Consider the following 57,292-nt stretch of genomic DNA (forward strand, 5'->3'; position numbering starts at 1 on the left):
TTCGTGCGTGCCGGGCTTGCCGATCTGGCGGCCGTCGAACGTCGCAACCTGATCTGAACCGATCACGATCGCATCGGCCGTATCGCCGATGCGTTGCGCCGCCGCCCGCGCCTTCGCGATGGACAGCCGCACGGCCGTCGCCTCGGGCGTTTCGGCGGGGAGCGGAGTTTCGTCGATATCGGGCGACATGACGTCGAAGGGAATGCGCAGGCGTTCAAGCAACTCGCGCCGATAAGGCGAACTCGACGCGAGCACGAGACGCAGGGGGCGTTTCGGCGAAAGGGTAGGCGAATGGGTAGCCGGCATGAGCGGAATTAACGTAAAACGGAAAAAGCGGTCGGACGCCGATGCAACAGCGGCGCGCCCTTAAGTGTTTGACTCGAAAGAACAAAGCCTATATGATTTTGGGCTTTTCATCGGCTGGCGGGTAAGCCTTGCTCGAGCACCGGGATGGTTGCCCGGGTTGAGCGTTGCATGAAAGCTGTCTGAGTGTGGTCTGAGCGTTGCCTGACTGTTGCCTGAGCGTTGCCTATTCGGGCAAGCCAGGCCTGCCTTCCGGTTGCGGACAGTGCATACTGAGCGCCGCGGCATGTCTGGCGCACCCGTTACACCCGGCACGCCGGCAAACGAACCCACGCAAGATTAACGAACGGCATAGGCAGGAGCGCACATGACTCAGAATCCTGGCAAACCTGCGAGCCCCGCCGATCTGCGCGCGCTCGACCTTTACGACTTCGCCGAGAACAAGCGGCAGGCGGCGGGCGCGCTGCGTGTATCGCAGTTGCCGCGCATGTTAGCCGAAGTCCCGGCGGATGCGCCAGATCGCGACACGGTGTTCACCTGGCAGGGCGAGGGTTCGACCCAGCCGGAATTGCAGGACGACGGCACGGAAGCGCCGCAGCCGTATCTGCGCCTCGCGGTGCACGGTTCGGTGTGGCTCATGTGCCAGCGCTGTCTTACCCCGTATTCGCAACATCTCGACGTCGATGCGACGTATCGGATCGTCGCGACGGAGGAAGAGGCGGACGAATATCCGCTCGACGACGATGAAGTGGAAGTGATCGTCGGCTCGCGCCAGTTCGATCTCGTCGACTTGGTCGAAGAGGAGTTGTTGTTGTCGTTGCCGCTCGTGCCGAAGCACAGCGTCTGTCCGGAAGTGCACGAGAGCCTGCTCGCGGGCAGTGAGGACGACGAGGCGGCCGAGGGCGGCGAGAACGAAGTCGAGAAACCGAATCCGTTTGCCGTGCTGGAAAAGCTCAAGAAGAGCGATCCGGACGACAAGAAGCATTGATGTGGCGGTGCGGCGAAGCAATGGCCGCGCGGCGACCTCCCGCTTCAGGCGGTGGGCCAGACGGCCCGGAAGTTCCTTCGCGAACGCGAAGTTGGGCCTGTGTTAGAATTCGCAAAATTTTTCTGGAGTAATCATGGCAGTTCAGCAAAACAAGAAGTCGCCGTCGAAGCGCGGCATGCATCGTTCCCACGACTTCCTCCCGTCGGCTCCGCTGGCTGTCGAGCCGGGCACGGGTGAAGTGCATATGCGTCACCACGTGAGCCCGAACGGCTACTATCGTGGCAAGAAAGTCGTCAAGACGAAGAACGACTAAGCGTTCGTTCTACGCATTGCTGCATGCGCGCCACCGTTTTGCGGTCGTGCGCGCCTGGCATGCTTTGACACTTTCCCGGTATGACAAGAAGGCGGCATTTCACTGCCGCTTTTTTGTGCCTGAAATTCGTCGCTTTCCATGACCGTAAAGATAACCATTGACTGCATGGGAGGCGACCACGGTCCGGCCGTGACCGTTCCCGCCGCCGTCAATTTCGTGCGCTCGCATCCCGACGCGCACCTGATGCTCGTCGGCATCGAGCAGGCCATCCGTGCGCAGCTAAAGAAAGCCAAGGCGGTCGACGAGCCGCGGCTGACGGTGGTTCCCGCGACCGAGGTGGTCGCCATGGACGATCCCGTCGAAGTCGCGCTGCGCAAGAAGAAAGATTCGTCGATGCGCGTCGCGCTGAATCTCGTCAAGGACGGCGAGGCGCAGACCTGCATCTCCGCCGGCAACACGGGCGCGCTCATGGCCGTGTCGCGCTACGTGCTCAAGACGCTGTCGGGCATCGAGCGCCCGGCCATCGCGTTCGCGATGCCCAGCCAGAAGGGCTATACCACCGTGCTGGATCTGGGCGCGAACGTCGACTGCGAGCCCGAGCACCTGCTGCAGTTCGCGGAGATGGGGCACGCGCTCGTATCGGCCATCGAAGGCCGCGAGCGGCCGACCATCGGGCTGCTCAATATCGGCGAAGAAGTCATCAAGGGCAACGAGACCATCAAGCGCGCCGGCGAGCTGCTGCGCGCGAGCACGCTCAACTTCTACGGTAACGTGGAAGGCAACGACATCTATAAGGGCACCACGGATGTCGTCGTGTGCGATGGCTTCGTCGGCAACGTCGCGCTGAAGACCTCGGAAGGTCTTGCGAAGATGCTCTCCGACATGATCAAGGAAGAGTTCACGCGCTCGCTGTCGAGCAAGGTGATGGCGCTCGTCGCGATGCCCGTGCTCAAGCGCTTCCGCAAACGCGTCGATCCGGCGCAGTACAACGGCGCGGCGCTGCTCGGTTTGCGCGGCCTCGTGATCAAGAGTCACGGTTCGGCCGAGGCCTACGGTTTTGAGTGGGCGATCAAACGCGGGTATGATGCGGTCAAAAATGGCGTGCTCGAACGCCTGGTGCGTGCGATGGAAGAGAATGCTCAGCCCGCGCGCGACGCCGGACCGAGCGCAACGGCTCCCGATGCCGCCCGTCCCGCCGATTCAGCGGGCGGCGCGGCGACTCAGCCGAACTCCCTGCCAAACCCGCCGGACGCGTCCGGCACCGCGCTACCCACGAAGGCATAATGGCTCAATCCAATCTCTACGCTCGCGTGCTGGGCACCGGCAGCTATCTGCCGTCCGAGCGCATCACGAATCAGGCATTGGCGGATCGTCTCGCGACGCAAGGTGTCGAGACCAGCGATGAATGGATCGTCGCGCGCACGGGCATCCACGCGCGCCACTTCGCGGCCCCGGACCAGACGACGAGCGATCTCGCGCTGATCGCATCGCAGAAGGCGATCCAGGCTGCGGGCATCGATCCGCAGTCCATCGACCTGATCATCGTCGCGACGTCCACGCCGGACTTCGTGTTTCCCAGCACTGCCTGCCTGCTGCAGAACAAGCTCGGTATCAAAAACAACGGCGCGGCGTTCGACGTGCAGGCCGTGTGTTCGGGCTTCGCGTACGGCATGGCGACGGCGGACAGCTTCATTCGCAGCGGGATGCATCGCACGGCGCTCGTCGTCGGCGCGGAAACGTTCTCGCGCATTCTCGACTTCAAGGATCGCACCACTTGCGTGCTGTTCGGCGACGGCGCGGGCGCGGTCGTGCTCCAGGCATCGGAAGAGCCGGGCGTGCTGGCGAGCGCGTTGCACGCCGACGGCAGCTACGCGGACATCCTCTGCACGCCGGGCAACGTGAACGGCGGCGTCGTGGCGGGCAGCGCCTTCCTGCACATGGACGGCCAGGCGGTGTTCAAGCTCGCGGTCAACGTGCTGGAAAAGGTGGCCATCGAGGCGCTCCAGAAAGCGAAATTGACGCCGCAGGAGATCGACTGGCTGATTCCCCATCAGGCCAATATCCGCATCATGCAGAGCACCTGCCGCAAGCTGCACCTGCCGCAGGAGCGCATGGTGGTGACGGTCGGCGATCACGGCAATACATCGGCAGCGTCGATTCCGCTCGCACTCGACGTCGCGGTGCGCGACGGCCGCATCAAGCGCGGACAGAACGTGCTGATCGAAGGCGTGGGCGGCGGCTTCACGTGGGGCGCGTCGGTCTTCCGCTACTGATCGGTTCATCCATCCCCTCTACTCATTCGCAACTGATCCCCTTCACGACAGCCGCCGCGCGCCGCAGGAGCGCGCGGTTCGTGCGCAGGCCGTGAAGACATCCGGATCATTCCAATTCAACGAGGACGACATGAAATTCGCGTTCGTATTTCCGGGCCAGGGCTCGCAATCGATCGGGATGCTCAACGCATTCGCCGATCACGCCGTGGTGCGCGAAACGGTGCAACAGGCATCCGACGCGCTCGGCCAGGATCTCGGCAAGCTGATCGCCGAAGGCCCGGCGGAAGAACTCAATCTCACGACCAACACGCAGCCCGTCATGCTGACCGCCGCCTACGCGATCTATCGCGTGTGGCAGACGGAAACGGGTCTCGTGCCGGCGCTCGTCGCGGGCCATAGCCTCGGCGAATACACGGCGCTGGTCGCGGCGGGTGCGCTCGCGTTCTCCGATGCCGTTCCGCTCGTGCGCTTCCGTGCCCAGGCCATGCAGAACGCCGTCCCGGTCGGCGAGGGCGGGATGGCTGCAATCCTCGGTCTCGACGACGACACGGTGCGCGCGGTGTGCGCCGAGGCCGCGTCGGCCGGCGTGGTCGAAGCGGTCAACTTCAACGCGCCCGCGCAGGTGGTGATCGCCGGCGCGAAGGCCGCAGTCGAAAAGGCGTGTGAAGTGGCGAAGGCGAAAGGGGCAAAACGCGCGCTGCCGCTGCCCGTGTCGGCGCCGTTCCATTCGTCGCTGCTCAAACCCGCTTCGGACCAATTGCGGGAATATCTCGCCAACGTCGAGGTGAAGGCGCCGGCCATTCCGCTGATCAATAACGTCGATGTCGCGATCGTCTCCGATCCCGCCGCCATCAAGGACGCACTCGTGCGCCAGGCCGCAGGTCCGGTGCGCTGGGTCGAATGCGTGCAGGCGATGGCGCGCGAAGGCGTCACGCACGTCGTCGAATGCGGGCCGGGCAAGGTGCTCGCCGGGCTGACCAAGCGCATCGACGGCAACCTCGTCGGCGGCTCGATCTTCGATCCGGCTTCGCTCGAGGAAACGCGCAAACTGATCGCTGGATAAGAGAGAGAACGACATGAACTTGGACAATCAGGTAGCGATCGTCACGGGCGCATCGCGTGGCATCGGGCGCGCGATCGCGCTCGAACTGGCGCGTCAGGGCGCGACGGTCATCGGCACCGCGACGAGCGAAAGCGGCGCGGCCGGCATCGGCGAAGCGCTGGCGCAGGCGGGCGGCAAGGGCCGCGGCGCGGTGCTGAACGTGAACGACGCGGCAGCCGCCGATGCGTTCATCGACGCAACCGTGAGGGAATTCGGCGGCCTGAACATCCTCGTGAACAACGCGGGCATCACGAAGGACCAGCTCGCCATGCGCATGAAGGACGACGAATTCGACGCCGTCATCGACACCAACCTGCGTGCAGTATTCCGTCTGTCGCGCGCCGTCCTGCGCCCGATGATGAAGGCGCGCGGCGGCCGCATCATCAACATCACCTCGGTGGTCGGCTCGTCGGGCAATCCCGGTCAGGCCAACTACGCGGCGGCGAAGGCCGGGGTCGCGGGCATGACGCGCGCGCTCGCACGCGAGATCGGCAGCCGCGGCATTACCGTGAACTGCATCGCGCCGGGCTTCATCGATACCGACATGACCAAGGTCCTGCCGGAAGAGCAGCGCACCGCGCTGACCGCGCAGATTCCGCTTGGCCGGCTCGGCAGCCCCGACGACATCGCACATGCGGTGGCCTTCCTGGCGTCGCCGTTCGCGGGCTATATCACGGGCACGACGCTGCACGTGAACGGCGGCATGTACATGTAATAGGCATTTCGCCGAAATTCGCTTAATATCCGCGCGGCAGACGGGCGCGCGAAATGCTTTCACGAGCATGCGCGCACGGTCGATAGCGCGACCGCAACACACGATGCAACCCGCCGCGAGCGCCTTGATGAAGCGCAGGAGGCGGTGGAGCACGGAACTGAAGCGCCGTATTTTGCGGGACCAAACCTGATAAAATGCGCGCACTCGTATTTTTGAACTTTTATTCCCTCGGAGGGTTGCATGGACAACATCGAACAGCGCGTGAAGAAGATCGTCGCCGAACAACTGGGCGTGGCTGAAGCCGAAATCAAGAACGAAGCATCGTTCGTGAACGATCTGGGCGCTGACTCGCTCGATACCGTTGAACTGGTGATGGCGCTGGAAGACGAGTTCGGCATGGAAATTCCCGATGAAGAGGCCGAAAAGATCACCACGGTTCAGCAAGCGATCGACTACGCTCGCGCGAACGTCAAGGCCTAAGGCCGGACGCGCCGGCGACTCGTCGCTCTTCAAGCTTGAAGCACCGTCGCTGCGAAAACCGATTTAACAGCCACAGGGCACACAGGGCGGTTTCCTGTGGCCGCTGTGGCTTTTGCTTTTCGTCATTCTATGGATAAGGGGTTACCGTGAGCCGTCGTCGAGTTGTTGTTACAGGCCTTGGGCTCATTTCGCCTGTCGGCAATACCGTTGCCGACGGCTGGGCCAATCTGGTGGCGGGCAAGTCCGGCATTGCCAATATCACGAAGTTCGATGCCACGAACTTCTCGACCCGTTTCGCGGGCGAGGTGAAGGGCTTCAACATCGAGGACTACATGCCCGCTAAGGAAGCGCGCCACATGGATACCTTCATCCATTACGGCTTCGCGGCGGGCGTCCAGGCCATGCAGGACAGCGGCCTCGAGATCACCGAAGAGAACGCGGAGCGCGTCGGCGTGGTGGTCGGCTCGGGCATCGGCGGCCTGCCGATGATCGAAGTCACCCAGACCGAACTGCTCAATCGCGGCCCGCGCCGCATCTCGCCGTTCTTCGTGCCGGCGTCGATCATCAACATGATTTCCGGTCATCTGTCGATCCGCTTCGGCCTCAAGGGGCCGAACCTGTCGATGGTCACGGCCTGCACGACCGGTCTGCACTGCATCGGTGAGGCGTCGCGTCTGATCGAATATGGCGACGCCGACGTGATGATCGCGGGCGGCGCGGAAGCAACGGTGTCCCCGCTCGGCATCGGCGGTTTCGCGGCGGCGCGCGCGCTCTCGCAGCGCAACGACGATCCGTCGACGGCCAGCCGTCCCTGGGACACGGATCGCGACGGCTTCGTGCTCGGCGAGGGCGCGGGCGTGATGGTGCTCGAAGAGTACGAGCACGCGAAGGCGCGCGGCGCGAAGATCTACGCGGAAGTGCTGGGCTACGGCATGAGCGGCGATGCGTACCACATGACCGCACCGCCCGAAGACGGCGACGGCGGCCGCCGCGCAATGGTCAACGCGCTGAAAAACGCGAAGGTCAACGCCGACCAGGTCAACTACGTGAACGCGCACGGCACGTCGACGCCGCTCGGCGACATCGCGGAGACCATCGGCATCAAGCGCGCGCTCGGCGACCATGCGAAGAGCGCTGTCGTGAACTCCACGAAGTCGATGACGGGCCACCTGCTCGGCGGCGCGGGCGGACTCGAATCGGTGTTTACGGTGCTCGCCGTGCACAACCAGATTTCGCCGCCGACCATCAACATCTTCAATCAGGACCCGCAGTGCGACCTGGACTACTGCGCGAACACCGCGCGGGAGATGAAGATCGATGTCGCGGTGAAGAACTCGTTCGGCTTCGGCGGCACGAACGGCTCGCTCATCTTCAAGCGTCATTGAGCGCCACGCGCTCGCCGGATCGGGGACCGTGATGACGGGCGCGCAGGAGCATCGGCCGCATCGGGAAGCAGGCACGCTGCCGCGCATCCCGATGCGGCCGTCTCGTTTTGTGCTCGCCGCGCTCGGTGTGTTCATCGCGGTGGCCGGCGCGGCGGTCTTCGAATGTGTCGCGGGGCGTTTCGGCGCATTCGATGGCGCCGTCGCGGCGCTCGTCGCGCTCGCGCTGCTCGGGGTGGCAGCGGCGCGCTGGCGGCGTCGGCAGCCGGTGGCGATCGCGCTGCACGCCGACGGCGTGACCGTCTGGGAACGCGCGAGCGGCACGCACTATCTCGCCATCGTCGGCTGTGCCCAGTGGAGCGGGCGGCTGCTGGCGCTGACCTTGTCCGCGGGGAAAGGCAGGCCGCGCACGCTGCTGGTCGCGGCGGACACCGTCGATTCCGACACCTTCCGCCAGCTTGCAGTACGCGCCCGCCGCGCCGCGAGCGCATACCTGTAAAGACTGTAACGGCGCATGAGCGTCGGGGATAACGCGAAGACGGTAACGCTACAATAGCCGTCCGCGAACAGCCCCCATGTCAAACGGATTCCCAGGTGAGCGAAAAAGAAATCGACCAAGTGCTGGTCGAGCGCGTGCAGAAGGGCGACAAAGCCGCGTTCGAACTGCTGGTCGCCAAATACCACCGCAAGATCATTCGACTGATCTCGCGCCTCGTGCGCGACCCCGCCGAGGTCGAGGACGTCGCCCAGGACGCCTTCATCAAGGCTTATCGCGCGCTGCCGCAATTCCGGGGCGAATCGGCCTTCTACACCTGGCTGTACCGCATCGCCGTCAATACGGCGAAGAACTACCTTGCCACGCAGGGCCGCCGCGCTCCCACTTCTACCGAAGCAGATGCCGAAGAGGCGGAAACTTTCTCCGACGCCGACCAACTAAGGGATATCAACACGCCCGAGTCGATGTTGATGAGCAAGCAGATCGCGGAAACGGTCAATGCTGCGATGGCGCTGCTGCCGGAAGAACTGCGCACCGCCATCACGCTCCGGGAAATCGAAGGGTTGAGCTACGAAGAAATCGCCGAGATGATGGATTGCCCCATCGGCACCGTCAGATCAAGAATTTTCCGTGCTCGCGAAGCCATTGCGGCAAAATTGCGTCCGTTGTTGGACACTCCCGAAGGCAAACGCTGGTAGGCGGCGAAATCCACGGGACAGGGACGCGATATCTGGGTTAGTTGGTGTCACTACGGGGTGGTATCACAGGATTGGGGAGCATCATGGGGTCGGTCTCGATGCAAGCGCACGGAAATTCGCAGACACATTCTCAGGCGGGCACGCGCGGCGAGCGCATGTCGGCGTTCGTCGACGGTGAATCGCTCGACGAGATTCAAAACATCAGCCAGTTCCTTGCGGGACTGACGAGCCAGGACCGCGCGGCGTGGTCCGACTATCACCTGATTGGCGACGCATTGCGCTCGGACGATCTCGCCGAAAGCCCGGTGCGCAGCAGCGCGTTCATGTCGGCGTTCTCCGCGCGTTTCGAAGCTGAAGCGCACGTGCTTGCGCCCGCAGCGCTTCCGGCGCAGAAGGCGCGCGGCGGCTTGCTGCGCCGGCGCGTCGTGCCGGCGTTCGCGGTAGCGGCGGCTGCGGCCACGCTGACGTGGATCGTCGTGCCGCAGTTGCAGGGCGTCGGCAGTCAGTCGGGTGCGCAGGTGGCGAGCGTCGCCCAGACGGAGCCGGTGCAGCGCGTCGCGCTCGCGTCGGTGCCGGCGGTGAGCACGGCGTCGCCGGTCGTGGAAGCGAACATCATCCGCGACGCGAATCTCGATCAATATCTCGAAGCGCATCAGCAGTTCTCGCAGCAGCCTGCGATGCCCGGCTCCATGCCTCTGATTCGCGCGGCCGTGACTTCGCAGGGCCAATAACCGAGGGCGAGTGTGCGGTTGAATAAAACTAGAACCTGGGGGCGGCTGCCGGCATTGATGTTGTGCGCAGCCGCATTGTTGTCGGCGGCATCGACTTCGTTTGCCGACACCGCCGACGCCGCACAGCGCAAGACCGCGGCCAGCCTGCTCAATCGCATCCACGAGGCGGCCCAGCAGCAGAACTACGAGGGCACCTTCGTCTATCAGCGCGGCACGACGGTGCAGTCGTCGCGGATCACGCACGTCGCCACGCGCGGCGACGGCGAATACGAATCCCTCGAAAGTCTCGACGGCGCACCGCGCCGCATGTTGCGCCACGACGACGACATGGTCACGTTCGTGCCGGAGCGCCATCTGCTCGTGATGGAGCATCGGCAGAGCCGCGACTCGTTCCCGTCGCTGCTCGCGACGAGCGGGGATCAGGTGCTGAACTACTACGAGCCGAAGCTGCTGGGTAACGACCGCGTGGCGGGCGTCGAAAGCCAGGTCATCCAGCTCGATCCGAAAGACGCGTATCGCTTCGCCTACAAGCTCTGGGCCGACGCGAAAACCGGTCTTCTGCTGCGTGCCCAGACGCTCGATCCGGACGGTCAGGTGCTGGAACAGCTTTCGTTCTCGCAAGTGCGCATCGGCGGGGCCATCGACAAGGCGGCGATTGCGAACGGCATGCGCAGCACGGCGGGCTGGACGATCGTGCGGCCGCCCGTGCAGCCGGTCGACATGGAAGCGCAGGGCTGGCAGATGAAGCCGAGCATTCCGGGCTTCAAAAAGATTCGCGAACTGCGCCGGCCGATGGCGTCGAGCCAGCAGGGCCAGGCGCCGATCCCCGTCGATCAGGCCGTGTTCTCCGACGGCCTCGCCGCCATTTCGGTGTTCGTCGAGCCGGTCGAGAAGAGTTCGCGCAAGGAAGGCGCGGGCAACAGCGGCGCGACGCATGTGCTCGTGAAGCGCCGTGGCGATTTCTGGATTACCTTGCTCGGCGAAGTGCCGCAAAGCACGTTGCAGCAATTTGCCTCTACCATAGAATACAAGCCTTCCCGGTAATCGAATCCCTCGCCTCCAGCCTATGAGCTACTACTCGCTGCGCAAGTTCATCGCGGCCGCGGCGCTCGCCGTGTGCCTGCCGCTCATCTCGCATACGGCGGCGGCGGCCCCGGCGGTGAACCTGCCGGATTTCACTGCGCTCGTCGACAGGGTCGGGCCTTCGGTCGTCAATATCCGCACGACCTCGCGTGTCGGCACTGCCAACGACTTGCGCGGTCTGCCGCCCGGCCTCGATGAAGGCGACATGTCCGAGTTCTTCCGCCGCTTCTTCGGTATCCCGATGCCCGGCCAGCCGCCACGCGGTGGTGGTGGCGGCGGTGGCGGCGGTGGAAGCGGCGGCGATCAGGGCAAGGGCGGCAGCCGCAGCCTTCCGCCGGATGACAGCCAGGACAATTCGGAACAGAGCAGCGGCGTCGGCTCGGGATTCATCCTGTCGACGGACGGCTATGTGATGACGAACGCGCACGTCGTCGATGACGCCGACACCATCTACGTCACGCTCACCGACAAGCGCGAGTTCAAGGCGCGGCTCGTCGGCGTCGACGAGCGCACCGACGTAGCGGTGGTCAAGATCAGTGCGTCGAGCCTGCCGGCCATCACCATCGGCGATTCGAACAAGGTGCGCGTCGGCGAATGGGTCCTCGCGATCGGCTCGCCGTTCGGCCTCGACAACACGGTGACGGCGGGCATCGTCAGCGCGAAAGGGCGCGACACGGGCGATTACCTGCCGTTCATCCAGACCGACGTCGCGGTGAATCCGGGCAACTCGGGCGGTCCGCTCATCAACATGGCGGGCGAAGTCATCGGCATCAATTCGCAGATCTATAGCCGCACCGGCGGTTTCATGGGCATCTCGTTCGCGATTCCGATCGACGAAGCGATGCGCGTGGCCGATCAGCTGAAGACGTCGGGCAAGGTCGTGCGCGGGCGCATCGCGGTGGCTATCGGCGAAGTGACGAAGGACGTCGCGGATTCGCTCGGCCTGCCGAAGGCGCAGGGCGCGCTCGTGAGCAGCGTCGAGTCGGGCGGTCCGGCGGACAAGGCGGGCATTCAGCCGGGCGACATCATCCTGAAGTTCAACGGAACGAACGTCGAGACGGCGACCGATCTGCCGCGCATGGTAGGCGACAGCAAGCCGGGCTCGAAGGCGACCGTCACGATCTGGCGCAAGGGTCAGTCGCGCGAACTGCCGATCACCATCGCCGAAATGCAGCCGGACAAGGTCGCGAAGGCCGAGCAGCGCCGCGCCCCGCAGCCGAAGGAGCGCGCAAGCAATTCGCTCGGGCTCGCGGTGAGTGATCTCTCCGCCGAGCAGAAGAAGGCGCTCAAGCTCACGAGCGGCGTGCTGGTCGACGCCGTCGAAGGACCGGCCGCGCGCGCGGGCTTCCAGAAGGGCGACATCATCATGCGCATCGGCGACACCGATATCACGAGCGCGAAGCAGTTCGAAGCGCTCGCGCAGAGCCTCGATGCGAGCAAGATGGTTGCGGTTCTCGTGCGTCGTGGCGACAACACGCAGTTCGTGCCGTTGCGCCCGCGCGTGCCGTCGCAGAAGTAACGCCCGACGATGAGTGAGAGGCACGGCGCGCCTTTCGTCCTGTACGGGCGCGCTTGGTGTCATCTGTGCGAGGAGATGCGCGCCGAACTGGAGCCGATCGCGGCGCGCTTCGGCGTGGCGATCGAGTGGATCGACATCGACGAAGACCCGCAGCTCGAAGCGCGTTACAACGAGCGCGTGCCGGTGCTGATGCTCGATGGCGTCGAGCTGTGCCATTACCGGCTGGACGGCGATGCCGTCCTTACGGTCTTGCAGAAACGCAGCCGTTGATCCGCCGAACGCCGAAAACGCCTGACCACCCCCCTTTTCGGCTAAAATGCAGAAGTTTTCCCCAAATTTTCAAGGCGTGCTCCGCGTGTGTGAGGGCGCGCCTTTTTCGCTTGATCGGCACTGAATGAATCATATTCGTAACTTCTCGATCATTGCGCACATCGATCACGGCAAGTCGACGCTCGCGGACCGCATCATCCAGTTGTGCGGCGGGCTGTCGGATCGTGAGATGGAAGCGCAGGTGCTCGACTCGATGGACCTGGAGCGCGAGCGCGGCATCACGATCAAGGCGCAGACGGCGGCGCTGACGTACAAGGCGCGCGACGGTCAGGTCTACAACCTCAATCTGATCGATACACCCGGACACGTCGACTTCTCGTACGAAGTCAGCCGCTCGCTGTCGGCATGCGAAGGCGCGCTGCTCGTCGTCGATGCGAGCCAGGGCGTCGAGGCGCAGACCGTCGCCAATTGCTATACGGCGATCGAACTCGGCGTCGAAGTCGTCCCGGTGCTGAACAAGATCGACCTGCCGGCTGCCAATCCCGAGAACGCGATTGCCGAAATCGAAGACGTGATCGGCATCGACGCGACCGACGCCGTTCATTGCAGCGCGAAGACGGGGCTCGGCGTCGAGGACGTGCTGGAATCGCTAATTGCGAAAGTGCCGCCGCCCAAGGGCGATCCGGACGCGCCGGTGCAGGCGCTGATCATCGACTCGTGGTTCGACAACTACGTCGGCGTCGTGATGCTCGTGCGTATCGTCAACGGCACGCTCAAGCCGAAGGACAAGATCAAGATGATGGCGACCGGCGCGCAATACCCGGTCGAGCATCTGGGCGTGTTCGCGCCGAAGTCGACCAACCTCTCGCAGTTGTCGGCGGGGCAGGTGGGATTCGTCATCGCGGGCATCAAGGAGCTGACGGCCGCCAAGGTCGGCGATACGGTCACCGTCGCGAATCGGCCGGCGCAGGAGCCGTTGCCGGGCTTCAAGGAAGTGAAGCCGCAGGTGTTCGCGGGCCTCTACCCGGTCGAAGCGAACCAGTACGACGCACTGCGCGAATCGCTCGAGAAGCTGAAGCTGAACGACGCCTCGCTGCAGTTCGAGCCGGAAGTCTCGCAGGCGCTCGGCTTCGGCTTCCGTTGCGGCTTCCTCGGCCTGCTGCACATGGAAATCGTGCAGGAGCGGCTCGAGCGCGAGTTCGACATGGACCTCATCACCACGGCCCCGACGGTGATTTACGAGGTCGTGCAGCGCGACGGCACGACCATCTCCGTCGAAAATCCGGCGAAGATGCCGGAGCCGTCCAAGATCGAGGAAGTGCGCGAGCCGATCGTCACCGTGAACCTCTACATGCCGCAAGAGTATGTGGGCTCGGTCATCACGCTGTGTACGAACAAGCGCGGCTCGCAGATCAACATGCAGTATCACGGCCGCCAGGTGCAGCTTACCTACGAAATTCCGATGGCGGAAATCGTGCTCGATTTCTTCGATCGCCTGAAGTCCACGTCGCGCGGCTATGCGTCGATGGACTACGAGTTCAAGGAATATCGCGCGGCGGATGTGGTGAAGGTCGACATGCTCATCAACGGCGACAAGGTCGATGCGCTCTCCGTCATCGTCCATCGTTCGCAAAGCCAGCATCGCGGCCGCGAAGTCGCCTCGAAGATGCGCGAGTTGATTCCGCGCCAGATGTACGACGTGGCCATCCAGGCGACCATCGGCTCGAACATCATCGCGCGCGAGAACATCAAGGCGCTTCGCAAGAACGTGCTCGCGAAGTGTTACGGCGGCGACATTACCCGCAAGAAGAAGCTGCTCGAGAAGCAGAAGGCGGGCAAGAAGCGCATGAAGCAGGTCGGATCGGTCGAGATTCCGCAGGAAGCCTTCCTCGCAATCCTGCGCGTGGACGAATAATGTCCGCGCGCCGCGAGGCGCAGAACAACAACAACCGACGATAACAACCGGAAGCGTTTGATGAATTTCGCACTGATTCTCTTGATCCTCGTCCTCGTGACGGGTATTGCATGGGTGCTCGACAAACTGGTCTTTCTGCCGGGACGCCGCCGCGCGGCGGATGCCGCAGTCGCCGAGTTCGACCGCCAGCAGGAACGCGTCGGCGAGCGCTTCGCCGACGAAAACGCGGCCGAAACGCGCGCGCGTCTGCGCGGCGAGCGGCTGCGCCAGCCGTGGTGGCTCGAATACACGGCTAGCTTCTTCCCTGTGATTCTCGCGGTGTTCGTGGTGCGCTCGTTCATCGTGGAGCCGTTCAAGATTCCCTCCGGCTCGATGGTGCCGACGCTGCTCGTCGGCGACTTCATTCTGGTGAACAAGTACGAGTACGGCCTGCGTCTGCCGATCACCAACACGAAGCTGACCGAGGGCAAGCCGCTCACGCGCGGCGACGTGGTGGTGTTCCGCTATCCGAAGGACGAGTCGGTCGACTACATCAAGCGCGTGATCGGCCTGCCGGGCGATACCGTTGCCTATGAGAACAAGCATCTGACCATCAACGGCAAGCCGGTGCCGGAAGCGGCGCAGCCCGACTATTTCGACGACGAGCGCATCGGCTATGCAAAGCAGTTCGTCGAAGATCTCGACGGCCGCAAGAACGCCATCCTCAACAATCCGCAAGTGCCCCCGTTCGTCGTCGGCGCGGACGATTTCCCGTACCGCGACAACTGCGTCTACAACGCGCAAGGCGTGACCTGCAAGGTGCCGTCGGGCCATTACTTCATGATGGGCGACAACCGCGACAACAGCGCCGACAGCCGCTACTGGGGCTTCGTCCCGGACAAGAACATCGTCGGACGTGCGTTCTTCATCTGGATGAACTTCAGCAACCTGAAGCGCATCGGCTCGTTCCAGTGATGCTTCGCGTGCGCCGCCGTCACTGCGCGGCGCGCGCTTCGAAACGGCGTGAAGAAGCGCGGCTAACACCGTCTCGCCATGCGTTTTCCCGGCCCGCCGGGCGGAATCAGCCGCCTTGGCGGGCGCGTTATACTCTGTCCATGCCATCTTCTCCGTTGGAAAGCCGGCTGCGGTACGAATTTCGCAATGCGGAATTGCTGCGCCAGGCGATGACCCACCGCAGTCACAGCGCCACGCACAACGAACGGCTCGAATTTCTCGGCGATTCCGTTCTCAATTGCGTGGTGGCTGCGCTTTTGTTCCAGCGATTCGGCAAGCTCGACGAAGGCGATCTGTCGCGCGTCCGGGCGAATCTCGTCAAACAGCAGTCGCTTTATGAAATCGCTCAGGCGCTGAACGTCTCCGAAGGGCTGCGTCTCGGCGAAGGCGAACTGCGCAGCGGCGGTTTCCGCCGCCCGTCGATTCTCGCGGATACCCTCGAAGCCATCTTCGGCGCCATCTTTCTCGACGGCGGTTTCGACGCCGCGCATACCGTCATCAAGCGTCTGTACACGCCGGTGCTCGATCACATCGATCCGCGCACCATCGGCAAGGACGCGAAAACGCTGCTGCAGGAATATCTGCAGGGCCACAAGATCGCGCTGCCCACTTATACGGTCGTGGCGACGCACGGCGCGGCTCACAACCAGCAATTCGAAGTCGAATGCTCGGTACCGAAGCTCGACGTGAAAGTGTCGGGCTCGGGCGCGAGCCGTCGCGCGGCGGAACAGGCTGCGGCAAAGACGGCGCTCGACCAGGTGATGGCCGCTGCGCCGACGCTCGGCGTGAAACCGAAGCGCAAGGGCGCGCGAGCGGCGAAGCTCGCCCAGGCGGACGTGATGCCGAGCGGTATCGGCGTGCAAGCCGCGCTCGATCTGCGCTCGCCGGACCGGCGCGAGCGGGAACGGGAACGCCCGCGCAGTCATGCGGCGGACGAGCCGCACGACACCGCGCCGCTGGCCGTGATACGCGCGACGCATGTCGAACCGTCCGCCGGCGCGTATGCTGCCGCCGACAAGCCGGAGCGGCACCTGATCCATCGTCCCGAAAAGGCGGAGAAGGCGGAAAAAGCGGCGAAGAGCGAAGCGGCTGAGGCATCCGCCGAGCGCGACGAGTCCGACACGAACAGCGGCGCGAGCGCCGACGCACCGGCCAGCCGCGTCGTGCGCGCCGCCGACGCCGGCCACTGACGCGCGCACGCGCATCGCGTCTCACGCTCGAGACGCCAACGAATCCAGGCTGCACAACACTATGAACGCTCCCACATCTTCCGGTTTCCGCTGCGGCATGGTCGCTATCGTCGGCAGGCCGAACGTCGGCAAATCGACGCTCATGAACGCGCTCGTCGGCCAGAAGGTGAGCATCACGTCGCGCAAGGCGCAGACGACGCGCCACCGCATCACCGGCATCAACACGATCGACGACGCGCAGTACGTCTTCGTCGATACCCCCGGCTTCCAGACGCGCCACAGCGGCGCGCTGAACCGCTCGCTGAATCGCGCGGTGACGTCGACGCTGACATCGGTCGATGCGATCCTCTTCGTGATCGAAGCCGGCCGCTTCGGCCCCGACGATCAGAAAGTGCTCGACCTCATTCCGACCGGCACGCCCACGCTGCTGATCGCCAACAAGCTCGACCGCGTCGGCGACAAGGATTCGCTCTTTCCGTTCATGCAGCAGATGTCCGCCTTGCGCGACTTCCGCGAGATTGTGCCGCTGTCGGCGAAGCACCCGGAAGACATCAAGCGCCTGATGTCGGTCGTGAAGCCGTATCTGCCGGAAGGCGAGCCGATCTACGGCGAAGACGACCTGACGGACCGCAGCGAGCGCTTCCTCGCTGCGGAAATCCTGCGCGAGAAAGTGTTCCGCTGGACCGGCGACGAGTTGCCGTACACGAGCACGGTGCTTATCGACAAGTTCGAGACCGAAGGCCGCCTGCGCCGCGTGTTCGCGACCATTCTCGTCGACCGGGACACCCACAAGGCGATGATCATCGGCCAGAAGGGCGCGAAGCTGAAGCAGATCAGCACCGAGGCGCGGCTCGACATGGAGAAGCTGTTCGACGGCCCCGTGTACCTCGAAACCTTCGTGAAGGTGAAGAGCGGCTGGGCCGACAACGAAGCTGGCTTGCGCGCCTACGGCTACGAATGACGCATGGACCGAACTCATGGACGCCGGCACCCGCGATGCGTGGATGACACCGCCCGCCGACAGTCGTCCTGACGACGACTTCGACGCCAGCGAGCGGCCCGTTCCCAAGCGCCGCCGGGCGGCTGCGTCCCCGACCGGCAGCGCGGCCAGGCCGAAACCGCGCGCCGCGCCGCGCTCCGATTTTCGCGTGAGCGAGCAGCCGGGCTTCGTGCTGCATAGCTATCCCTACCGCGAGACGAGTCTCGTCATCGATGTCTTCTCGCGCGATCACGGCCGCATCGCGCTCGTCGCGAAGGGCGCGAAGCGTCCGCATTCGGCGCTGCGCGGCGTGCTGCAGACGTTTCAGCCGCTCGGGCTCTCGTGGACGGGCAAGGGCGAAGTCCGCACGCTGACCACGGCGGAATGGGTCGGCGGCATGCTGCCTCTGACCGGCGACGCGCTTCTCTGCGGTTTCTACGTCAACGAACTGCTCGTGAAGTTCTGCGCGCGCGAGGACCCGCATCCGGCGCTCTTCAATCATTACGTGCTGACGCTTTCGCGCCTCGCGCACGGCGAACCGGCCGTGCAGGTGCTGCGCTCCTTCGAGCGCGTGCTGTTGCGCGAAACGGGCTATGCGATGGCGCTCACGCGCACGGTCACGCGTGAGAGCGTGGTCGCCGAAGGCCGCTACATGTTTGATCCCGAGCGCGGCGTGCTCGACGCGTCCGATGATCTTCCCGCGCAATGGCCGGTGATCGCCGGGCAGACGCTGATCGACATGGAGCGCGACGACTACAGCAGCGGCCAGACCGCCGTGCAGAGCAAGACGCTGATGCGCTTCCTGCTGAATTACCACCTGGGCGGCGCGCCGCTCGCCACCCGTCAAATTCTGATCGACCTGCAAAACCTATGAGCTTCTTTCTCTCATCGCCCGCGAGCGTGATCGATCTGGGCGTGAATATCGATCACGTCGCCACGTTGCGCAATGCGCGCGGCACGTCCTATCCCGATCCGATCCGCGCCGCGCTCGCCGCCGAGGAAGCAGGCGCCGACGCGATCACGCTGCATCTGCGCGAGGATCGCCGTCATATCGTCGATGCCGATGTGCGCGCGCTGCGTCCGCTTCTCAAAACGCGCATGAATCTCGAATGCGCGGTGACGCGCGAAATGCTCGACATCGCGTGCGACATCCGGCCACAGGATGTCTGCCTCGTGCCGGAAAAGCGCGCGGAACTGACGACCGAAGGCGGTCTCGACGTCGCCGGCCAGTTCGAAGCGGTGAAGGCCGCGTGCAGGCAATTGGCCGATGCGGGCATCCGCGTGTCGCTGTTCATCGATCCGGACGAGACCCAGATTCGCGCGGCGAAGGAAGCGCTCGCGCCGGTCATCGAACTGCATACGGGCCGCTATGCCGAAGCCCACGACGAAGCGGGGCAGCAGCGCGAGTTCGAACGCGTCGCGACGAGCGTCGATTTCGGCAATGTGCTCGGCCTCAAGGTCAATGCCGGCCACGGCCTGCACTATACGAACGTGCAGCCGATCGCAGCGCTCGATGGCATCGTCGAACTGAACATCGGCCATGCGATCGTCGCGCACGCGATCTTCGCCGGCTGGGACAACGCCGTGCGCGAGATGAAGGCGATCATGGTCGCATCGCGGCTCGCGTCGCAAACGAAACGCTGAGCGCGGCATCATGGCGATCTACGGAATCGGCACGGATCTCGTGCAAGTCAGCCGCGTCGCGGCGGTCATGGAGCGCACCAAAGGGCGCTTCGCCGAGAAGGTACTCGGCCCCGACGAACTGCGCATCTATCACGCACGCCGCGCGCGCTCCGAAGTGCGCGGTCTCGCGTTCCTTGCGACACGCTTTTCCGCGAAGGAATCGTTCTCGAAGGCGATCGGCCTCGGCATGCGCTGGCCGATGACCTGGCGCGCGCTGCAAACGCTCAACGAGCCGAGCGGCAAGCCGATGGTCGTGGCGTCGGGCGAACTGGCCGAATGGCTCGCGCAACGCGGCATCACCGCGCAAGTCACCGTCACCGACGAGCGCGACTATGCGGTGACCTTCGTCGTCGCCGAAGTCGCGGACAAGGCGTGACACCAATCAACCACGATAAGAACATCCATTGAATTCGATGAAACGCACTCCCGGCCCCGTCATGCTCGACGTCGCCGGCACGACGCTCTCCGACGCGGATATCGAGCGCATCTCGCATCCGATGACCGGCGGCGTGATTCTCTTCAAGCGCCACTTCGAGGACCGCGCGCAACTCGTTGCGCTGACCGATGCGATCCGCGCGGTGCGCGACGACATCCTGATCGCCGTCGATCACGAAGGCGGACGCGTGCAGCGCTTCCGCACCGATGGTTTCACGGTGCTGCCCGCGCCGGCCACGCTCGGCGCGTTGTGGGACCGGGACGTTCTCGCGGCCACCAGAGCGGCGACCGCGTTCGGCTATGTACTCGCGTCGGAATTGCGCGCGTGCGGCATCGACATGAGCTTCGCGCCGGTGCTCGATCTCGAGTACGGCCAGTCGCAGGTGATCGGCGATCGCGCATTGCACAGCGATCCTCGCGTCGTGACGATGCTCGCGAAGAGCCTGAATCACGGCCTCGCGCTCGCGGGCATGGCGAACTGCGGCAAGCACTTCCCGGGGCACGGCTTCGCATCGGCGGATTCGCATGTCGCGCTGCCCACCGACGATCGTCCGCTCGACGACATTCTCGCCGCCGATGTGCGCCCCTACGACTGGCTCGGGCTGTCGCTCGCGTCGGTGATTCCGGCGCACGTGATCTACACGCAAGTCGACGACAAGCCCGCAGGCTTCTCGCGCATCTGGCTGCAGGACATCCTGCGGGGCAAGCTGGGCTTCAACGGCGCGATTTTCAGCGACGACCTTTCGATGGAAGCCGCGCGCGCGGGCGGCACGCTCACCGAAGCCGCGACTGCCGCGCTGACGGCGGGCTGCGACATGGTGCTGATCTGCAATCAGCCGGAAGAGGCTGGCAAGGTGCTGGAGCAACTCCGCTTCACGCCGGCGAAGGCATCGCAACAGCGCATCTCGCGCATGCGTGCGCGCGGCAAGGCGTTGCGCTGGAGCAAGCTGCAGAATCAGGCGGAGTACCGGGCGGCGCGGGAACTGGTCGCAAGCGCGTTGAGCTGAATTCCGCGGGACGAAAAAAAACGCCACGGCATTTCGAATGCCGTGGCGTTTTTCAATCGACCGCACAACTTACGATTCGAGCTTCATCCGCTGCAGCTTGTTATAGAGCGTCTTCGGGCTGATGCCGAGCAGCGTCGCCGCGCGATGCCGCGTCCCGCCGACCGCTTCGAGCGTCGCGCGAATCAGCATGTCTTCGACGTCCGCCAGCGCGGTGCCAACGGTCACCTGCACGCTGCTGCCGTTCAGGCCGCGCCCGCCGGGGCCGCCTTGCTCGTCGGCACGCAGCGTTTCGATGGTTTCGCCCGATGCGTGATACGCGCGCCGCACGCGATCCCGCATCTCGCGCACGTTGCCGGGCCAGTCGTTCGCGATGCACTCGCGCAGGAACGACGGGCTGATGCGCTTCGGCGATCCGCTCGTGATCCCGGCGATGTGATTCTCGCGATTGAGTTCATCGACGAATTGCTCCGCCATCAGCGCGATGTCGTCGTCGCGTTCGCGCAGCGGCGGCAGCATGATCGACGATGCCGACAGTCGCTGGAACAGGTCTTCGCGCAGCGCGCCGCTCGTCACGGCATCGCGTGCCGGCGTACGGGACGATGCGATCAGGCGGAAGTCCGTCATGATGCGGTTGCTGCCGCCGACGCGCATGAACGTCTGCGAATCGAGCGCGCGCAGCAACGCTTCCTGCTGCGCGGCGGGCAGGGAATCGATCTGATCGAGAAAGAGCGTGCCGCCCCCCGATTGCTCGAGCAGGCCCGGCTCGCGGTTCTCCGCGCCTGCGAACGCATTGCGCTCGTGGCCGAAGAGAATGCTTTCCATCGAACGCTGGGTGCCGTCGGTGCGCGCGGTCGAGCAGTCGAAACTGACGAACGGTCCCTTGCGGCGGCGGCTCAACTGGTGAATCGTGCGTGCGGCCAGCTTCTTGCCCGTGCCCGGCTCCCCACAGATGAGCACGGCGGCTTCGGTCGGCGCGGTATGTTCGATCTGATCGTAGACGTGCTGCATGACCGCGCTGCGGCCGAGCATGTCGCCGAAGTGGCCCAGTTCGCGCAGCGTCGAGCGCAGCGACTGCACCTCCTCGGTCAGCTCGTAGGGACGCGGAATCCGTGCGAGGAGGCTGCGCAGGCGCGGGATGTTCACCGGCTTCAGCAGGTAATCCCAGATGCCGTGCCGCAAGCCTTCGATCGCGCTTTCGACCGTTGCGTTGCCGGTCATCACGATGACGGGCAGCGCGCCGTCAGGCGGTTGCGAGGGCAGGCTCGGCAGCAGGTCGAGCCCGCTGCCGTCGGGCAGGTTCAGGTCGATCAGCACGACATCGGGAATGAAGCGCGTCAGCGCGGCGCGCGCTTCGGCGAGCGTGGTCGCGGTATCGACGGAAAAGCCGTCCGCCGACAGGATCGCGGACAGGCCGGACAGGCTATTGGGATCGTCTTCGACAATCAGTGCGTGTGGCATGGCAGACACAACGTATCAAAAGAGACTGTAATTGCCGTTGCAGCATGCGTCGCCGGGCAAAGGCGACGCTTGGAACTCGGGCGCTCGTGGGCGGGCTGCGGCGCCTTGTCGTGCTCGATGGCGCGGCGCGTTGGGTCCCGCTGCGGTTTGTTCTTGTCCTGCGCTTGAATTTCGACTACTGCGTCATTGCGGCTTGATGTGCAGATCGTTGCTGATGGATTGCACGCCCGACACGCTGCGGGTTACGGCGACGGCCTTCTGAATCTGTTCCTCCGAATTCACGTTACCGGACAACTGAACGACACCGCGATACGTCGCCACGCTCACCGCGAGCGACTTCAATCCCGGATCGGCGAGAAGCGCCGCTTTCACACGCGCGGTCACCGAAGCGTCCGACGCGTAATCCGCGGACGACTCACCGCCCGACGTGGACTGGCATCCCGGCATCGAAGCGAAGGCGGGCAATGCGAACGCCGCGACGATGATCCATCGGCCAGCGCGGGAACGCTGAGTTTGCATCTCGTGACATCTTCAGTCGGGATGTGCGCATCGAGCAGAAATCGTGCCAATTCGTCAGACGGTGCGCGCGCGGGGCGTGGTGTCGCATGTAACGCAACAAAAACAGTCACATAGAATGGATGCGAGGCCGGCTTGCTACACAAACTGTTTGCTTGCAAGCGGTAAAGTTTGCCTGAATTTGTCAAAAAATTCATGCAAAAGAAAAAGCGCCCGCGATGGGGCGCTTTTATCTAAGCGTGGACAGGCGGTTCCGTAACCGCCGTCCGCCGCCGGCGTGGCCGGCGTAAGGCTTACGCGATTGCCTGCTTTAGGCGCGGCTGCGGTATTCGTTCGTGCGCGTGTCGATTTCGATCTTGTCGCCGATGTTGCAGAAGAGCGGCACTTGCAATTCGAAGCCGGTGTTCAGCTTTGCGGTCTTCAGCACCTTGCCCGACGACGTATCGCCCTTGACGGCCGGTTCCGTGTAGACGATCTCGCGAACCAGCGTGGTCGGCAGTTCGACCGAAATGGCCTTCTCGTTGTAGAACACGACTTCGCACGCCATGCCGTCTTCGAGATAGTTGAGCGCGTCGCCCATCATTTCTGCTTCGACTTCGTACTGGTTGTAGTCGGCGTCCATGAAGACGTACATCGGATCGGCGAAGTACGAGTACGTCACTTCCTTGCGGTCGAGCACGACGACGTCGAACTTGTCGTCGGCCTTGTAGACCGTTTCCATGCCGGCATTGGTCAGCAGGTTCTTGAACTTCATCTTCACGACCGCTGCGTTACGGCCGGACTTGTTGTATTCGGCACGCTGCACCACCATGGCATCGCTGCCGATCATGACGACGTTGCCGACGCGGAGTTCTTGTGCGGTCTTCATAAAAACTGGGTCCTTACGATTGAATTTGGCTTGAGTGTTGCCGTGGATTGCTGATCTGCGGATTGGATCGATTCGGGCGGAGCGCCGTGCGTAGTCAGTGAAATTTGGCCCGCGCTCGGATAACCGCTTATTTTAACTGAGTTTTTGCTTATTTGGCCAGCCGGCGGGCGTGGCTTCAGCCGCCCATGCGTGCGGCCACGTGCGCGACGAGGTTGCCCGCCAGATCGCCGACGCCCGCCAGTTCGTCGGCCCATTGCGAAGCGCGCGCCGCGAATTCGCCCCGATGCCGCCAGAAATCCGCCCAGTCGGGCGTTCCCGCGCCGTTCCACGTGTGCCAGAAGCGATCGATCGCAGCGCGCGCCGTCGGCGAGAGTCCGCTCGTGTAGTGGGCGAGGGCGGCATCGAGTTTCGGGAGATGCGCGTCGTCGGCTTGCGGGTAGATGTGCCACACGAACGGTTTGCGCGCCCATTGCGCGCGCACGAACGAGTCTTCGCCGCGCACGAAGTTGATGTCGGCGGCCCACAGCAGTTCGTCGAAACGCGGCTGCTCGACGAAACCGAGCGCATGCGCCTGCAACGCGCCCGCATGCGCCGATGTCCCTGCGGCGAACTTCGGCAGGCCGAAGAAGCGCGCGACCGCGCCCGAAATGCGGCCTTCCGGCACGAGCAGCACGACCGGCGAAGTGCCATCGCGCCACTGCGCGAGCAGCGCATCGACGGCGGGGTTCTCGTAGGCGAAAAGCGAAATCACCGTCGATGCCGCCTCCGGCCGCTCGATGCCGACGCGCTCGCGCCACCACGCCGCGGCATCGAAACGTTCGCGGGCCGCATCGAGCCCGCGCTCCTTCAGCACGCCGCCCGTGCCCGCGCCGAGACCGGGGAAGAAGAAGCTCTTCTCGAGCGGAAAGCGCGGATGCGGCGACGGCCGCATGTGGAAGTCCGCAACCCAGTCTTCGCCGCTCAGATATTCGAGGTTGACCCAGACGGGCTTCGGCGCGCGACGCGCCATCGCGGCGACATAGGCATGGGGGATCTCACAGGCGAACGCTTCGATGACGACATCGGCGATAGCGAGCGCGTCGCCCGCATGCGCCGGCTCGCGCCAGTGCTCGATGACGACGCCCGCCGCTTCTTGCCGCGCGCGCGACGCATCGACGGCGGGACACAGCGCGTGGAAAGCGGTGAGATCGTCGACGAACAGCCGCACGCGCCAGCCGTGCTCCGCGCGCAACTGACGCGCGAGCCGCCAGCACACGCCGATATCGCCGAAGTTGTCGACGACCGCGCAGAAGATATCGCAGGCGAGTTCCTGGCCTGCTTGATGCGACAGGGGCGTGGACATGGCGGCATGAGCGGCGGCGAGACCGCGTCGTAATGTTCTAAACTGGCGATTCTAAGACACCGTCCGCCGCACGGTGCGCCGCCTCCCTTGTCCCTTCCGCGCATCGTCACGATATTCGCTGCATGACTCCGACCGACGCCCCCGACCCGACTTTCGACCCGAAGAAGACGCTCGCGCAGTTGCCGCATCTGCCCGGCGTGTACCGCTATTACGACGGCGACGGCGCCGTGCTTTACGTCGGCAAGGCGCGCAACCTGAAGAAGCGCGTGTCGAGCTACTTCACGAAGACCCTGCATTCGCCGCGCATCGCGATGATGGTCACGCGCATCCGCAAGATCGAGACGACCGTCACGCGTTCCGAAGCCGAGGCGCTGCTGCTCGAAAACAATCTGATCAAGGCGCTCGCGCCGCGCTACAACATTCTCTTTCGCGACGACAAGTCGTATCCGTTCCTCAAGCTGACCGGGCACGCGTTTCCGCGCATGGCGTACTACCGCGGCGCGGTCGACAAGAAGAACCAGTACTTCGGGCCGTTTCCGAGCGCGTGGGCGGTGCGCGAGAGCATCCACATCCTGCAGCGCGTGTTCCAGCTGCGCACGTGCGAAGACTCGGTGTTCAGCAATCGCACGCGTCCGTGTCTGCTGCATCAGATCGGGCGATGCACCGCGCCGTGCACCGGCCTCATCAGCGAGGAGGATTACGCGCGCGATGTGTCGAACGCGTCGCGCTTTCTGCTCGGCCGGCAGGGCGAAGTGATGAAGGAGCTGGAAGAGAAGATGCATGCCTTCGCGGCCGAGCTCAAGTTCGAACAGGCGGCGGCGGTGCGCAATCAGATGAGCTCGCTGTCGACGGTGCTGCATCAGCAGGCCATCGAGGTCGGCGGCGAGAGCGATGTCGATATCCTCGCGGTCGTCGCGCTGGGCGGCAAGGTATGCGTGAATCTGGCGATGGTGCGCGGCGGGCGCCATCTCGGCGACAAGGCGTATTTTCCGGCGCACGTGGAAAGCGCGATGCCGCTCGCCGAGGACGACGACGAAGCGGGCCTCGAAGACGACGAAGCCGTCGAAGCGGACGTGCAGGCACTCGTCGATGTACCCGCGCCGGAATTCGAAGCGATCGCGCACGCCGCGAGAGAAGAGGCAGCGGCGCAAGAGGGCGTGCCTTCGACAGAAGGCGATGCCGGCGCGGCGAGCGTCGAGGCCCAACTGGACGTCGAGGACCAGACCGAACCCGCCGTGCGCGAAGGCGCGCTCGAATCCGAAGTGCTGGAAGCGTTCATGGCGCAGCACTACATCGGCAACCGCGTGCCGCCGGTGCTCGTCGTGAGCCATGCGCCGGCGAGCCGCGAGCTCGTCGATCTGCTGATCGAACAGGCCGGGCACAAGGTCACGCTGCTGCGCCAGCCGCAAGGTCAGAAGCGCGTGTGGCTGTCGATGGCCGAGCAGAACGCGAAGCTCGCGCTCGCGCGTCTCCTGTCGGAGCAGGGCTCGCAGCAGGCGCGCACGCGCTCGCTCGCGGAAACGCTCGGGCTCGACATGGACGACCTCGCGCTGATGCGCATCGAGTGCTTCGACATCAGTCATACGATGGGCGAAGCGACGCAGGCGTCGTGCGTGGTGTATCACCATCACAAGATGCAGTCGGGCGAATATCGGCGCTACAACATCACCGGCATCACGCCCGGCGACGATTACGCCGCAATGCGCCAGGTGCTCACGCGCCGCTACGAAAAGATGGTCGCGCAGGCGGCGGCGAACGCGAACGAGGAAGCCGCGACGATGCAGCCCGACGCCGCCGCCGATCCCAACGTCACGCCCGATGCCGCGCCGGCCCTGGCCGCGGGCGGCACGCTGCCGAACATCGTGCTCATCGACGGCGGCAAGGGGCAGGTGGAAATCGCGCGGCAGGTTTTCTCGGAACTCGGGCTCGATCACGGCATGCTGGTGGGCGTCGCGAAGGGCGAGGGGCGCAAGGTCGGCCTCGAAACGCTCATCTTCGCGGACGGCCGTCCCGCGCTGGAGCTCGGCAAGGAAAGCGCGGCGCTGATGCTGGTCGCGCAAATCCGCGATGAAGCGCACCGTTTCGCCATCACCGGCATGCGGGCGAAGCGGGCGAAAGCGCGTCAGACATCGCGGCTGGAGGAACTCGAAGGCGTGGGCGCGAAGCGGCGTCAGCGCTTGTTGTCGCGGTTCGGCGGACTGCGGGGCGTGCAGGCGGCGAGCGTCGAGGACCTGGCGAGCGTGGAGGGCATATCGCTTGCGCTTGCGCAGCAGATTTACCGGCAGTTGCATTGACGGGAAACCCCGTCGCGCGGGTTGCGGCAGGCCGCGCGGTTGCATGAGCACGCGCCTTGTGAGCGTCGGATCGACGCGGCACAATGGCGCCTCCCACACCTCTCGCACTCGATCTCACTTTCGCCCATGCCGTTCAATCTACCGATCTTCCTGACGTGGCTGCGAATCGTGCTGATTCCGCTCGTCGTGGGCGTGTTTTATCTGCCGGACATGATGTTGAGCCTTGAGCATCGCAACCTGCTTGCGATGATCATCTTCGTGCTCGCGGCGCTCACCGATTGGTTCGACGGTTTCCTCGCGCGCAAGCTCGATCAGACGTCGGCGTTCGGTGCGTTTCTCGACCCCGTGGCCGACAAGCTGATGGTCACCGCCGCGCTGCTCGTGCTCGTGCAGAGCGCGCGGCTCAACGCGGTGATCGCCCTCGTGATCGTCGGACGCGAGATCACCATATCGGCGCTGCGTGAATGGATGGCGCAAATCGGCGCATCGAAGAGCGTCGCGGTGAATTCGCTCGGCAAGTTCAAGACGGTCTGCCAGATGATCGCCATCCCCATGCTGCTGTTCTACGGCCGCCTGAATATCCCAGGCACGCAATGGGTGCTCGATTCACGCGTGTGGGGCTTGTGGCTCATCAACGTGGCGGCGTTTCTCACCGTCTGGTCGATGTTCTACTACATGAAGCTCGCCTGGCCGCAGATTCGCGAGCGCGGCGGCATGCGGTGAAACAGTCGCGAGGAGAAGCGCAAAAAATTGCGTCGAAGCCGAAAAAACCGCAGACAAAACAGTTGACAGGTCGCTTTGGCTTCTACATAATCTCGTTTCTCTGATGCGCGACGCGAAGCAGTAACAAAGCGAAGCGAATCAGGCAAGCAGTCAATGCGGGAGTAGCTCAGTTGGTAGAGCGCAACCTTGCCAAGGTTGAGGTCGCGAGTTCGAGACTCGTCTCCCGCTCCAGTTTTAGAATTTCGGTGTGAGCAGCGCGAGCCGAATGGGTGGCGAAGCGGCATCGGAATAGCAGTAGCAGCGCAGGATATGCGGGAGTAGCTCAGTTGGTAGAGCGCAACCTTGCCAAGGTTGAGGTCGCGAGTTCGAGACTCGTCTCCCGCTCCAGTCAAAGGGGAAGCAACGCTTCCCTTTTTGTTTGGTAGTCTGGCCGGCTTTGATCGGCCAGCAAGCCACACCGCTTTTGGCGCGATAGCAAAGCGGTTATGCAGCGGCCTGCAAAGCCGTTTAGACCGGTTCGACTCCGGTTCGCGCCTCCACTTAAAAAGCCCTGACTTGTCAGGGCTTTTTCTTTTTCCGCGGCGTTTTGCTCGCGCTGCCTCGCGGCATAATTGCGGCACGCCGCAAGGCCCCCGATACCTACAACGATGACCACCCAACTCTCCGACCTTGAATGGCGCTGGAAGCGCTTCGATGATCTGACCACCGCGGAGGTCTACGACATGCTCGCCGCACGCAGCGCGGTGTTCGTCGTCGAGCAGAACTGCGTTTATGGCGATATCGACGGGCTCGATGTCGATGCGTGGCATCTTCTGGCATACGGACAAGGCGAACAGCGCCCGAAACTCGCCGGCTATCTGCGCGTGCTGCTGCCGGGCCATCCGGATGAAAACGAGAAGGACGTCCGCATTGGCCGCGTGCTGACCACCGCCGGCTTTCGCGGCATGAAGCTCGGTAACGCGATGCTGCAGCGCGCGCTCGAAGAAATTCTCAAACAATGGCCCGACCAGCCGATCAGCCTGCATGCGCAGGCCCACTTGCAGCGCTTCTACGGCGCGTTCGGATTCGTCGCATCGTCGGGGGTGCATGACGAGGACGGCATCCCGCACGTGTGGATGCGCCGTCCCGGCTTCGACTCCTGACGCAGCCGCGCGCGCGCAGACAGCCGCAGCCAGTGACGCAGCGCGATCAGCGCGCCGACCACGCTCATCATCGAGCCGGGAATCCATAGCAAGAGTCCGCCGATCTGCTGATCGCGCATCGGCGTGATCCAGGTGAAGGCGCGGCCGCAAATCGAATAGATCAGATACAGCTCGTGCGGCGTGAAGAAGATGAACGCGCCGAGGACGATCTGCGGCGGAATTGCGGCAATCACGACGAGAATGCGTCGACCGGGCGCGAGCCGCGCGGGCGGCGCGGGACGCGGATCGAGCACGAGCCACCAGAAGAGCAGGCCGTCGATCACCATGCTCCAGTTCATCACGCGATAGAGGCGGTAATCGAGCATCGCGTTGAAGTGAATCGGCGATAGCAGCCAGAAGTAGATCAGCCCGACGAAAAGCGTCACCGCGACGAGCGGATTGAACACGATATCGAACGTCACGCGAGCGACGCGCGTCCGCCCGGCCGGACGCAGCCAGCGCCGCCGCCATTCGAACGGCACGCCGGCGCGCAGCGCCGCGCCCGGATACGACAGCGCGATCAGAAACGGCCCGAGGTGATGCAGCACCAGATGCTGCAGCCGGTGCATGAAAAACTCGTGCTCGAAGAAGTAATCGAGCCGCGTATGCAGCGCCACGTACAGCGCGCTCAGCCCAAGCCAGAAGGCGATGCGGCGCGATACCGATACCCGCGCATGCCCCGCGCCGCGCGCAAAAAGCACGGCGGCGATGAGTATCGCGGCCACGACCGTCGGCGACGGCTCCCAGGGTTCGAGCCAGTAAAGCAGCGTCGTCATCGTCACGCGTCCTTCGCGTGGATGATGCGGCGCAGATCGGCGGCGATCGCGTCGATCGAATCGCGGTCCGTGGCGAGCAGGCGCGCGCGGCCGTCGCGATCGAAGATATAGACCGCCGAGCTGTGCGTCACTTCATACGCGCCGTTCGGATCGCGCTTTTCCATCTGATACGCCACGCGATACCGCTGCGCGACGGCCTCGATCGCGCGATCGCCACCCGTGAGGCCGACTGCGCGCCGGTCGTCGAACGCGCGGACGTATGCGTGCAGGAGCGCGGGCGTATCGCGGGCGGGATCGACGGAAACGAACACGACGCGCGCCGCGTCTGCATCCGGCCCGAGCTGCCGGAGCACCTGCATCAGACGCGCCATCGTTTCGGGACAGACATCGGGGCAGTGCGTGTAGCCGAAAAAGACGAGCGTCGCGCGGCCGGCGAACGAACGGCCGGTGACATGCGCGCCGGTGTCGTCGGTGAGCGAGAAGTTCAGATCGGGCAGGTGGCCGGACACGTCGGTCAGACGCCACGGCTCGGCCGGACGCGAGCACCCGGCGAGCGCACACAACGAAATAAGCGCGGTGAGAATGCGCCAGCGGCTCGCGCGCAGGAACGGCAGGGTGGGGAACGAAGCGTGCATCGGAAGTGGTCGGAGCGGCGTGCGGCGGGGGTTTGAAGGCAGGAACATCTATCGCAAAATACACGCCTTCGAGGCCGTAGGTGGCGCATCATCTACCTTGCGGCTTATTTTTGAGACGATTTGCCGCATACTTCAGGCTCGCCGAAAGCCGGACGCACGCATCCGTAAGTCGAGCGGCTCCGCAATCGAAAGCCGACGCACGTAACATGCGCGCCTTCGGCGTCGGCCCCGCCGCGACGAAGCAAGCCACGAGGCAAACCACAGGCCAAAGATCGATGCAAATTCTTCCCGATTCCCTGTCTCTTGCCGAGACCGCGTTCTTCTTCGATTTCGACGGCACGCTCGTCGAACTCGCCTCCACGCCCGACGGCATCTTCGTGCCGCGTTCGGTGCCCGACATCCTTGCATCGCTGCGGCGCGCGACCAATAACGCGGTCGCGGTCGTGTCGGGGCGCGGCATCGACAATATCGATTCGTTCCTGCAGATACCCGATCTGCCCGTCGCCGGGATGCACGGCGCGGAGCGGCGCGACGCCAACGGCGACGTGCAGCGCATCGGCTTCCACGACGAGCGGCTCTTGCGCATGGAGCACGTGCTCGAAGGCGTGGTCAACGCGAATCCGGGCATGCTGCTCGAAATCAAGGGCGCGGCGCTCGCGCTGCATTACCGGAACGCGCCCGAGCGCGAGCCGACCGCGCGCGCGGCCACCGAGCGTCTCGTCGCGGAATACGCCGATGCCTACGTGCTTCAGCCGGGCAAGATGGTGTACGAAATCAAGCCGAAGGGCGTCGACAAGGGCCGCGCGTTGCGTGCATTCATGGCCGAGCCGCCGTTCACGGGACGAAAGCCTGTCTTCATCGGCGACGATCTCACCGACGAGAAAGGCTTCGCGGTCGTCAACGAATTCGATGGCCTGTCGATCAAGGTCGGCGCGGGCGAAACCGTGGCGCGGGCGCGCATCGAATCGGTGGAACTGCTGCTCGACTGGCTCCAGGTGATCGCGGGCACGGCCGGGAAGCACGCCTGATGGGCCGCCTGATTATCGTGTCGAACCGGGTTGCGCCGATCTCGGAAGGCGGCCCGGCGGCGGGCGGGCTCGCGGTCGGCGTCTATGACGCGCTCAAGGAAACCGGCGGCGTGTGGTTCGGCTGGAGCGGCGACGTGCTGGCTGCGCCGCCCGAGGCGATCACGCTGGAAGAGCAGGGGCCGGTGACGTTCGCGACCATCGGTCTCGCGCGCCGCGATTATGACCAGTATTACCGCGGCTTTTCGAACGCGACGCTGTGGCCGGCGTTTCACTATCGCCCGGATCTGATCGAATTCGATCCCGAAGAATACGACGGCTATTGCCGCGTGAACCGCTGGCTCGCCGCGCAGCTCGTGCCGCTGCTCAGGCCCGACGACGTCATCTGGGTGCACGACTATCACCTGATTCCGTTCGCTCAGGCGTTGCGCGAACTGGGCGTGACGAACCGCATCGGCTTCTTCCTGCACATCCCGTTTCCGGCGTCGCAGATTCTGTTGAGCGTGCCGCGCCATCGAGAACTGGTCGAGGCGCTGTGCGCGTTCGATCTGCTCGGCTTCCAGACCAGCCCCGACCTGCATGCGTTCTGCGATTACATCGAGACTGAAGCGGGCGGCGCGCTCACCCGGCATACGACGAAGCCGGTGGAAGTTCGCGCGTTCGGCAAGGTGCTGAAGGCGGCGGCGTATCCGATCGGCGTGTATCCCGATGAAGTGCGCGCGCTGGCAAAAGACGGCGAAGGCGGCCGCGACGTGCAGACCGTGAAGGCGACGCTGCACGAACGCAAGCTCGTGATGAGCGTCGATCGGCTCGATTATTCGAAGGGGCTGGTCGAGCGTTTCCGGGCGTTCGAGCGCCTGATGGAGCACGATCCGCAGCAGCGCAACAACGTGTCGTTCCTGCAGATCGCGCCGCCGACGCGCTCGGACGTCGACGCCTACCGCGATATCCGGCTGCAACTGGAAGCGGAGTCCGGCCGCATCAACGGTCGATACGCCGAGCTCGACTGGACGCCGATCCGCTATATCCATCGCCAGTACGAGCGGCCGGTGCTCGCTGCGTTGTTCCGCGAGGCGCATGTCGGTTTCGTCACGCCGCTGCGTGACGGCATGAATCTGGTCGCCAAGGAGTACGTGTCGGCGCAGGACCCGGACGATCCCGGCGTACTCGTGCTGTCGCAATTCGCGGGCGCGGCGCGGGAACTGAAGGCGGCGTTGATCGTGAATCCGCTCGATATCGACGGCATGGCGGAAGCGCTCGCCACTGCGCTGGCGATGCCGCTCGACGAGCGGCGCGCGAGACATCGCGACATGTATGCGCTGCTGCGGGACAACAACGTGTCGGTGTGGCGCGATAACTTCCTGCGCGATCTGAAGGCGCGCTGAGCGCGTAAAAAAGCCGCGTTTCCTTTCGGGAAACGCGGCTCGGTCTCGCTTTGCTCTCCTCACGCCGGCTGCTTGTGCGGCGTCGCGACGATCGAGGGCAGCTTGCCGTGCTGCTTCGCCAGCAACTCCCGATACAGCCCCGGACGTTCGCGCAGTTCTTGCGGCGAGCCGTCGTCGATGACCTTGCCCGCGCTCATCACGATAATGCGATCGAAGTTCTGCAGTGTCGACAGACGGTGCGCAATCGCGATGACCGTGCGGCCGACCATCAGCCGGTCGAGCGCCTGCTGAATCGCTTCTTCCGATGCGCTGTCGAGCGCCGAGGTCGCCTCGTCGAGCAGCAGGATCGGCGCGTTCTTGAGAATGGCGCGCGCAATCGCGATGCGTTGCCGCTGCCCGCCCGACAGCTTCACGCCGCGATCGCCGACGATCGTATCGAAGCCTTCCGGCATCGCTTCGATGAAGTCCGTGCAGCGCGCCTCGCGCGCGGCGGCGAGCACTTCCTCGCGGCTCGCATCGGGACGTCCGTACGCGATGTTCTCGAACACCGTGCGATGGAACAGCGAAATGTCCTGCGGCACCAGCGCAATCGCGTGGCGCAGGCTGTCCTGCGTGATCGCGGCGATATCCTGCCCGTCGATCTTGATGCTGCCCTTCTGTGTCTCGTAAAAACGCTGCAGCAGCGCGAGGACGGTCGATTTGCCCGCGCCCGACTTGCCGATCAGACCGACGCGCTGACCCGCCTCGATATGCAGATGGAAGTTGTCGAGAATCGGGCGGCGGCGCGGATAGGCGAACGTGATGCCTTCGAAATCGACGCGCCCGCCCTGCGGCACGAGTTCCGTCGCGTCTGAGCGATCCGGCATGCCGTGCGGTTCCAGCAACGTCTGCACGGCTTCGGCGAGGCGCGCGACGTGCTGCGTCACATCGACGAGAGCGACGGCGAGATCGCGCGTGCCGTGCAGGATGGTGAAGCCGAGCGAGCTGACGAGCACGATATCGCCCGAGGTCGCGCGGCCTTGCGACCACAGCCACAGGGCCCAGCCGAGGAGGCCAGCCGACAGAATCGCCGTCACGACCGCGTGAAAGAGGCGCAGCTTTTCAAGGTACAGCAGGCTTTGCTGACGCGCGACCATCTCGGCCTTCACGGTCGAGCCGAAGCGCTTCTGCTCGCGGAACGTCATGCCGAACGCGCGCACGAGCGACATGTTGCCGATCACGTCGACGAGCTCGCCGTCCACCGAGGCGGCCTTCGACGCGAAACTGTGATGCCGCGCCGAACCGCGCTTGGCGAGCCGATACAGGATGAACGCGAGCACCAGCGAGCAGCACATCAGCCCGGCGGCCATCAGCGGGTTCACCGCGACGATCATCACGATCGCGCCCAGCACCGCGATACAGGGCGGCAGGACGTTCCACGCCATCACGTTTTCGGACGTGTAGATGGCGTTCGATGTCGCCGTGATGCGGCTCGCGAGCATACCCGGCTGCTTTTCGGAGAAGTACGTGGGCGAGTGGCCGGAGAGATAGGAGAAGAGGTCCTTGCGCAAGTCGCCGGTGACGATCACGAACACGTGCGCGCCGACCCAGCCGCCGACCCGCCAGAGCAGGTTGTCGGCGGCGATCAGCCCGACCAGGATCATGAAGGCGCCCCAGAGCGGACCGGGATGGCCGCGCCCCTGGCCGAGCACGTCGATCAGATGCTTGATCGCGTATTGCGATGCGAGCGCGCAACCGACCGCGGCGAACACGCTGCAAAGCACGATGGCATGGGCGACCGGATGCCGGCGGATGTAGCGCATCAGGAACGCGAGCGGGCGATTCGCGTAGCTCGCGAGCTTCGCGTTGTGCGCGTTACGCTGGGAGACGGTGAGTTGGTCCAATGGTCTTTTTTGGTCGTAAAGCGGTTGAGCGTGTGTTGCGTCTTCGGGCGATGCCATTCACATCACGTCTGTCCGATGCGCTGGACATCGAACCCGGCGACGACGCGCCGTCTTCACTGGCTGAATTGTAGCCAGTAACCGGAAAGGCGAACGTCATTCAGGCAAACGATGCGCGGCCCGTTCCGCCGGCTCTGCATCGAACAGTCGTTCATTCAGCCGGCGAGGCGGCGGCGCTGCGTCGATAGACGGCCGCACACGACCTTGGGCTTGGGCGCGCATTGTAAGCACAACGCGCGCATTTTTGCGATGGAGCGTGGCCGGACGCGGAATTCATCCACTGGAGGCCCGCGCTCGTGACCGGAGGCGCCTTCACGACAACGGGGAGAAAGCACGCGTCGCGCCAGCGTCTTGCTCGAAGCCGCCGCGCCGGGCGCGCGCGAAGCGGCTCCGGTGCGTGGCCGAAGCACGTGCTCCAATGTAGAACAACCTTAATAAACAGGGGTTTGCAAAGTGTTTCCCCCGTGTAACAAGGTAAATAAGTTGAAATGCACCGCCTATTTGCGCCGTCGCAAGCTCCATAATGCGCCCCAGCTTCTCACCGGCTTTTGAACAAGCCGATAGCACGAAAATATTCGACAGCTTTCTGTAGGAAGCCGTCAACCTGCCGGGAGGAAGCGCGTTATTTCCATGCGTGGCGCTTTTTGAGATATGGTCTCGGACCTGCCCTGTTCCGAGTCGCGCCAAGCAGTGATCGGCGACCCCCGCTTCTTTCACTCGAGCACCAGCTTTCACGCCGCGGCGACTGCGCAGTGACTGCTTTCGCCCGAGGCGAGCGATTCGCTCCCGACGTCAACACGACAGCAGTACTTTGCCTGATCTTTCATTAGGAGTTTCACGACAATGCGAATCGCTCAAATCGCGCCCCTCCACGAGGCTGTTCCGCCGAAGCTGTATGGCGGCACGGAACGCGTGGTGTCATATCTGACCGAGGCACTCGTCGAGGCCGGACACGACGTCACGCTCTTCGCGAGCGGTGATTCGCAAACGTCCGCGAAGCTCGAAGCTTTCTGGCCGCAGGCGTTGCGTCTCGATCCGACGATCCGCGACACGATGGCTCCGCACATGCTGCTGCTCGAGGAAGTCCGCCGCCGCGCCGACGAATTCGACGTGCTGCATTTCCACATCGACTATTACCCGTTCTCGCTGTTCGCGCGCCAGCCGGTGCCGTTCCTGACGACGATGCACGGCCGCCTCGACCTGCCCGAGCTCCAGCCGATCTTCCGCACGTTCAACGACGTGCCGGTCGTGTCGATTTCGGACAACCAGCGCCAGCCGCTGCCGCAGGCGAACTGGCTGTCGACGGTGTATCACGGCCTGCCGGAAAACCTGCTGACGCCGATCCCGAACGTGAAGCCGGGCTATCTCGCATTCCTCGGCCGCATTTCGCCGGAAAAGCGCGTCGACCGGGCGATTCGCATCGCGCAGGCCGCGGGCATGAAAATCAAGATCGCCGCCAAGCTCGACAAGGCCGATCGCGCCTACTACGAAGAAGAGATCAAGCCGCTCTTCGCGCTGCCGCACGTCGAGTACATCGGCGAAATCAGCGAAGCCGAGAAGACCGAGTTCCTGGGCAACGCGCACGCGCTGCTGTTCCCGATCGACTGGCCGGAGCCCTTCGGTCTCGTGATGATCGAGGCGATGGCCTGCGGCACGCCGGTCATCGCGTTCAATCGCGGCTCGGTGCCGGAAGTGATCGAGAACGGCGTGTCGGGCTTCGTCGTGGAAGACGAGTTGTCGGCGATCGCCGCGGTGAAGCGTCTCGACACGCTGTCGCGCGCCAAGGTGCGTGAAGCGTTCGAAACGCGCTTCTCGTCGAAGGTCATGGCTGCGCGCTACGTGCAGAACTACGAGGAACTGCTGCGCCAGAAGCGCCGCACGGTTCTGCGCGAAGCCAACGCCTGAGCGTCGTTGCATCGCCCGTGCCGCAGCGATGCGGCATGACCGACGCCCCGCGTGCCGCAAGGTGCGCGGGGCGTTGTGCTGTCGGCACAGTCAAGTGGCAAATTGGAGCGCGGGGCCGCGTTCGCGTTGCGAAACCTCTGACGACATCCGCAATCTCCCTATAATGACCGGGCTTCGCGAGGCGAAGCGCATGGCCGCCCGACGGCGTGCATCATGTATCGATGGCAATCAATTGCATGGGACCGAATGCGGCGCAAGAACGCCCGCGCCGGTCGAGAGGAGCGCACGTTTTGGCGAGAACCAGGCAAACCAGCGCGGCGCCGGCACCGGGCGCAGGCACCGTTTTCGCGCTGCGGGCGATCGGAGTCGTACTTGCGGCGCGATGGGCGTTCTCCATGTCGCAGATGGGCTATTTGTCCTCGCTGCGCGCAATGACATCATCGCCGTGGGCGTGCCTCAACCTGGTGCTCATTTTTCTGCTGATTGTCCTGCCGGGCGCGAAGGCGCGCATGGACCGGCCGCTGCATCCGCTGCCGCAATGGCTTCGGCAGGCGCTGCGCTTTATCGCGCTGCTCACGTTCGGATTCGCGGTGTTCTCGGTCGGCGCGTTCGTCTGGACGGCGGGCTGGCGGCGGTTCTTGCATGCGCTCGCCGAGACCAACGGCTGGATGGCCGTCGGCCCGGCGCTGTATGCAGTCGTGATGTGGATCTGCCGCCCGCGCGCGCTGTGGCGCACGAACATCGCGGCGAGGCGCTTCGCCATCGGCCGATACGCCATTTCCCTCGATCCCGTCACCCGCACCGCGATGGTCTGGGCCGAGAGCCGCAAGCTCGGCCAATACGACGCGCGCGAGCTTTCGGTCAAATGGCCGACGCCGCCTGACACCCGCGCCGCATCGTCCCCGACGATACTGACGCCATCGACGCAGCCGGCTGCGCCGTTGGTGCAAGGGAACGGCATCGCGCGGCGAGGCTGGTTCACACGCCGTCCGAAAGTCGAGTTGCTCTGGGATTCGCCCGCCGCTGCCGGGCACAACCGCACGACGGTGTTTCGCGCGCCGCTCGCCACCGAAGGCGATCGCAGCGCGGCGCGTGCGCTGGATAGCACCCTGCATCAGGTTTGATGCCGTTGTAGCGAGCAGGTCTTTCTTGTCGATCGTGGGAGGAAAGGATGCTGATACGCTGGTTGCTTGCCGCACTTCATCTGCTTGCTTTCGGCTTCGCGCTCGGTTCGGTGCTCGGGCGTGCGCGCGCGTTGCGGAGGCTCGACGCCGTGCAGTCGGTGCAGGCGAACGCAACGCGTCTGCGCGACGTGTTCCGCTCCGACTCCGTGTGGGGCGTGACGGCAATCGTGCTGATCGTGACGGGCGTGATGCGCGCGTTCGGCGGCTTCGAGAAGGGCGGCGCGTACTACCTGCATGAGCCGCTCTTTCACTTGAAGATGACCGCGCTGGTGGCGATCCTGCTGATCGAAGTGTCGCCGATGCTCGCGCTGATCCGCTGGCGTATGGCGCTCGCGCAGGGCGGGGCGATCGACTTGACGCGCGCGCGGCGCTTCGCATGGATGAGCGACGTGCAAGCGGCGCTTGTCATCATGATGGTGATTGCGGCGAGCGGAATGGCGCGCGGCGTGTGGGCGCATTGAAGCGAACGTGGCCGACAAATGAAAAGGGCCCGAGTCGTGAGACTCGGGCCCTTTGATCTTCGGTGTCTTGGCTTTACCAGCACCGGAATCCTGGTGGGTAGTACTGGGATCGAACCAGTGACCCCTGCCGTGTGAAGGCAGTGCTCTACCGCTGAGCTAACCACCCGAAGAGATTGAGATTATGTCAGGACTATCGCTCTTCGTAAAGCCGTTCTTTAAGAAAAAGCGAAAAATTATGCGGCGACGGCATCAGGCTCAGTTTCGGCCGCTTCGATGCGCCACACGCTCGTGCCTTTGACCGCCTTGTCGAGATCGTTAAGGACGGCTTCGTGTGCAGCGAGTTCGTCGGTCGTCGCAGCGATCACCGGCAGATCGAGATCGTCGAGCGAAATGCGCGGCGCGTCGCTCGCGCCTTCGAGCTGCGCTTCGCCCAGCATGTCGATGACGAGGCTTTCCTGGCCGCGCGTCATCGCCAGATAGACTTCGGCGAGCAGTTCCGAGTCCAGCAGCGCGCCGTGCAGCGTGCGATGTGCATTGCTGATGCCCAAGCGGTCGCACAGCGCATCCAGCGAATTGCGCTTGCCGGGGAACATCTGCTTTGCGTGTACGAGCGAATCGATAACCCCCGCGCACATCTCCGTGACCTTCGGCAGTCCGAGCAGCGCGAACTCCATGTCGAGGAAGCCGATGTCGAACGGCGCGTTGTGGATGATCAACTCGGCGCCCGTGATGAAATCGCGCAACTCGGCGGCGATCTCGGCGAACTTCGGCTTGTCGCTCAGGAATTCGGTCGTGAGACCGTGCACGGCGAGCGCGCCCGGGTCGCTATCGCGCTCGGGATTCACGTAGAAATGCAGGTTGTTCCCGGTCAGCCGGCGATTCACGAGCTCGACACAGCCGATTTCGATGATCCTGTCGCCCGTGCGAGCGTTCAGGCCGGTGGTTTCCGTGTCCAGTATCAGTTGGCGCATGAGATGTCTTTGTCGGTGCGTACGTTCAGCTGTCGGCAAGCGATGTCACGCCGCGATTGGCGAGCGCATCGGCGCGTTCATTCTCCGGATGGCCCGCGTGACCTTTCACCCAGCGCCATTCGATCTGGTGCTGCGCGACGAGCGCATCAAGCCGCTTCCAGAGATCGGCATTCTTGACGGGCGTTCTGGCGGCGGTCATCCAGTTCTTCTTCTTCCAGCCGTGTATCCACTCGCTGATGCCTTTCTGCACATATTGGGAGTCGGTGTGGATCACGGCATGGCACGGGCGTTTGAGCGCTTCGAGCGCGGCGATCACGGCCATCAGCTCCATGCGATTGTTGGTCGTGGCGGCTTCTCCGCCGAACAGCTCCTTTTCCAGCGAGCCAAAACGGAGCAGGGCGCCCCATCCGCCGGGGCCGGGATTGCCTTTGCAGGCGCCGTCCGTATAGATGTCGATTACTTTCGTCGATGCGGATTCTTCAGTCATCAATGCTCGTTGCGAGTGTGCGGGGCGGCGACGGGCGCGAGGCCGGGCGCGAGCGCAGGCTTCTTCAGCTTGGCGGGACCGATGAGCCGCATGCCGCGCACGCGCTTCACTGCGGTAATCATGTAAGCCGCGCCGAAGATGGGCCACCAGCGGTCGCCGGCAGGCTCCATGAACTGATAGCGCTGCAGCCATTTATCGGTGAGAAGCGGCGGACGATAGCAGCCAAACCGCCCGCGTTCAAGGTCGAATCCGAGCAGCTTGATCCAGTCCTTGATACGCGTGAACGCGATCATCTCGTGCGCGGCGGGCACGAACGGCCGTCCCGCCACCTTGCCGAGCGATTGTCGCGCCCCCCACAGGCTCAATGAATTGAACCCGAGAATAATCAACTGGCCCTCGGCCACGAGCACGCGCTCCGCTTCGCGCAGAAGCCGGTGCGGATCACGCGAGAACTCCAGCGTATGCGGCAGCACGAGCAGATCGACGCTCTGCGCCTCGAACGGCAGGTCGAGCAGGTCGCACCAGACGGTGCTGCGGCCGTCCGGCGCGCTCGCGGCCGGCAGCGCACTGACGCCGTGGCCGGCGGCATGCGGCAGCGTGTACGGCGCGCTCGCGCCGCTTTCCGAATCGAGCACGAGCGCGCGACCCGTCATGCGGTTCTCGCGCAGCGCATCGAGTTGCGGCATGCCGAGCTGAAGCGCGTGATAGCCGAAAATGTCCGACACCACGCGATCGAGCTGCGCCTGCTCCCATTCGAGCACGTAGCGCCCCGGCGCGGAGTTCGTCCAGGCGGGCCAGTCTATAATCGCTCGGTCAGACATGTTCGGATGCCGCGTAGATGATCGCCATGGATTCACTTGCTGAAGATTCGTCCAAACGCACGCCCAAGCCGGTGCTGGAATACGTGCCCGTCCCGGCGTTCGAAGACAATTACATCTGGATCCTGTCGGATTCGCGCGATGCCGTCGTCATCGACCCGGGCGACGCCGCGCCCGTCGAAGCGTATCTCGCCGAACGCGGCTGGCGGCTGACCGCTATTTTACTCACGCACCATCATCACGACCATGTCGGCGGCGTGAAAGCGCTGCTCGATAGCCGAACGGCAGAGGGCGGCGTACCCGTCTACGGCCCGGCCGGCGAGCGCATCGAGTCTGTGACGGCGCGGCTTTCCGGCGGCGATACGGTGCGCATCGCGCAACCCGCGCTCGAATTGTCGGTCATCGACGTGCCAGGTCACACGGCGGGGCATATCGCTTATTTCCAGCAAGCCGATGCGCGCGGCACGCCGCATCTATTCTGCGGCGATACGCTCTTCGCAAGCGGCTGCGGGCGTCTTTTCGAAGGCACGCCGCAGCAGATGCTCGCTTCGCTCGATTCGCTCGCCGCGCTTCCCGACGACACGCAGGTGCATTGCGCGCACGAGTACACGCTGTCGAACATCCGCTTTGCGCGCGCCTGCGAACCGGAGAGCGCCGCGCTCGCCCGCTGGAACGACGAAGCGCAGACCTTGCGCGCCGCCGGCAAGCCCACGTTGCCGACGACGATCGCTCACGAGAAGGCCGTCAATCCGTTCTTGCGCGTCGACGAGCCGGCAATTCAAGCCACGCTTTCTGCTCAGTCCGGCACGCCGGTCACGGACCGGCTCGACGCATTCCGCGTGATGCGCGGCTGGAAAGACAAGTTCCGCTGAACGCCCGATTTCGCGCAGAACTTCATCCGATACATTGGAAACGGCGTTAGATACAAGATTTTGCAGGGGTTTTGCGCGCATTCTTATTGACGTCCTAGGTGCGGTTCCGTACTATCGGCTCCAAATTTCCAAGCCTCACTTTTTGGAAGCAAAGACGTTCATGCGACTAACACTGAGTGCGCTATCCGTCCTGATGCTGGCCGCCTGCGCCAGTCGGGGACCGACAGCGCCCGCCTCGAGTACCACCTCCGCCACTCCTACCGCCGCCTCGCAGCAAGAAGTCGCCGACACCATTCGCCGCACCGCAGCCGCCAAGGAAACCATCAACGTCGACAAGACGCCCGTCACCTCGCTCGCGGGGTCGGCCGACTTGTGGAGCCGCATCCGCAGCGGCTTTCAGATTCCAGATCTGCAAAGCGACCTCGTCGACATGCAGGCTAACTGGTATGCGCAGCGGCCCGACTACGTCCAGCGCATGACGACGCGTTCGCAGAAGTACCTGTATCACATCGTCGAGGAACTCGAGCAGCGCCATATGCCGACCGAACTGGCGCTGCTGCCGTTCATCGAATCGGCGTTCAACCCGCAGGCGCTGTCGGTGGCCAAGGCGGCGGGCATGTGGCAGTTCGTGCCCGGCACCGGACGCGACTACAACCTCAAGCAGAACATGTGGCAGGACGAGCGGCGTGACGTGCTGGCGTCAACGAGCGCCGCGCTCGATTACCTTTCGCGTCTGCACGACATGTTCGGCGACTGGCATCTCGCGCTCGCCGCATACAACTGGGGCGAGGGCAACGTGCAGCGCGCCATCGCGCGCAACGAAGCGGCCGGCCTGCCGACCGACTACGAAAGCCTGCGCATGCCCAACGAAACGCGCAACTACGTGCCGAAGCTGCAGGCGGTCAAGAACATCGTGGCCAATCCGCAGCAATATGGACTCGCGTTGCCGGATATCCCGAATCACCCGTACTTCGTGACCGTCACGACGGCGCGCGACATCGACGTGACCATGGCCGCGAAGCTCGCCGGCATGAGCGTCGAGGAATTCCGCTCGCTGAATCCGTCGTTCGCCAAGCCGGTCATTCTCGGTGCGACGAACCCGCAGATTCTCCTGCCGTTCGACAACGCCGCTACTTTCCAGCGCAACCTCGGTTCGTACACCGGCGCGCTGTCGTCGTGGACCACGTACACGGTGACGGAGCGGGCGCGTCCTGCGGCCATCGCTGAAAAGATCGGCGTCGACGCGGACACGCTCATGTCCGTCAACCGCATTCCGGCGGGCATGCGTCTGAAGCCGGGATCGACCATCGTCGTGCCGCGCACCGATGACGACGACGAAGACATCAGCGCGGATGTCGCCGCCAACGCTATCCTCGCCGTCGAACGCGACGTGCCGGACACGCGCAAGATGGCCATCCGCGTGCGCCGCAAGCAGACCATCGCCACGCTCGCGGATCGGTACAACGTATCGGTGGCGCAGGTAAAAGCATGGAATCGCACGAGTCGCGACGTTTTCCTGCCGGGGCAGGTCGTCGTGCTGCACGTGCCGTATGGCCGTCCGGTCCCGGCTGAGCCGGGTCCGGTGCGCGTTGAAACCGTGGCGGCGTCGAGCCGTGCGTCGGGCGGCGTGAAGAAGATCGGCACGCGCGTGACGGCGAAAACGCCTCATGGCAAGGCGCCGGGCCATACGCTGACGCGTGTGTCGGCGTCCGGTGGCGCATCGAAAGCGGCCCACAGCAAGCCTGCCGCGCCGAAAGCAACGAAGACCTCGGCCACGCACGCCAGCAGCGCCAAGAGCAAGAAGAAGTAAGCATCAACGGCTTGCCATGCTGCATTATTCCACGCCGTCACCAAGGTGACGGCGTTTTCATTTGGCGGCACGGTTAAACTGGCAATCCAGAAGAATTAAGCAGGCAATGAATCGCATGCCGTCCTCCGTTCGTCTCCGCGTCTTTCTGCTGTTCGCCGCCGGATACTTCGTCTCGTACGTATTCCGGGGCGTCAATCTCGGCTTCGCTCCGCTGATCACGCACGACCTCGGCCTGTCTGCCGCCGACCTCGGCTTGCTGACGTCGCTGTACTTCATCGGCTTCGCCGTGGCGCAGATTCCTGTCGGCGTGATGCTCGACCATTTCGGGCCACGGCCGGTGACGGCCGGCATGCTCTTGTTCGCGGCGGCTGGAATCTGGGTTTTCGGGGCTTCGCACGGACTGGCCGGCCTGATGGCGGGGCGCTTGCTGATCGGCGTCGGGGTTTCGGTTTGCCTGAGCGCGGCGTTCAAGGCGTCGGCGCAGCATTTTCCCGTCGCGCGGCTGCCGCTCATCAACGGCTTTACGATGGCGGTCGGCGGACTGGGCGGCGTCGTGGTCGGCTCTCCGCTTGCCTCGCTGCTGCATGTCGCGAGCTGGCGGCAGGTTTGCGTGGGCCTCGGCGTCTTCACGATCGCCGTCGCGGCGGCCATCGTCCTGTTCGCGCCGCGCACCGCGGACACTCGCCATCAGGCCGATGTCGTCAGCCAGTTCAAGGGTACGTGGCACATTTTGAAGAGCGCGGCGTTCTGGAAGATCGGTTCTTTCTCGGTCGTGACGCAAGGCGTGTTCTACGCGATGCAATCGCTGTGGATTCGTCCCTATCTGCTGGATGTCATGGGCCTCACGCCCGCGCACGCTGCCGCGCTCGTCTCGGTGCTCGGTTTCGCGATGATGTTCGGCTGCGTCGGTTTCGGCGCGGCGGCGCGCGGGATGGAGCGGCGGGGCGTCACGGTGTACGCCTTCTGCGGTGCCGGAATGGCGCTGTACGTCGCCGTCCAGTTGCTGATGGTCCTGCGCGTGCCGTTGCCGCCAGCGGTGTTGCTTGCGGCTTACGGCATCTTCGGCGGCACCGGGATTCTCAGTTACGCGGTCATGGCCGAGCACTTTCCTTCGCATATGATCGGCCGCGCGAGCACGACGCTCACGCTCGTAATCTTCTTGCTGATCTTCGGGTTTCAGGTCGGTATCGGCGCGATGCTTTCGTTGTGGCCGACCGAGAACGGTCATTTTCCGGCGATCGCGCATCAGACCGTGTGGGCGGTGTTGATCGCGTTGCAGGCGGCGAGCGCCGTGTGGTACATGCTGCCGAGCCGGGCGCTTCGAAAGACCGAGCGGACCGCGTCGTAAGCCTCGTCGAGGAACCGCTCCCGGCATCGACCGCAAGCGGACAATTCCCGAAATATGGCCAAACCGTTGACTTCGCGCTATAATTCGAAGGTTTGAGCATATCAACCCGCACCCTAGCGCCTACCTCCCATTCCCCGTCGTTCGCTGCGCCTGGCAGCGCGCGCCGCACGCCGCCGATCGTCCGCTTCGATACTCCGCTTGCCGCGCGCAAGTGGGCCGCTTCGAGCCACGATGCCCGCCTGTGAGCCGCCGCCATCGTGCTAAGGAAAGCCGTGCTCCGCGAGCGCGGTCCCAAGCCTGAATTTCGGACAGACAGGTCGGTAACAGGGTGTTCCCCAAGGAGCTTCCCGTGTTGCCGTCATTCTCCCCCGCATTACTCGCACTTGCCGACGGCACGGTCTTTCGTGGTCATTCCATCGGCGCGGCCGGTTCGACGATCGGCGAAGTGGTGTTCAACACCGCCATCACCGGCTATCAGGAAATCCTGACGGATCCGAGCTATGCCCGCCAGATCGTCACGCTGACGTATCCGCATATCGGCAATGTCGGCGTGAACGCCGAAGACGTCGAAGCCACCAAAGTCCATGCCGCCGGTCTCATCATCCGAGACCTGCCGGTGCTGGCCTCGAACTTCCGGTCCGAGCAGACCCTTTCCGATTATCTGAAGGCGCAGGGCGTCGTCGGCATTGCGGGCCTCGACACACGCAAACTCACGCGCGTGCTGCGCGACAAGGGTGCGCAGAACGGCTGCATTCTCGCCGGCAGCGACGACGAAGCCGAAGCGCTGCGTCTCGCGCGCTCGTTCCCCGGACTCGCCGGCATGGACCTCGCGAAAGTCGTGTCCACGCAGGAGCGTTACGAGTGGACCCAAAGCGAATGGCGCCTCGGCAGCGGCTATGGCGAGCAGAAGTCGCCTGAATTCCGCGTCGTCGCATTCGATTACGGCGTCAAGTACAACATTCTTCGCATGCTGGCCGAGCGCGGCTGCCACGTCACGGTGCTGCCGGCGCAGGCCAGCGCCGCCGATGCGCTCGCGCTCAATCCGGACGGCATCTTCCTGTCGAATGGCCCCGGCGATCCGGAACCGTGCGACTACGCCATCCGCGCGACGCGCGAATTCATCGAGCGCGGCATTCCGACGTTCGGCATCTGCCTCGGGCATCAGATCATGGGCCTTGCCGTCGGCGCCAGGACGACCAAGATGAAGACCGGCCACCACGGCGCGAATCATCCGGTGAAGGACATGGAAGACGGCCGCGTGGTCATTACGTCGCAGAATCACGGCTTCGCGGTCGACGCGGCCACGCTGCCCGCGAACGCGAAGGTCACGCATGTCTCGCTCTTCGACGGCACGCTGCAAGGCTTCGCGCTGACCGACAAGCCGGCGTTCTGCTTCCAGGGCCATCCGGAAGCGTCGCCGGGGCCGCACGACATCGCGTATCTGTTCGACCGCTTCATCAAGCTGATGAAGTCGGCGAAGGTCGCTGCCTGATAACGAACAGAAACCGTAAATAGACATCGAGAGCAGTTATGCCGAAGCGCACAGACATCAAGAGCATCCTCATTATCGGCGCGGGCCCGATCATCATCGGCCAGGCGTGCGAGTTCGACTATTCGGGCGCGCAGGCGTGCAAGGCGCTGCGTGAGGAAGGCTACAAGGTCATCCTCGTCAACAGCAATCCGGCGACGATCATGACCGACCCGAACACGGCGGACGTGACCTACATCGAGCCGATCTCATGGGAAGTGGTCGAGCGCATCATCGCGAAGGAGCGTCCGGACGCGATCCTGCCGACCATGGGCGGCCAGACCGCGCTGAACTGCGCGCTCGACCTGTTCCATCACGGCGTGCTGGCGAAGTACAACGTCGAACTGATCGGCGCGTCGCCGGAAGCCATCGACAAGGCAGAAGACCGCCAGAAGTTCAAGGACGCGATGACGAAGATCGGCCTCGGTTCGGCCAAGTCGGGCATCGCGCATTCGATGGAAGAAGCGCTCGCCGTGCAGGCGCAGATCGCCGAGGCAACGGGCAGCGGCGGTTATCCGACCGTGATTCGTCCTTCGTTCACGCTCGGCGGCTCCGGCGGCGGCATCGCCTATAACAAGGAAGAGTTCGAAGAAATCTGCCGCCGCGGTCTCGATCTTTCGCCGACGCGCGAACTGCTGATCGAAGAATCCCTGCTCGGCTGGAAAGAGTACGAGATGGAAGTCGTCCGCGATAAGAAGGACAACTGCATCATCGTGTGCTCGATCGAGAACCTTGACCCGATGGGCGTCCATACCGGCGATTCCATCACCGTCGCGCCTGCGCAGACGCTGACCGACAAGGAGTATCAGGTTCTGCGCAATGCGTCGCTCGCGGTGCTGCGCGAAATCGGCGTGGATACGGGCGGCTCCAACGTTCAATTCGCGATCAATCCGAAGGACGGCCGTATGGTCGTCATCGAGATGAATCCGCGTGTGTCGCGTTCGTCGGCGCTGGCATCGAAGGCAACCGGTTTCCCGATCGCGAAGGTCGCGGCGAAGCTCGCCTGCGGCTACACGCTCGACGAACTCAAGAACGAAATCACCGGCGGACAGACGCCGGCATCGTTCGAGCCGACCATCGACTATGTCGTGACGAAGGTGCCGCGCTTCGCCTTCGAGAAATTCCGCGAAGCCGATTCGCGCCTGACCACGCAGATGAAATCCGTCGGCGAAGTGATGGCGATGGGCCGCACGTTCCAGGAGTCGTTCCAGAAGGCGCTGCGCGGGCTGGAAGTCGGCGTCGACGGGCTCGATGAAAAGACCACGAGCCGCGACGAAGTCATCCGCGAGATCGGGGAGCCGGGTCCCGACCGCATCTGGTATCTCGGCGATGCGTTCCGCCTCGGTCTCACGCAAGAGGAAATCTTCGAAGAGACGTCGATCGATCCGTGGTTTCTCGCGCAGATCGAACAGATCATCCTGAAGGAAAAGGCGCTCGAAGGCCGCACGCTCGAGAGCCTGAGCCGCGACGAACTGCTGTATCTGAAGCGCAGCGGTTTCTCCGACCGGCGCCTCGCGAAGTTGACCGGCTCGAACCAGGCCGACGTGCGCAAGAAGCGTCACGCGCTGCACGTGCGCCCGGTGTACAAGCGCGTCGATACCTGCGCGGCCGAATTCGCGACGAAGACCGCGTACATGTACTCGACGTATGAAGAAGAGTGCGAAGCGAATCCGACGGACAAAAAGAAGATCATGGTGCTCGGCGGCGGGCCGAACCGGATCGGGCAGGGCATCGAGTTCGACTACTGCTGCGTGCACGCCGCGCTGGCCATGCGCGAAGACGGCTATGAAACCATCATGGTCAACTGCAATCCGGAAACCGTATCGACCGACTACGACACGTCGGATCGCCTGTACTTCGAATCGCTGACGCTGGAAGACGTGCTGGAAATCGTCGATCTGGAAAAGCCGGTCGGCGTGATCGTGCAATACGGCGGCCAGACGCCGCTCAAGCTCGCGCTCGACCTCGAGGCGAATGGCGTGCCGATCATCGGTACGTCGCCGGACATGATCGACGCAGCCGAAGATCGTGAGCGCTTCCAGAAGCTGCTGAAGGACCTCGACCTCCGCCAGCCGCCGAACCGCACCGCGCGCGCCGAGGAAGAAGCGCTCGCACTGGCCGACGAAATCGGCTATCCGCTGGTCGTGCGTCCGTCGTACGTGCTCGGCGGCCGCGCGATGGAAATCGTCCATGAGCCGCGCGACCTCGAACGTTACATGCGCGAGGCGGTGAAGGTATCGAACGATTCGCCGGTGCTGCTGGACCGCTTCCTGAACGATGCGATCGAATGCGATGTCGACTGCATCTCGGACGGCGAGGCCGTGTTCATCGGCGGTGTGATGGAGCACATCGAACAGGCGGGCGTGCATTCCGGCGATTCGGCCTGTTCGCTGCCGCCGTACTCGCTGTCGAAGGAAACCGTCGACGAGCTGAAGCGTCAGACCGCCGCAATGGCGAAGGCGCTGAACGTGGTCGGTCTGATGAACGTGCAGTTCGCGATCCAGCAGGTTCCGCAGGACGATGGCTCGAAGAAGGATGTCATCTACGTGCTCGAAGTGAACCCGCGCGCATCGCGCACGGTGCCTTACGTGTCGAAGGCGACGAGCCTGCCGCTCGCGAAGATCGCCGCACGCGCGATGGTCGGCCAGACGCTCGCGCAGCAGGGCGTGACCAAGGAAGTCGTGCCGCCGTACTTCAGCGTGAAGGAGGCTGTGTTCCCGTTCATCAAGTTCCCGGCGGTCGATCCTGTGCTCGGGCCGGAGATGCGTTCGACCGGCGAGGTGATGGGCGTTGGCCGGACGTTCGGCGAAGCGCTTTTCAAGTCGCAGCTGGCAGCGGGTTCGCGCCTGCCGGAATCGGGCACCGTGCTCATCACCGTGATGGACGCCGACAAGCCGAAGGCCGTCGAAGTGGCGAGCATGCTGCACGAGCTCGGCTACCCGATCGTCGCGACGAAGGGCACGGCGGCGGCCATCGCGGCAGCGGGCGTGCCGGTGAAGGTCGTCAACAAGGTGAAGGACGGCCGGCCGCATATCGTCGACATGATCAAGAACGGCGAGATCGCGCTCGTCTTCACGACCGTCGACGAAACCCGCGCGGCCATCGCGGATTCGCGTTCCATCCGCATGAGCGCGCAGGCCAACAAGGTCACGTACTACACGACCATGTCCGGCGCGCGCGCGGCGGTCGAGGGCCTGCGTTACCTGCGCGATTTGGAAGTCTATGATTTACAAGGCTTGCATGCTCGCCTAAACTAAGGCTTCGATTACTGGTCCAAGCATCACGAGCCGCGGTTAAGCGGCGTCTCCTCGGTTTCGGGAGATGCGCTTAACCGCGGTAATTTTTTGAAGTTTTTGTTTCTGGGTTGTCTATGAGCACGATTCCCTTGACGAAGCGCGGCGCGGAGTTGCTGCGCGACGAATTGCAACGCCTGAAGGCTGTCGAGCGTCCGGCGGTCATCAACGCGATCGCGGAAGCGCGCGCGCAGGGCGATCTGTCCGAAAACGCGGAATACGACGCCGCGAAGGAAAAGCAGGGGTTCATCGAGGGCCGCATCGCGGAAATCGAATCCAAGCTGGCCGCCGCGCAGGTGATCGACCCGACAACGGTCGACGCCGATGGCCGTGTCGTGTTCGGCGCAACGGTGGAACTGGAAGACCTCGAATCGGGCGATACCGTCACCTATCAGATCGTTGGCGACGACGAAGCGGATATCGACCACGGCCTCATTTCGGTCAGCTCGCCGATCGCGCGGGCGCTCATTTCGAAGTCGGAAGGCGATGTCGCGTCGGTGCAGGCGCCGGGCGGCGCGCGCGAGTACGAAATTATCGCGGTTCGCTACGTCTGATGGCGCACCGGCTCTTTCGCATCGTCACGATGATCTGGGTCGGCAGCCTGCTGACCCTCGGCCTCGTCGCCGCGCCCGTTCTCTTCTCGATGCTCGACCGCGCGGCGGCCGGATCGGTCGCGGCGCAGTATTTCCGCATCGAGGCGTTCGTCGGCGTGGTGAGTGCGCTGATCCTGATCCTGATCGGCAATCGCTTCGTGAAAAGCGGGATTGCCGACTACAAGCGCGTGCGGTGGATTGTCGCGGTAATGCTCGGCTGCGTGCTCGTCGGCTACTTCGCGTTGCAGCCGTTCATGGAATCGCTGCGAGTGGCCGCGCAGGAAACGGGCGTCGCGCTGGCCGACTCGCCGTATGCGAAGCAGTTCGGCATTTTGCATGGCGTGTCGAGCGCCATCTATCTGATTCAGTGCCTGTTCGGCGTTGCGCTGGTGTGGCGCCTGCCGGGCAACGCGCCGACCGCCATCGTGCCGAAGAACAAGTCGGCGAAGATGGCCGCCAAGCGCGCGCGAAGCTAAATCCGGGTTCGTCGATGGCGCGCGGACGGTTCGTCAGAGCCCGCGCCCCATCGATCACTTCACGCTTTGATGCTGGCGCTTGGAACTGGCCTGACGCTTTTTGGCGCGCTTGACGTTGCCGCCCGCCGTCACGCGCTCGTTGCCAAGCACTTTCAGCGTCTGTTTTTTCGGCTTCTTGAAGGCGGGCGCATCGCGCGAAATCTTCACGGCCTTGACGATGCGCGGCGCGCGACCCTTGGCGGGACGCTCGGCAGCTTCTCCCGCGCTCGGCGGCATCGTGCTGCGCGTGCGTTCGCCGCGGCTTTTGGCGGGCGCTCCGCCTTCCGGTCGCCAGATCACGAGCAGTTTGCCGATGTGCTGAATCGGCGCGGCGTTCAGGCGATCGCAGATTTCGTCGTAGATTGCGACGCGGGCTTCGCGTTCGTCGCCGAACACGCGGATCTTGATCAGCTGGTGCGCATCCAGGTGCACGCCGATTTCCTTCAGCACGGCGTCCGTCAGACCCTCCGCGCCGACGAGCACGACGGGCTTGAGCGCGTGGGCCTGGGAGCGCAAGTCGGAGCGCTGGGCAGGGGAAAGTTCAAGTGCTGGCATGAGAAATTTGGGACTCGACTAAAATGGGCGGCGCTCGATGCGCGCTTCATGAGCGCTTTCATGGGCGCTTGGCGCCAGGCGGCATGCTGAAACGCGAAGGGCGGAAAAAGCCCGTACCGGAGCGATCTGGCGCAGCGTGCCTGGACGCCGCGCAAACAAAATAGGCCGGATACGCGATTGCCAGGCGCATGGGAGCACCCGCGGAAACGTTCCGGCCGACAAGACGCGTATTATCCGCTAAAAGCATCGCGCGTTGCAGCAAGATTGCCGCGCAATCGTCACAGTACACGCATCCGCGCCACGTCCGGCGCGCAACAGCAACCCTTCGGACAAGCGCGCGACGCGCGCAGCATGAGTTCAGCTTGAATGGCAAAGAATCGCTTCAATCAGTCGTGGTTGCATGACCACATCAACGATCCCTATGTGAAGATGGCGCAGCGCGAGGGCTATCGCGCGCGCGCGGCGTACAAGCTGAAGGAGATCGACGAGCAGGACAAGCTCATCCGGCCCGGTCAGGTGATCGTCGATCTGGGTTCGACGCCCGGAAGCTGGAGCCAGTATGCGCGCAACAAGCTCGCGCAGGGTTCGAAGCGCGACGCGCAGCGGGAAGGCGGCATCGACGGCACGATTATCGCGCTCGATATCCTGCCGATGGAGCCGATCGCGGACGTCACGTTCATCCAGGGCGACTTTCGTGAAGACACGGTACTGGCGCAACTCGATGAAATCGTCGGCGAGCGCCAGGTAGACCTTGTAATCTCCGACATGGCCCCCAACCTGTCCGGCGTGGCAAGTGCGGATGCGGCGCGGATCGAGCATCTTTGCGATCTGGCGCTGGAATTTGCGCAAAACCACCTGAAACCGGAAGGTGCGCTGCTAGTCAAATGTTTTCATGGCAGCGGTTATAGCCAGATCGTCGAGAAGTTCAAGCACCAGTTCAAAGTGGTGGCGCCGCGCAAGCCCAAGGCCTCTCGCGACAAGTCGTCCGAGACTTTTATTCTCGGGCGGCGGCTCAAACATCCGGCTGCGGGACCCGTTTAGACTGCCTCGGCGAAAATCGGCGATATTTTCACCGAATATGCCGAAAAAAGACCATCTGCCGCTATTTAAGCGGTAGTTAAACCTTATGGCAGGGGTTAGCGGTCTGGATTAGAATGCTTTGGTGGCGCTGCAAGGTTTATGTAGGCGCCCGTCTATGAGTGAGGAGTGGTGCTTTGAACAACAATATGTTCTCTAAAGCGGCAGTGTGGCTCGTGATCGCACTGGTGCTGTTTACGGTGTTCAAGCAGTTCGATAAGCCCCGCGTCCAGGAAGGCGTGTCGTATTCGCAGTTCATGGACGACGCGAAGAACGGCAAAGTCAAGAACGTCACCGTTCAGGGCCGCAATCTCACGGTCACTCCGAACGACGGCCAGAAATACCAGATCGTCTCCCCGGGCGACATCTGGATGGTCGGCGATCTGATGAAATACGGCGTTCAGGTCAGCGGCAAGGCTGACGATGAACCGAACGCGCTCGTCTCCGCGCTGTACTACCTCGGGCCGACCATCCTGATCATCGGCTTCTGGTTCTACATGATGAGGCAGATGCAGGGCGGCGGCAAAGGCGGGGCGTTTTCGTTCGGCAAGTCGCGGGCGCGGCTGATCGACGAGAACAACAACGCAATCAATTTCACCGACGTAGCCGGTTGCGACGAAGCGAAGGAAGAAGTCTCCGAACTGGTCGACTTCCTGCGTGACCCGCAGAAATTCCAGAAGCTTGGCGGTCGCATCCCGCGTGGCGTGCTGCTGGTCGGCCCTCCGGGTACGGGTAAGACGCTGCTGGCTCGCGCCATCGCCGGCGAGGCGAAGGTGCCGTTCTTCAGCATTTCGGGTTCGGACTTCGTGGAAATGTTCGTCGGCGTGGGCGCGGCTCGCGTTCGCGACATGTTCGAGCAGGCGAAGAAGCATGCGCCGTGTATCGTGTTCATCGACGAAATCGACGCGGTCGGCCGTCATCGCGGCGCCGGCATGGGCGGCGGTAACGACGAGCGCGAGCAGACGCTGAACCAGATGCTCGTCGAAATGGATGGCTTCGAGGCGAACTCCGGCGTCATCGTCATCGCCGCGACCAACCGTTCGGACGTGCTGGACAAGGCGCTGCTGCGTCCGGGCCGTTTCGACCGCCAGGTGTACGTCGGTCTGCCGGATATCCGTGGCCGCGAGCACATCATGAAGGTGCACCTGCGCAAGGTGCCGATCGCGAACGACGTCGACGCATCGGTCATCGCGCGCGGCACACCGGGCTTCTCGGGCGCGGACCTCGCGAACCTCGTCAACGAAGCGGCGCTGTTCGCGGCGCGTCGGGGCAAGCGCATCGTCGAGATGCAGGACTTCGAAGACGCGAAGGACAAGATCTTCATGGGTCCGGAGCGCAAGTCGGCTGTCATGCGCGAAGAAGAGCGTCGCAACACGGCGTATCACGAGTCGGGACACGCGGTGGTGGCGAAGCTGCTGCCGCATGCCGACCCGGTGCACAAGGTCACGATCATGCCGCGAGGCTGGGCTTTGGGCGTGACGTGGCAGTTGCCGGAGCATGATCGCGTGAACCTGTATCGCGACAAGATGCTGGAAGAAATTGCCATCCTGTTCGGCGGCCGTGCGGCGGAAGAAGTGTTCATGAACTCGATGTCGACCGGTGCTTCGAACGACTTCGAGCGCGCGACGAAGATGGCGCGCGACATGGTGACGCGTTACGGCATGTCGGACGTCCTCGGCACGATGGTGTACGTCGATACCGAAGAGAACGGCATGTTCGGCAAGATGGGCGCGAAGTCGGTTTCGGAAGCCACGCAGCAGAAGGTCGACGCGGAAATCCGCCGAATCCTCGACGAACAGTACGCGCTCGCTCGCAAGCTGCTGGAAGACAACCGCGACAAGGTCGAAGCCATGACCAAGGCGCTGCTCGAATGGGAAACCATCGACGCGGACCAGATCAGCGACATCATGGCGGATCGTCCGCCGCGTCCGCCGAAGAACCTGCCGCCGCCGTCCGGCGACACGCCCTCGGGCGGCAATAGCGGCAACGAGGTGAAACCGGGCAACGCAACAGCGCCGGCATAACTTCTCCGAGTCTGACAATGGGCCGGTGTGCAACGCACGCCGGCCCATTTTTGCTTTGAGGCTCGCGTTTCGTCACTTGCTTTGCAGGCATCGCTTGACTACACCTTCCCGACACCCCGTCTCCTCGCAGCCGCTGCGGTGCGGCCGCTTCACGCTCAGCTTCGACCGTCCGCTGGTGATGGGCATTCTCAACGTCACGCCGGACTCGTTCTCCGATGGCGGGCGCTTCCTGTCCCGCGACGCCGCGCTTGCGCGTGCCGAACAGATGATCGCCGATGGCGCCGACATGATCGACATCGGCGGCGAATCGACGCGTCCCGGCGCGCCCCCCGTGCCGCTCGCCGACGAACTGGCGCGTGTGGTTCCGATCGTCGAGGCGCTGCGTGCGGTTTCTGTCCCGCTATCCGTCGATACCTATAAGCCCGCCGTGATGCGCGCCGCGCTCGATGCCGGCGCGGACATGATCAACGACATCTGGGGTTTCCGTCAGGACGGCGCAATCGATGCCGTGAAGGACAGGCAATGCGGCCTGTGCGTGATGCACATGCTCGGCGAGCCGCGCACGATGCAACTCCACGAGCCGGTCTACGAGGACGTCGTTGCTTCCGTGCGCAATTTCTTCACCGAACGTGTCTCGGCGCTGAACGCCGCAGGCGTAGCGGCGGAGCGCATCAGCCTCGATCCCGGCTACGGTTTCGGCAAGACCATCGGGCATAATTACGCGCTGCTTGCCGAACTCACCGCGACGTTGCCAGCGGGCACGCATTTCCCGTTGCTCGCCGGCATGTCGCGCAAGTCGATGCTCGGCGGCGTAACCGGGCGTGGGGCGGGTGAACGCCTGGCTGCGAGCCTCGCGGCGGCGGTATGCGCGGCGGAGCGCGGCGCGGCGATCATCCGCGTTCACGACGTCGCCGAAACCGTCGACGCGCTGAAAGTCTGGCAGGCCACCAAAGACGCAGCCCTTCGCGGGCATCATTGAAAACCGGCTTCGAATCTGGCAGAACTGCCGCGCAGGCGCTCGCTGGCAGCGTAGTCAACATACACCGCGGACCACAACAGGCGCCAAAAGTCCGCGCGGAGGGTCAAACAACGATGGCACGACGATACTTTGGAACTGACGGCATCCGTGGGCGCGTCGGCGCGGCCCCGATCACGCCGGACTTCGTCCTCAAGCTCGGCTACGCCGCCGGCAAGGTGCTCGCCGGCGCGGACCGGTCGCCGCAGAAGGGCAACCGGCCGACGGTGCTGATCGGCAAGGACACGCGGGTTTCGGGCTACATGCTCGAAGCCGCGCTCGAATCCGGCTTTTCGGCTGCGGGCGTCGACGTGATGCTGGCCGGCCCGATGCCGACGCCGGGCGTCGCGTATCTGACGCGGGCGCTGCGGCTCGCGGCGGGCGTGGTGATCAGCGCGTCGCACAATCCGTACGACGACAACGGCATCAAGTTCTTCTCCGCCGACGGCAACAAGCTCCCCGACGAAGTCGAACTGCAGATCGAAGCGCAGCTCGAGCAGCCGATGGAATGTGCGCCGTCCGAGCGTCTCGGCAAGGCGCGCCGTCTCGACGACGCGGGCGGCCGCTACATCGAGTTCTGCAAGAGCACGTTCCCCGCGAGCTTCGACCTTCGCGGCGTGAAGATCGTGCTGGACTGCGCGCACGGCGCCGCGTACGACGTCGCGCCGCACGTGTTCCACGAACTGGGCGCGGAAGTCGTGTCCATCGGCGTGTCGCCGAATGGCTTCAATATCAACGACGGCGTCGGCGCCACCGCGCCCGATGCGCTCGTGCGCGCGGTAAAGGAGCACGGCGCGGATATCGGCATTGCGCTGGATGGCGACGCGGATCGCCTGCAGGTCGTCGATTCGACCGGCCGTCTCTACAACGGCGACGAGTTGCTCTACGTGCTGGTGAAGGACCGCATCGCGACGCACGGCAAGGTCGAAGGCGCGGTCGGCACGCTGATGACCAACATGGCGGTCGAAGTAGCGCTGAAAGAGGCGGGCGTGCAGTTCGTGCGCGCCGCGGTCGGCGACCGCTACGTGCTCGAGAAATTGCGCGAACACGGCTGGCAGCTCGGCGCGGAAGGCTCCGGCCACATTCTGTCGCTCGACAGGCATTCGACCGGCGACGGCATCGTCTCCGCGCTCCTCGTGCTCGCGGCGATCAAGCGCAGCGGCAAGTCGATCGCCGACCTGCTCGACGGCGTGAGCCTCTTCCCGCAAAAGCTGATCAACGTGCGCATGAGTCCCGGCGCGGACTGGAAAAAGAGCGACGAAATTCGCCGCGCGGTCGAACAGGCCGAGCGGGCGCTCGAGTCGCACGGGCGCGTGCTGATTCGCGCATCGGGCACGGAGCCGGTGTTGCGCGTGATGGTGGAAGCCGCCGCCCAGCAGGACGCGATCCGGCACGCGGAAACGATTGCGCAAGTCGTCAGGGACGTGACTGCGTAGCGTTCGACGCGATCCAGGCAGATCGAGAAAAAGCGGGCTTCGGCCCGCTTTTTTCATGTCCGCGCGCGCCCGGCAAGTGACCGCTCGATCGACTTTCAGGCCGTAAGTTCACTGTCACGCGGGCATCACGAAACGTCATATTACTGTCACAGAGTCCGCCTATATTTCGCCGTGTCGTACACACGCTCACAACTCTGGAGGTCTCATGAAATTGATGCACACCGCGCTGGCTGCCGTGATTGGCGCAATGTTCGCCATCTCTGCGCAAGCGGCCGATATCACCGGCGCGGGCAGTACCTTCGCAGCTCCGATCTACACCAAGTGGGCAGACGCTTATCAGAAAAGCGGCGGCGGCAAGGTCAACTACCAGGGCATCGGTTCCTCGGGCGGCATCAAGCAGATCGTCGCCAAGACCGTGGATTTCGCCGGCTCGGATGCTCCGCTAAAGGACGACCAGCTCGCGAAGGACGGCCTCTTCCAGTTTCCGACGGTGGTCGGCGGCGTGGTGCCGGTCATCAACGTGCCCGGCGTGAAGGCGGGCGAAGTGATCCTGTCGGGCGAAGTGCTCGGCGACATCTATCTCGGCAAGATCAAGAAGTGGAACGACCCGGCAATCGCCGCGCTCAATCCGAAGGTCAAGCTGCCGGATACGGACATTGCCGTCGTGCGCCGCGCGGACGGCTCCGGCACGAGCTTCATCTG

54 protein-coding genes and 4 tRNA genes (2 of these 58 cut by a window edge) are annotated in these 57,292 nt (G+C 64.1%); 45 read left to right on the top strand and 13 right to left on the bottom strand.

Going from position 1 to position 57,292, the window contains the following annotated elements; translation table 11 throughout:
* A protein-coding gene (locus tag P9220_RS08125) for a Maf-like protein (protein WP_309764381.1) crosses the window boundary here: on the bottom strand, positions 1–306 show its start. Its footprint begins 330 nt before the window's first position; 306 of the gene's 636 nt are visible here — the first part of the coding sequence; it begins with the start codon at positions 304–306; its stop codon lies beyond the left edge, outside the window.
* Between the two features lie 364 nt (positions 307–670).
* Here P9220_RS08125 and P9220_RS08130 point away from each other — a divergent pair, with 364 nt between their 5' ends.
* From P9220_RS08130 to nagZ, 22 genes are all read left to right on the top strand, one after another.
* A complete protein-coding gene (locus P9220_RS08130) occupies positions 671–1,291 on the top strand; it encodes a YceD family protein (RefSeq protein WP_309764382.1) in 621 nt (206 codons plus the stop codon).
* Positions 1,292–1,424: 133 nt separating this feature from the next.
* On the top strand, positions 1,425–1,604 hold the full coding sequence (rpmF, locus tag P9220_RS08135) for a 50S ribosomal protein L32 (RefSeq protein WP_309764383.1): 180 nt from the start codon (positions 1,425–1,427) through the stop codon (positions 1,602–1,604).
* Positions 1,605–1,742: 138 nt separating this feature from the next.
* Positions 1,743–2,888: a phosphate acyltransferase PlsX gene (gene plsX / locus P9220_RS08140; protein ID WP_309764384.1), complete on the top strand. Its 1,146-nt coding sequence runs from the start codon at positions 1,743–1,745 to the stop codon at positions 2,886–2,888.
* Positions 2,888–3,877, top strand: coding sequence for a beta-ketoacyl-ACP synthase III (locus P9220_RS08145; protein ID WP_309764385.1), 990 nt, complete (start codon positions 2,888–2,890; stop codon positions 3,875–3,877). Before plsX ends, P9220_RS08145 begins: the two co-directional genes overlap by 1 nt.
* Before the next feature lie 130 nt (positions 3,878–4,007).
* Positions 4,008–4,940, top strand: a complete 933-nt coding sequence (fabD, locus tag P9220_RS08150; protein ID WP_309764386.1) for an ACP S-malonyltransferase — start codon at positions 4,008–4,010, stop codon at positions 4,938–4,940.
* Between the two features lie 13 nt (positions 4,941–4,953).
* Entirely contained in the window at positions 4,954–5,694 is a 741-nt protein-coding gene (gene fabG, locus P9220_RS08155) for a 3-oxoacyl-ACP reductase FabG (protein ID WP_309764387.1), read from the top strand.
* Between the two features lie 240 nt (positions 5,695–5,934).
* The gene (gene acpP, locus P9220_RS08160) at positions 5,935–6,174 is read left to right on the top strand and encodes an acyl carrier protein (protein ID WP_004197638.1); all 240 of its coding nucleotides are present in this window, start codon (positions 5,935–5,937) and stop codon (positions 6,172–6,174) included.
* Positions 6,175–6,320: 146 nt separating this feature from the next.
* Positions 6,321–7,559, top strand: coding sequence for a beta-ketoacyl-ACP synthase II (gene fabF / locus P9220_RS08165; RefSeq protein WP_309764388.1), 1,239 nt, complete (start codon positions 6,321–6,323; stop codon positions 7,557–7,559).
* A gap of 31 nt (positions 7,560–7,590) precedes the next feature.
* Positions 7,591–8,055, top strand: a complete 465-nt coding sequence (locus tag P9220_RS08170) for a protein YgfX (protein ID WP_309764389.1) — start codon at positions 7,591–7,593, stop codon at positions 8,053–8,055.
* Between the two features lie 95 nt (positions 8,056–8,150).
* A complete protein-coding gene (rpoE, locus tag P9220_RS08175; RefSeq protein ID WP_277184115.1) occupies positions 8,151–8,750 on the top strand; it encodes an RNA polymerase sigma factor RpoE in 600 nt (199 codons plus the stop codon).
* Positions 8,751–8,833: 83 nt separating this feature from the next.
* Complete coding sequence (locus P9220_RS08180; RefSeq protein WP_309764390.1) at positions 8,834–9,481, top strand: sigma-E factor negative regulatory protein; 648 nt, start codon at positions 8,834–8,836, stop codon at positions 9,479–9,481.
* Positions 9,482–9,538: 57 nt separating this feature from the next.
* Entirely contained in the window at positions 9,539–10,525 is a 987-nt protein-coding gene (locus P9220_RS08185) for a MucB/RseB C-terminal domain-containing protein (RefSeq protein ID WP_309765426.1), read from the top strand.
* Between the two features lie 22 nt (positions 10,526–10,547).
* Positions 10,548–12,083: a DegQ family serine endoprotease gene (locus P9220_RS08190; RefSeq protein WP_309764391.1), complete on the top strand. Its 1,536-nt coding sequence runs from the start codon at positions 10,548–10,550 to the stop codon at positions 12,081–12,083.
* A 9-nt stretch (positions 12,084–12,092) separates the two neighbouring features.
* Positions 12,093–12,353, top strand: coding sequence for a glutaredoxin family protein (locus P9220_RS08195; protein WP_309764393.1), 261 nt, complete (start codon positions 12,093–12,095; stop codon positions 12,351–12,353).
* A gap of 124 nt (positions 12,354–12,477) precedes the next feature.
* A complete protein-coding gene (lepA, locus tag P9220_RS08200; RefSeq protein WP_309764394.1) occupies positions 12,478–14,268 on the top strand; it encodes a translation elongation factor 4 in 1,791 nt (596 codons plus the stop codon).
* 60 nt (positions 14,269–14,328) lie between these two features.
* A complete protein-coding gene (lepB, locus tag P9220_RS08205) occupies positions 14,329–15,222 on the top strand; it encodes a signal peptidase I (protein WP_309764395.1) in 894 nt (297 codons plus the stop codon).
* A gap of 140 nt (positions 15,223–15,362) precedes the next feature.
* Positions 15,363–16,451: a ribonuclease III gene (rnc, locus tag P9220_RS08210; protein ID WP_309764396.1), complete on the top strand. Its 1,089-nt coding sequence runs from the start codon at positions 15,363–15,365 to the stop codon at positions 16,449–16,451.
* Positions 16,452–16,512: 61 nt separating this feature from the next.
* Positions 16,513–17,412: a GTPase Era gene (era, locus tag P9220_RS08215; RefSeq protein ID WP_309764397.1), complete on the top strand. Its 900-nt coding sequence runs from the start codon at positions 16,513–16,515 to the stop codon at positions 17,410–17,412.
* A gap of 16 nt (positions 17,413–17,428) precedes the next feature.
* Positions 17,429–18,304 carry a DNA repair protein RecO gene (gene recO, locus P9220_RS08220; protein WP_309764398.1) on the top strand — a complete coding sequence of 292 codons (876 nt, stop codon included), beginning with the start codon at positions 17,429–17,431 and terminating at the stop codon, positions 18,302–18,304.
* Entirely contained in the window at positions 18,301–19,074 is a 774-nt protein-coding gene (pdxJ, locus tag P9220_RS08225) for a pyridoxine 5'-phosphate synthase (protein ID WP_309764399.1), read from the top strand. The genes recO and pdxJ overlap by 4 nt, the downstream gene beginning before the upstream one ends.
* Positions 19,075–19,084: 10 nt before the next feature.
* Complete coding sequence (gene acpS / locus P9220_RS08230) at positions 19,085–19,489, top strand: holo-ACP synthase (protein WP_309764400.1); 405 nt, start codon at positions 19,085–19,087, stop codon at positions 19,487–19,489.
* 37 nt (positions 19,490–19,526) lie between these two features.
* A complete protein-coding gene (gene nagZ, locus P9220_RS08235; protein ID WP_309764401.1) occupies positions 19,527–20,555 on the top strand; it encodes a beta-N-acetylhexosaminidase in 1,029 nt (342 codons plus the stop codon).
* A 69-nt stretch (positions 20,556–20,624) separates the two neighbouring features.
* Here the strand turns inward: nagZ and P9220_RS08240 are convergent, their stop codons facing one another.
* From P9220_RS08240 to earP, 4 genes are all read right to left on the bottom strand, one after another.
* Complete coding sequence (locus tag P9220_RS08240) at positions 20,625–22,013, bottom strand: sigma-54 dependent transcriptional regulator (protein WP_309764402.1); 1,389 nt, start codon at positions 22,011–22,013, stop codon at positions 20,625–20,627.
* Positions 22,014–22,196: 183 nt separating this feature from the next.
* Positions 22,197–22,532: a BON domain-containing protein gene (locus P9220_RS08245; protein WP_309764403.1), complete on the bottom strand. Its 336-nt coding sequence runs from the start codon at positions 22,530–22,532 to the stop codon at positions 22,197–22,199.
* 307 nt (positions 22,533–22,839) lie between these two features.
* Entirely contained in the window at positions 22,840–23,397 is a 558-nt protein-coding gene (gene efp, locus P9220_RS08250) for an elongation factor P (RefSeq protein WP_309764404.1), read from the bottom strand.
* A 175-nt stretch (positions 23,398–23,572) separates the two neighbouring features.
* Positions 23,573–24,739, bottom strand: a complete 1,167-nt coding sequence (gene earP / locus P9220_RS08255) for an elongation factor P maturation arginine rhamnosyltransferase EarP (RefSeq protein WP_309764405.1) — start codon at positions 24,737–24,739, stop codon at positions 23,573–23,575.
* A gap of 122 nt (positions 24,740–24,861) precedes the next feature.
* Between earP and uvrC the strand changes: the two genes are divergently transcribed.
* The 6 genes from uvrC (at position 24,862) to P9220_RS08285 (ending at position 28,898) form a co-directional block, all read left to right on the top strand.
* Positions 24,862–27,033: an excinuclease ABC subunit UvrC gene (gene uvrC / locus P9220_RS08260; protein ID WP_309764406.1), complete on the top strand. Its 2,172-nt coding sequence runs from the start codon at positions 24,862–24,864 to the stop codon at positions 27,031–27,033.
* A 126-nt stretch (positions 27,034–27,159) separates the two neighbouring features.
* Entirely contained in the window at positions 27,160–27,756 is a 597-nt protein-coding gene (gene pgsA, locus P9220_RS08265) for a CDP-diacylglycerol--glycerol-3-phosphate 3-phosphatidyltransferase (protein WP_309764407.1), read from the top strand.
* 155 nt (positions 27,757–27,911) lie between these two features.
* A tRNA-Gly gene (locus P9220_RS08270) sits at positions 27,912–27,987 on the top strand.
* 80 nt (positions 27,988–28,067) lie between these two features.
* Positions 28,068–28,143, top strand: a tRNA-Gly gene (locus P9220_RS08275).
* Positions 28,144–28,221: 78 nt separating this feature from the next.
* A tRNA-Cys gene (locus P9220_RS08280) sits at positions 28,222–28,295 on the top strand.
* A gap of 108 nt (positions 28,296–28,403) precedes the next feature.
* A complete protein-coding gene (locus tag P9220_RS08285) occupies positions 28,404–28,898 on the top strand; it encodes a GNAT family N-acetyltransferase (RefSeq protein ID WP_309764408.1) in 495 nt (164 codons plus the stop codon).
* On the opposite strand, the gene P9220_RS08290 is transcribed toward P9220_RS08285, so the two are convergent.
* Together P9220_RS08290 and P9220_RS08295 are read right to left on the bottom strand one after the other, a co-directional pair.
* Positions 28,805–29,713 (bottom strand): cytochrome c oxidase assembly protein, encoded by a 909-nt coding sequence (locus tag P9220_RS08290; RefSeq protein WP_309764409.1) that lies wholly within the window; start codon positions 29,711–29,713, stop codon positions 28,805–28,807. The genes P9220_RS08285 and P9220_RS08290 overlap by 94 nt on opposite strands.
* 2 nt (positions 29,714–29,715) lie before the next feature.
* Positions 29,716–30,348: an SCO family protein gene (locus P9220_RS08295; protein ID WP_309764410.1), complete on the bottom strand. Its 633-nt coding sequence runs from the start codon at positions 30,346–30,348 to the stop codon at positions 29,716–29,718.
* Between the two features lie 275 nt (positions 30,349–30,623).
* Here P9220_RS08295 and otsB point away from each other — a divergent pair, with 275 nt between their 5' ends.
* On the top strand, positions 30,624–31,376 hold the full coding sequence (gene otsB, locus P9220_RS08300; protein WP_309764411.1) for a trehalose-phosphatase: 753 nt from the start codon (positions 30,624–30,626) through the stop codon (positions 31,374–31,376).
* On the top strand, positions 31,376–32,758 hold the full coding sequence (gene otsA / locus P9220_RS08305; RefSeq protein WP_309764412.1) for an alpha,alpha-trehalose-phosphate synthase (UDP-forming): 1,383 nt from the start codon (positions 31,376–31,378) through the stop codon (positions 32,756–32,758). Before otsB ends, otsA begins: the two co-directional genes overlap by 1 nt.
* 59 nt (positions 32,759–32,817) lie before the next feature.
* Here otsA and P9220_RS08310 read toward each other — a convergent pair whose 3' ends face one another.
* Complete coding sequence (locus P9220_RS08310; RefSeq protein WP_309764413.1) at positions 32,818–34,698, bottom strand: ABC transporter ATP-binding protein; 1,881 nt, start codon at positions 34,696–34,698, stop codon at positions 32,818–32,820.
* Positions 34,699–35,541: 843 nt separating this feature from the next.
* Between P9220_RS08310 and P9220_RS08315 the strand changes: the two genes are divergently transcribed.
* The 3 genes from P9220_RS08315 (at position 35,542) to P9220_RS08325 (ending at position 38,248) form a co-directional block, all read left to right on the top strand.
* On the top strand, positions 35,542–36,603 hold the full coding sequence (locus tag P9220_RS08315; RefSeq protein ID WP_309764414.1) for a glycosyltransferase family 4 protein: 1,062 nt from the start codon (positions 35,542–35,544) through the stop codon (positions 36,601–36,603).
* Between the two features lie 290 nt (positions 36,604–36,893).
* Positions 36,894–37,727 carry a hypothetical protein gene (locus P9220_RS08320; RefSeq protein ID WP_309764415.1) on the top strand — a complete coding sequence of 278 codons (834 nt, stop codon included), beginning with the start codon at positions 36,894–36,896 and terminating at the stop codon, positions 37,725–37,727.
* A 47-nt stretch (positions 37,728–37,774) separates the two neighbouring features.
* Positions 37,775–38,248, top strand: coding sequence for a DUF2214 family protein (locus P9220_RS08325; RefSeq protein WP_309764416.1), 474 nt, complete (start codon positions 37,775–37,777; stop codon positions 38,246–38,248).
* A 91-nt stretch (positions 38,249–38,339) separates the two neighbouring features.
* On the opposite strand, the gene P9220_RS08330 is transcribed toward P9220_RS08325, so the two are convergent.
* From P9220_RS08330 to P9220_RS08345, 4 genes are all read right to left on the bottom strand, one after another.
* Positions 38,340–38,414, bottom strand: a tRNA-Val gene (locus P9220_RS08330).
* A gap of 67 nt (positions 38,415–38,481) precedes the next feature.
* Entirely contained in the window at positions 38,482–39,219 is a 738-nt protein-coding gene (gene dnaQ / locus P9220_RS08335) for a DNA polymerase III subunit epsilon (protein WP_309764417.1), read from the bottom strand.
* A gap of 25 nt (positions 39,220–39,244) precedes the next feature.
* The gene (gene rnhA, locus P9220_RS08340; protein WP_309764418.1) at positions 39,245–39,706 is read right to left on the bottom strand and encodes a ribonuclease HI; all 462 of its coding nucleotides are present in this window, start codon (positions 39,704–39,706) and stop codon (positions 39,245–39,247) included.
* The gene (locus tag P9220_RS08345; RefSeq protein WP_309764419.1) at positions 39,706–40,527 is read right to left on the bottom strand and encodes a methyltransferase domain-containing protein; all 822 of its coding nucleotides are present in this window, start codon (positions 40,525–40,527) and stop codon (positions 39,706–39,708) included. The genes rnhA and P9220_RS08345 overlap by 1 nt, the downstream gene beginning before the upstream one ends.
* A gap of 17 nt (positions 40,528–40,544) precedes the next feature.
* Between P9220_RS08345 and gloB the strand changes: the two genes are divergently transcribed.
* The 7 genes from gloB to P9220_RS08380 all read left to right on the top strand — a co-directional run bounded on the left by gloB (position 40,545) and on the right by P9220_RS08380 (position 50,444).
* Positions 40,545–41,396 carry a hydroxyacylglutathione hydrolase gene (gloB, locus tag P9220_RS08350; RefSeq protein ID WP_309764420.1) on the top strand — a complete coding sequence of 284 codons (852 nt, stop codon included), beginning with the start codon at positions 40,545–40,547 and terminating at the stop codon, positions 41,394–41,396.
* A 160-nt stretch (positions 41,397–41,556) separates the two neighbouring features.
* The gene (locus P9220_RS08355; protein ID WP_309764421.1) at positions 41,557–43,206 is read left to right on the top strand and encodes a transglycosylase SLT domain-containing protein; all 1,650 of its coding nucleotides are present in this window, start codon (positions 41,557–41,559) and stop codon (positions 43,204–43,206) included.
* A gap of 115 nt (positions 43,207–43,321) precedes the next feature.
* On the top strand, positions 43,322–44,554 hold the full coding sequence (locus tag P9220_RS08360; protein ID WP_309764422.1) for an MFS transporter: 1,233 nt from the start codon (positions 43,322–43,324) through the stop codon (positions 44,552–44,554).
* Between the two features lie 349 nt (positions 44,555–44,903).
* Positions 44,904–46,046 (top strand): glutamine-hydrolyzing carbamoyl-phosphate synthase small subunit, encoded by a 1,143-nt coding sequence (gene carA / locus P9220_RS08365; RefSeq protein WP_309764423.1) that lies wholly within the window; start codon positions 44,904–44,906, stop codon positions 46,044–46,046.
* Positions 46,047–46,084: 38 nt separating this feature from the next.
* Entirely contained in the window at positions 46,085–49,339 is a 3,255-nt protein-coding gene (gene carB, locus P9220_RS08370) for a carbamoyl-phosphate synthase large subunit (RefSeq protein ID WP_309764424.1), read from the top strand.
* A gap of 113 nt (positions 49,340–49,452) precedes the next feature.
* Entirely contained in the window at positions 49,453–49,929 is a 477-nt protein-coding gene (greA, locus tag P9220_RS08375; RefSeq protein WP_309764425.1) for a transcription elongation factor GreA, read from the top strand.
* A complete protein-coding gene (locus tag P9220_RS08380) occupies positions 49,929–50,444 on the top strand; it encodes a DUF4149 domain-containing protein (protein ID WP_309764426.1) in 516 nt (171 codons plus the stop codon). Before greA ends, P9220_RS08380 begins: the two co-directional genes overlap by 1 nt.
* Positions 50,445–50,498: 54 nt before the next feature.
* Here P9220_RS08380 and P9220_RS08385 read toward each other — a convergent pair whose 3' ends face one another.
* Entirely contained in the window at positions 50,499–51,038 is a 540-nt protein-coding gene (locus P9220_RS08385; RefSeq protein ID WP_309764427.1) for a YhbY family RNA-binding protein, read from the bottom strand.
* A 366-nt stretch (positions 51,039–51,404) separates the two neighbouring features.
* On the opposite strand from P9220_RS08385, the gene P9220_RS08390 reads away from it, so the two are divergent.
* The 5 genes from P9220_RS08390 to pstS all read left to right on the top strand — a co-directional run.
* Positions 51,405–52,079 (top strand): RlmE family RNA methyltransferase, encoded by a 675-nt coding sequence (locus P9220_RS08390; protein WP_309764428.1) that lies wholly within the window; start codon positions 51,405–51,407, stop codon positions 52,077–52,079.
* Positions 52,080–52,252: 173 nt separating this feature from the next.
* Entirely contained in the window at positions 52,253–54,139 is a 1,887-nt protein-coding gene (gene ftsH / locus P9220_RS08395; protein ID WP_309764429.1) for an ATP-dependent zinc metalloprotease FtsH, read from the top strand.
* Positions 54,140–54,317: 178 nt separating this feature from the next.
* Positions 54,318–55,118 (top strand): dihydropteroate synthase, encoded by an 801-nt coding sequence (gene folP, locus P9220_RS08400; RefSeq protein ID WP_309765427.1) that lies wholly within the window; start codon positions 54,318–54,320, stop codon positions 55,116–55,118.
* A gap of 113 nt (positions 55,119–55,231) precedes the next feature.
* Positions 55,232–56,590 carry a phosphoglucosamine mutase gene (gene glmM / locus P9220_RS08405; RefSeq protein WP_309764430.1) on the top strand — a complete coding sequence of 453 codons (1,359 nt, stop codon included), beginning with the start codon at positions 55,232–55,234 and terminating at the stop codon, positions 56,588–56,590.
* A gap of 205 nt (positions 56,591–56,795) precedes the next feature.
* A protein-coding gene (pstS, locus tag P9220_RS08410; RefSeq protein ID WP_309764431.1) for a phosphate ABC transporter substrate-binding protein PstS crosses the window boundary here: on the top strand, positions 56,796–57,292 show its 5' end (the start). Its footprint extends 535 nt past the window's final position; only the first 497 of its 1,032 coding nucleotides appear in the window; it begins with the start codon at positions 56,796–56,798; the stop codon falls past the right edge of the window.

It is taken from the genome of Caballeronia sp. LZ016, from assembly GCF_031450805.1.
Taxonomy (GTDB): domain Bacteria; phylum Pseudomonadota; class Gammaproteobacteria; order Burkholderiales; family Burkholderiaceae; genus Caballeronia.

Coding starts and splice junctions, on each gene's coding strand:
- rnc (WP_309764396.1), top strand. CDS start 15,363: ATGCCATCTTCTCCGTTGGAAAGCCGGCTGCGGTACGAATTTCGCAAT.
- P9220_RS08315 (WP_309764414.1), top strand. CDS start 35,542: ATGCGAATCGCTCAAATCGCGCCCCTCCACGAGGCTGTTCCGCCGAAG.
- otsA (WP_309764412.1), top strand. CDS start 31,376: ATGGGCCGCCTGATTATCGTGTCGAACCGGGTTGCGCCGATCTCGGAA.
- pdxJ (WP_309764399.1), top strand. CDS start 18,301: ATGAGCTTCTTTCTCTCATCGCCCGCGAGCGTGATCGATCTGGGCGTG.
- P9220_RS08290 (WP_309764409.1), bottom strand. CDS start 29,713: ATGACGACGCTGCTTTACTGGCTCGAACCCTGGGAGCCGTCGCCGACG.
- P9220_RS08285 (WP_309764408.1), top strand. CDS start 28,404: ATGACCACCCAACTCTCCGACCTTGAATGGCGCTGGAAGCGCTTCGAT.
- P9220_RS08295 (WP_309764410.1), bottom strand. CDS start 30,348: ATGCACGCTTCGTTCCCCACCCTGCCGTTCCTGCGCGCGAGCCGCTGG.
- nagZ (WP_309764401.1), top strand. CDS start 19,527: ATGAAACGCACTCCCGGCCCCGTCATGCTCGACGTCGCCGGCACGACG.
- P9220_RS08170 (WP_309764389.1), top strand. CDS start 7,591: ATGACGGGCGCGCAGGAGCATCGGCCGCATCGGGAAGCAGGCACGCTG.
- P9220_RS08145 (WP_309764385.1), top strand. CDS start 2,888: ATGGCTCAATCCAATCTCTACGCTCGCGTGCTGGGCACCGGCAGCTAT.
- P9220_RS08245 (WP_309764403.1), bottom strand. CDS start 22,532: ATGCAAACTCAGCGTTCCCGCGCTGGCCGATGGATCATCGTCGCGGCG.
- uvrC (WP_309764406.1), top strand. CDS start 24,862: ATGACTCCGACCGACGCCCCCGACCCGACTTTCGACCCGAAGAAGACG.
- plsX (WP_309764384.1), top strand. CDS start 1,743: ATGACCGTAAAGATAACCATTGACTGCATGGGAGGCGACCACGGTCCG.
- P9220_RS08380 (WP_309764426.1), top strand. CDS start 49,929: ATGGCGCACCGGCTCTTTCGCATCGTCACGATGATCTGGGTCGGCAGC.
- recO (WP_309764398.1), top strand. CDS start 17,429: ATGGACGCCGGCACCCGCGATGCGTGGATGACACCGCCCGCCGACAGT.
- efp (WP_309764404.1), bottom strand. CDS start 23,397: ATGAAGACCGCACAAGAACTCCGCGTCGGCAACGTCGTCATGATCGGC.
- lepA (WP_309764394.1), top strand. CDS start 12,478: ATGAATCATATTCGTAACTTCTCGATCATTGCGCACATCGATCACGGC.
- earP (WP_309764405.1), bottom strand. CDS start 24,739: ATGTCCACGCCCCTGTCGCATCAAGCAGGCCAGGAACTCGCCTGCGAT.
- fabG (WP_309764387.1), top strand. CDS start 4,954: ATGAACTTGGACAATCAGGTAGCGATCGTCACGGGCGCATCGCGTGGC.
- greA (WP_309764425.1), top strand. CDS start 49,453: ATGAGCACGATTCCCTTGACGAAGCGCGGCGCGGAGTTGCTGCGCGAC.
- lepB (WP_309764395.1), top strand. CDS start 14,329: ATGAATTTCGCACTGATTCTCTTGATCCTCGTCCTCGTGACGGGTATT.
- P9220_RS08360 (WP_309764422.1), top strand. CDS start 43,322: ATGCCGTCCTCCGTTCGTCTCCGCGTCTTTCTGCTGTTCGCCGCCGGA.
- rpmF (WP_309764383.1), top strand. CDS start 1,425: ATGGCAGTTCAGCAAAACAAGAAGTCGCCGTCGAAGCGCGGCATGCAT.
- P9220_RS08390 (WP_309764428.1), top strand. CDS start 51,405: ATGGCAAAGAATCGCTTCAATCAGTCGTGGTTGCATGACCACATCAAC.
- acpP (WP_004197638.1), top strand. CDS start 5,935: ATGGACAACATCGAACAGCGCGTGAAGAAGATCGTCGCCGAACAACTG.
- carB (WP_309764424.1), top strand. CDS start 46,085: ATGCCGAAGCGCACAGACATCAAGAGCATCCTCATTATCGGCGCGGGC.
- P9220_RS08185 (WP_309765426.1), top strand. CDS start 9,539: ATGTTGTGCGCAGCCGCATTGTTGTCGGCGGCATCGACTTCGTTTGCC.
- glmM (WP_309764430.1), top strand. CDS start 55,232: ATGGCACGACGATACTTTGGAACTGACGGCATCCGTGGGCGCGTCGGC.
- otsB (WP_309764411.1), top strand. CDS start 30,624: ATGCAAATTCTTCCCGATTCCCTGTCTCTTGCCGAGACCGCGTTCTTC.
- fabD (WP_309764386.1), top strand. CDS start 4,008: ATGAAATTCGCGTTCGTATTTCCGGGCCAGGGCTCGCAATCGATCGGG.
- P9220_RS08345 (WP_309764419.1), bottom strand. CDS start 40,527: ATGTCTGACCGAGCGATTATAGACTGGCCCGCCTGGACGAACTCCGCG.
- P9220_RS08385 (WP_309764427.1), bottom strand. CDS start 51,038: ATGCCAGCACTTGAACTTTCCCCTGCCCAGCGCTCCGACTTGCGCTCC.
- P9220_RS08240 (WP_309764402.1), bottom strand. CDS start 22,013: ATGCCACACGCACTGATTGTCGAAGACGATCCCAATAGCCTGTCCGGC.
- P9220_RS08325 (WP_309764416.1), top strand. CDS start 37,775: ATGCTGATACGCTGGTTGCTTGCCGCACTTCATCTGCTTGCTTTCGGC.
- acpS (WP_309764400.1), top strand. CDS start 19,085: ATGGCGATCTACGGAATCGGCACGGATCTCGTGCAAGTCAGCCGCGTC.
- P9220_RS08180 (WP_309764390.1), top strand. CDS start 8,834: ATGGGGTCGGTCTCGATGCAAGCGCACGGAAATTCGCAGACACATTCT.
- era (WP_309764397.1), top strand. CDS start 16,513: ATGAACGCTCCCACATCTTCCGGTTTCCGCTGCGGCATGGTCGCTATC.
- P9220_RS08190 (WP_309764391.1), top strand. CDS start 10,548: ATGAGCTACTACTCGCTGCGCAAGTTCATCGCGGCCGCGGCGCTCGCC.
- P9220_RS08355 (WP_309764421.1), top strand. CDS start 41,557: ATGCGACTAACACTGAGTGCGCTATCCGTCCTGATGCTGGCCGCCTGC.
- P9220_RS08130 (WP_309764382.1), top strand. CDS start 671: ATGACTCAGAATCCTGGCAAACCTGCGAGCCCCGCCGATCTGCGCGCG.
- rnhA (WP_309764418.1), bottom strand. CDS start 39,706: ATGACTGAAGAATCCGCATCGACGAAAGTAATCGACATCTATACGGAC.
- gloB (WP_309764420.1), top strand. CDS start 40,545: ATGATCGCCATGGATTCACTTGCTGAAGATTCGTCCAAACGCACGCCC.
- folP (WP_309765427.1), top strand. CDS start 54,318: ATGGGCATTCTCAACGTCACGCCGGACTCGTTCTCCGATGGCGGGCGC.
- dnaQ (WP_309764417.1), bottom strand. CDS start 39,219: ATGCGCCAACTGATACTGGACACGGAAACCACCGGCCTGAACGCTCGC.
- P9220_RS08310 (WP_309764413.1), bottom strand. CDS start 34,698: ATGGCATCGCCCGAAGACGCAACACACGCTCAACCGCTTTACGACCAA.
- pgsA (WP_309764407.1), top strand. CDS start 27,160: ATGCCGTTCAATCTACCGATCTTCCTGACGTGGCTGCGAATCGTGCTG.
- P9220_RS08195 (WP_309764393.1), top strand. CDS start 12,093: ATGAGTGAGAGGCACGGCGCGCCTTTCGTCCTGTACGGGCGCGCTTGG.